Genomic DNA, 56,574 nt, shown 5'->3' with positions numbered 1-56,574 from the left:
CAGCGCCCAAAACAGTGCCCAAGGCTACACCGTCGGCAGTCGCTCCGGTCGCCGGGCAGGGCCCCGCGATCAGCCCCGCACTGCCGGTGACACCGCCATTGCCGGACGCCGATCCGCGCCGCGCCGCACAGAAGCAACGCGCTCAGCCGCAACGACCTCCGTCGCTTGAGCCGAATAGATCGTCTCAGCCGAAGATGTCGCCTCAGCCAAAAACGCCGCCTCAGCCGCAAGCATCGACCGTTCTGCCTTCGACGTCGCGCGAAAAGCTCGCGCCACTGCCACCGCCGTTGGAGATCAAACCCGCCCCAGGAGACACGCGTCCATCACGGACACGTCCGCCTTTGGCATTGTCGCCCTCGAATGGGAGGGCGACCGACTGAACAGCGCACCGATCTGACGATCAGTGCGCCGTCAGTGAGCTTTCGGTCTTGGTATCAGCCACTGCCTGCTGCTGCGCCTGCAAAGCGCGGCTGCGGAAGTAGTCGAGCACGAACAGCCGGATCGCCGAAGACAGGTTGCCCTGTTGACGATTGCTGTCGATCTCTCCGACGAGCTCGGACAATGTCATGTCCCGCACGCCGGAGATCTCTTTCATGCCGTTCCAGAAGGCTTCTTCGAGGCTGACACTGGTCTTGTGGCCCGCGACCACGATCGACCGTTTCACTACCGGCGATTTCATGACGCGTCCTCGCCACCGATTTTGTGTTGATCGAGCAGTTGATTGGCGCGGCTAGCGTGATTTTGGTCGAGCTCACGCTGCGATTTGGTTCTGCCAAAACGTGCGCGATTGGCGTCTGCGAGTTTCGCGGCTGCTTCCCGCTCGACTCGCTTCTTGAAGCGTTTCAAATTGACCACGTCGGCCATGACGTCACCCATTATCGATTAAATCGGCAACGGGCGTCGCCTGACAGGCGGGCACGAATGCACGAAGCCATTAGAGGCTCGATCACCATCAAGAACAAAACCATATCACTGCCTGGATGCAGACCGACATTTATTCCGTAAACCGAAATAAGACTGTCGAACCGCAACACCGCAGATGCAAGTTGACCAATCTGCGCGAGCAAGGGATATGATTTACATCAATTTCCGAAATGGCTTTTTTGGAACTGTGAGAAAGTTCTGCGCGGTCAGCTCGGATGCGTCATTTTGTCCGGGCGCACCAGGCGGTCAAAATCGACCGCGCTGATCAGTCCGGAGCGCACCGCTTCCTCCTTCAAGGTCGTACCACGTTGGTGAGCCGCCTTGGCGATTTTGGCGGCGTTGTCGTAGCCGATGGTTGGCGCCAGTGCCGTGACCAGCATCAGCGACCGCTGCATTAGTTCGCCGATACGCTGTTCGTCGGCACGGATGCCGTCGACGCAGTTGGTGGTGAACGAGCGCGCCGCATCCGCCAGCAGCCCGATCGACTGCAGCATCGCCTGCGCCATCACCGGCTTGTAGACGTTGAGTTCGAAGTGCCCCTGGCTGCCGGCGACCGTCAGCGTGGTCTGATTGCCGAACACCTGGCAGCACACCATGGTCATCGCTTCGCACTGGGTCGGGTTGACCTTGCCGGGCATGATCGACGAGCCGGGCTCGTTCTCCGGCAGGATCAGTTCGCCGAGGCCGGAGCGCGGGCCGGAGCCAAGCAGGCGGATGTCGTTGGCGATCTTGAACAGCGCGGTGGCCGCGGCATTGAGCGCGCCGTGCACGAACACGTAGGCGTCGTTGCCAGCGAGGGCTTCGAACTTGTTCGGCGCGGTCACGAACGGCAGCTTGGTGAGCGCGGCGGCGCGCTTGGCGAACGCCTTGGCGAATTTCGGATGGGTGTTCAGCCCGGTGCCCACCGCGGTGCCGCCTTGCGCCAGCGGATACAGCTCCTTCAGCACCGCCTTGATCCGCGCGATGCTGCTGGCAAGCTGCGCCGCGTAGCCGGAGAATTCCTGGCCGAGCGTCAGCGGGGTCGCATCCTGGGTATGGGTGCGGCCGATCTTGACGATCTTGGCGAACGCCTTTTCCTTCTTGCGCAGCGCGTCGTGCAGCAGCGTCAGCGCCGGGATCAGGTCCGAAGTGATCGCCTGCGCAGCGGCGATGTGCATCGCGGTCGGGAACGAGTCGTTCGACGACTGGCTCATGTTGACGTGATCGTTGGGATGCACCGGTTTCTTCGAACCGCGCTCGCCGCCGAGCAGTTCATTGGCGCGATTGGCGATCACCTCGTTGAGGTTCATGTTGGTCTGGGTGCCGGAGCCGGTCTGCCACACCACCAGCGGGAAGTGATCGTCGTGGCTGCCGTCGATCACTTCGCGCGCTGCGCGAACGATGGCGCCGGCACGGCGGCTGTCCAGCAGGCCGAGCTCTTTGTTGGTTTCCGCCGCGGCCAGCTTGACGATCGCCAGCGCCCGGATGATGCCGATCGGCATCCGCTCGGTGCCGATCCGGAAATTCTGCCGCGAACGTTCGGTCTGCGCGCCCCAATAGCGGTCAGCGGCGACATCGATCGGGCCGAAGCTATCGGTCTCGCTCCGGGTTGCGGCGGATCGCGCGGGGCGGGGAGAGCTGGGCGTGCGGGCCATGATCGTCGTCCTGAAGGCTGGGGATCGAAGGTGTGGGCGGCGTCATCCGGCAACGCTACGCACGCCGGAGCGACCCAGCGTGCAAATGACCGGATGATCGGCGGAGCCGTTACTTCTTGCGAAAGCGGTCGAGCCGCACCACCTCGGCGCCTTCGCCAGAGCGGGGCGGCTCGTCGTCGGATGGCGGGTCGTCGGTCGCGGCCGCAGAAGGCGGCAGCGACACGGGTGCTGGAGCTGCGGTCGCAACTTCGCCGGCGTTCTCGGACTCGTCGGTGTCCTCGGCCTCATCGGCCGCTTCGAACTGCAGCCCAAACTTCACCGACGGATCGAAGAAGCTCTTGATCGCGGCGAACGGCACCACCAGACGCTCCGGGATGCCGCCGAACGACAGCCCGACCTCGAAACGGTCCTCGGTGACCACGAGGTCCCAGAACTGATGCTGCAGCACCACGGTCATTTCTTCGGGGTATTGCGCCAGCAGCCGCGGGGACAGCTTCACGCCGTCGGCCTTGGACTGGAAGGTGATGAAGAAGTGATGCTCTCCGGGCAGGCCGTGCTGCGCGACGTCGGTGAGGACGTGCCGCAGCACGCCCCGCAAGGCGTCGCGGGCCAGCACGTCGTATCGAATGTGGTCGGTGGCCATATGGTCGTTCCGTGTGGTCGTCGCGTCGCTCGGAAACCCGAAGGCTGCTGCCCTGAGGCTGGTTCGGCAATCGGGAGGGCCCGACTCGTGCCGAAACATCATGCTACCCCGGCCGGTGTCCACGGTCAGCATCAATCGCGGCTGAATTGTGCGGCGATGCACTGCGAAACGGGCAGCAAGCCAGCCTTCGGCAAGCAAGACTCTGAACGACCAAGACGTGATGAGGATGAGTGGAGGCTTCTGTTGCCAGGTGCCTCCGAACCCCGCCTAACGGAGCTTAACCCGTTAGGGCTTTAAAGTGGTCTTTCAAACTGCCTTACGCAGCCTGAGCAACCGGAGCATAGTTGTCGTTGGCAACTATTGCAGTAGCCCGATAACGGCGGAACAATACCGGGAAAAAGCAAGCCCTTTACGCCCTCGTCGATCCTATTTCGCCCCCGCCGAAGCTCGCCGTCCGAAAGAAGGATGACGGGCTTTGGTGGAGGCGCCGGGTACCGCCCCCGGGTCCGAATGGTTTATTACGACGGCCATTTATTTCCATAGTCGGGTTGCCCCGACGCCCCCAATATAGGGTGCAATCCTTGCCGGCGAAAGGGCCTCCCTGCCAAGCACTTGTGGGCGGGCGCGGGCGATCTGTCCGTGGACTTGGATCAGGTCCGGGCAGCTTGGCGGTACGCGAACAGGGGGACGGCGGAAAAGCCGGTGGTTGCGTCCGGTGCGGCGGTCTAAAGCTACCGAATGGCCCTCATCGACGCTTCCGATCGCGATCCCGCAGACGCCCCGATCGCTCCGGCGCCCGGCCTCAGCGAGCTGTTCGTCGCCTTCGCCAAGATGTCGCTGGCCGGATTCGGCGGCGTGCTGGTGTGGGCGCGGCGGGCGATCGTCGAGCAGCACCGCTGGATGACGGCGGAGGAGTTCAACGAAACCTTCGCGCTCTGCCATTTCTTGCCGGGGCCGAACATCGTCAATCTGTCGGTGGTGTTCGGCGCGCGGTTCCGCGGCATCCCCGGGGCGATCGCGGCGTTTGCCGGGCTGGTCGGCCCGCCGCTGCTGATCGTGACGCTGTTGGCGGTGCTTTACGCCCATTACGGCGAGATCGAGGCGTTGCGGCGTATCCTCGCCGGGGTGTCCTACGCGGCGATCGGGCTGTTGTTCTCGGTCGCGTTCAAGATGCTGCTGCCGCTGCTGCGTAAGCGCGATCCGGTCGCGATCGGGCTGCTTGTGGCCGTGTTCGTCGCCGTCGGCGTGCTGCGGCTGCCGATGCCGTGGGTGCTGGCGGTGGCAGTGCCGTGCAGCATCGGCGCCACTTATCTGCTGCGGAGGCGCACCGCATGACCGGGGCGCCGTCGCTCGGCGGTCTCGCCGTGACCTTCAGCACGATGTCGCTGTTCGCGATCGGCGGCGCCAACGCGGCGCTGCCGGAAATCCACCGTGTCGCCGTCACGCTCAATCACTGGCTGACCGAGCAGCAATTCGCCGACGCCTTCGCAATTGCCCAGCTCTCGCCTGGCCCGAACGTGATGATCGTCGCGCTGATCGGCTATCAGGCGGCCGGGCTTGCCGGAGCGCTGGTGGCGACGCTCGGGATGTGCGGGCCGAGCGCGACGCTGGCCTATCTGGTCAGCCGGGTGCTTGGCCGCGCGACGACGTCTCGCTGGCCGGGGATCATCCAGGCGGCGCTGGTGCCGCTCTCGATCGGCCTGATGGCGGCGAGCGGTCTGATCCTGGCTCTGGCCTCGGACCGCTCCGCCGCATCGCTGACATTGACGGCGATCGTCGCGGTGCTGGCAGCCGTAACCGGGATCAATCCACTCTGGCTGCTGCTTGCCGGCGGTGTGCTGGGATTCGCCGGCATTGTTTGAACCCGGCCGATCGGCCAAACACAGAAGATGCCGCTCCCGGGCCGGGCGGTGCGCAGGGCTGGGGAGACGACCGATGGACGAGGCGCCGAGCGGCGTGCGGGAGCGATCCGTGTTTCCGAACTGGATTCGCGGGCCGCAGGATTTTGTCGGCGGGCTGGCCTTGATGGCGGTCGCCGCCTTCGCGCTATGGGCTGCCAGCGATCTCGGCGGCATGCACGGTTTTCGGTTCGGGCCGGGGACGGTGCCGCGGTTGCTCGCGGTGCTGCTGCTTGGATTGGGGGCTGTGATCGCCGCCGGCGGGGTCTTCGCGGAGGGGGAGCGTCTGGCGAAATTCCACTGGCGTGGACCGTTGTTTGTCGGCCTCGCGATTCTATCATTTGCGGTGACGATCCGGCCGCTCGGGCTGGTGATCGCAGCATTCTCCAGTTTCCTGATCGCGGCGCTCGGCACGCCGGAAACGCGCTGGGGCGAGACCGTCCTGGTCGGCATCGTGCTCACCGCCGCCTGCTGCGGGTTGTTCGTCTACGGGCTGGCACTGCCGTTTGCGCTGTGGCCCGTGGCCCTGACGCAGTGAGGCCGCGACGATGGATCTGTTTTCCAATCTCGCCCTCGGCTTTCAGGTCGCCGCCTCGCCGACCAATCTGCTGCTGTGCTTGATCGGCGCGCTGGTCGGCACCCTGATCGGCGTGCTGCCGGGCATCGGCACTATCGCCACCGTGGCGATGCTGCTGCCGATTACTTTCGGCCTGCCGCCGGTCGGCGCGTTGATCATGCTCGCCGGCATTTATTACGGCGCTCAGTACGGCGGCTCGACCACGTCGATCCTGGTCAATATTCCGGGCGAGGCGACCTCCGTTGTGACGACACTCGACGGCTTTCAGATGGCCAAGCAGGGCCGCGCCGGTCCGGCGCTGGCGATCGCCGCGATCGGCTCGTTCGCCGCCGGCTGCTTCGCCACCGTGCTGATCGCGCTGGTCGGTCAGCCGCTGACCAGCGTCGCGTTGGCGTTCGGCCCGGCCGAGTACTTCTCGCTGATGGTCCTCGGCCTGGTGTTCGCGGTGGTGCTGGCCCGCGGCTCGGTGCTGAAGGCGCTGGCGATGATCGTGCTCGGATTGTTGCTGTCGACCGTCGGCTCCGACATCGAGACCGGCGCCGCGCGGATGACCTTCGATCTGCCGGAATTGGCTGACGGGCTCGGCTTCGCCACGGTGGCGATGGGGGTGTTCGGCTTTGCCGAGATCATCCGGAACCTCGATTTCGGCGCGTCGGCCGATCGCGAACTGGTGCAGCAGAAGATCACCGGTCTGATGCCTACCCGGAAAGACCTCAGCGACGCCGCCCCCGCGATCGCGCGGGGTACGGTGCTGGGATCGATCCTCGGCATCCTGCCGGGCGGCGGCGCGGTGATCGCATCGTTCGCGGCCTACACGCTGGAGAAGAAAATCGCGCGCGATCCGAAGCGGTTCGGCCGCGGCGCGATCGAGGGCGTCGCCGCGCCGGAGAGCGCCAACAATGCCGCCGCCCAGACCTCGTTCATCCCGCTGTTGACGCTCGGCATTCCACCGAACGCCGTGATGGCACTGATGGTCGGTGCGATGACCATCCACAACATCGTGCCTGGACCGCAGGTGATGAAGAACCAGCCGGAGCTGGTGTGGGGCATGATCGCCTCGATGTGGATCGGCAACCTGATGCTGCTGGTGATCAACCTGCCTTTGGTCGGCGTTTGGGTGCGGTTATTGCGTGTTCCGTACCGGCTGATGTTTCCGGCGATCGTGATCTTCTGCTGCATCGGGATCTATTCGGTGAACAACGCTCCGGTCGACGTCGTCTTGGCCGGCGCCTTCGGGCTGATCGGCTATTGGCTGGTCAAGCATGCATTCGAGCCGGCGCCGCTTCTGCTCGGCATGGTGCTGGGCCCGCTGATGGAGGACAATCTGCGCCGTGCGCTGCTGATCGCCCGCGGCGACGCCATGGTGTTTCTGACCCGGCCGCTGTCCGCTGCGCTGCTCGCGGTTGCGGTCGGGCTGTTGATTCTGGCGGTATTGCCGATGCTGCGGAGAAAGCGGGACGAGGTCTTCGTCGAATCCGAGGGCTGACCAGACGCGCCGCATTCTGGCATCGCCGTAACGCTGTTTTCGCCGGTTGATCTGATCGCGAGTAATTCGCTATCACCACAACGTTCCGGCGGAGACGCACGATGAAGTTGTTGGGCGGCCTGATCGCAGCGAGAGGCGTCGCGATTGCCGTTGCGTTGCTGTGGTCGACGTCTGCCTGGGCGGCAGACCAGGATCGCCTCGACCAAATCGACTTTCCGGTGCGAACCGTGACCGTTGTGGTGCCGTTCGCCAGAGGTGGGCCGACCGATACGGTCGCCAGGCTGATCGCCGGGGAGATGGCCAAGACGCTTGGTCAGCCGATCGAAGTCGAAAACGTGCTCGGCGCCGGCGGAACGCTGGCGGCGACACGCGTGGCACACGCGACACCCGATGGCCACACCTTGATCGTCGGACACATGGGCACCCACGGCTCGGCCGCTGCGCTGTATCCCAAGCTTGGCTACCGGCCGGACAAGGATTTCGAGCCGGTCGCACTGCTCACCGAGATGCCGGTGCTGCTGCTTGCCCGCAAGGACTTCCCGCCCAAGGACATGACCGAGTTCGAGGCGTTCGTGAAGGCGCACACCGACAATATCAACGTCGCTCATGCCGGGTTCGGGTCGGTGTCCTATGCGTCGTGCCTGTTGCTGGACCGCCTGTTGGGCGTCGATCCGACCGCGGTGCCGTTCAACGGCACCGGGCCGGCCTTGCAGGCGCTGGTCGAAGGGCAGGTCGATTACATGTGCGACCAGATCGTCAACGCCGTGCCGGCGCTGCGTCAGGGCACGATCAAGGCGTATGTGATCGCTTCGTCCGAGCGCGATCCGGCTGTGCCGCAGGTGCCGACCGCGATCGAAGCCGGGCTGCCGCGGTTTAGGGTCGCGGCCTGGACCGGGCTGTTTGCGCCGCGCGGCACGCCCGAGCCGATCGTCGCCAAATTGAACGCCGCCGTGTCGCAGGCGCTCGATCAATCCGATCTGCGCCTTCGGCTCACCGACCTCGGCGGCATCATTCCGCGGGCCGACCAGCGCTTGCCGGCGGGGCTGGCCCGGCTCGTCCACAACGAAATCGCCCGCTGGGACGATGTCGCGCGAGGTTCGGTTCCCTAGCAGCGGCCGGCCATTCGACCGCATCGCAGCAGCCTTGTGTGGATCGGCTGCGCTGCGGCCTTGCCGCCGCCGCCGGCACAGGTCATTTTCGCAGCCGTCCGGACTCTTCCCGAAGCCTCCCGCGCTGCCGACCGATGGCCGCGCCGGCGCTGCATTGCCGAGCCACCTCGCCATGATCCAGTACCACGACTTGCTCGAACGCATTTTGAGCGATGGGGCGGAGAAGCGAGACCGCACCGGAACCGGGACCCTGTCGGTGTTCGGGCATCAGATGCGGTTCGATCTGGCCGCCGGCTTTCCGATGCTGACCACCAAGCGGCTGCCGCTGAAGGCGATCGTCCACGAACTGCTGTGGTTCCTGAAGGGCGACACCAACATCAAATACCTGCACGACCACGGCGTCACGATCTGGGACGAGTGGGCGGACGAGAACGGCGATCTCGGTCCAGTCTACGGCGCGCAGTGGCGCTCATGGCCGACCGCCGACGGCGGCTCGATCGATCAGATCGCGGCTGTGGTCGACATGATCAAACGTAATCCGGACTCGCGGCGGCTGATGGTCACGGCGTGGAATCCGGCCGACGTCGAGAAGATGGCGCTGCCGCCGTGCCACTGCCTGTTTCAGTTCTATGTCGCCAACGGCAAGCTGTCCTGTCAGCTCTATCAGCGTTCGGCGGACGTGTTTCTCGGCGTGCCGTTCAACATCGCGTCCTACGCGCTGCTGACGATGATGGTCGCCCAGGTTACCGGGCTGCGGCCCGGCGACTTCGTCCACACGCTCGGCGACGCGCATCTGTATTCCAATCATCTGGAGCAAGCGCGGCTGCAACTGACCCGCGCACCGCGGTCGCTGCCGGCGATGTCGATCAATCCAAAGGTGACCGACATCTTCGGTTTCCGCTACGAAGACTTCACCCTGCAAGGCTACGACCCGCACCCGCACATCAAGGCCGAGGTGGCGGTGTGAGCGATGGCATTCTTGTCGCGGACATCGCTTCAGAATGCGGCGACAGCCAAGATCGATGATGCTCGACTGCTATTCCAGAATCGCCGCTTCTCAAACGCGTACTATCTCTACGGCTATGGTATCGAGTTGGCACTGAAGGCTTGCATCGCTCGGCAAATCGTCGCCGAAACAGTGCCCGATACGAGCGTTTTGAAGGGGTTTCTCGATCACAACTACGCCAGGCTGGTCGGACTTGCGGGACTGACCGAGCCGCTTAGGCGACGTCGGCTCGACCCCGAATTCGATAGTCGATGGTCGATCGTTTCCGAGTGGTCGGTGGAATCTCGGTATGATATGATTGACGCTGTCACCGCGACGGCGATGCAGGATGCGATCGAGAGCGCAGACCACGGGGTTTTTCGATGGCTGGTGCAGTACTGGTAGAAGCCGATATCGAAATGGGGCGGGAGCTGCTGAAGATCTTGGACGCGGCTTCATTCCCTGTGACCGGGGCGGCGTGGGTCTACTATGCTGATGCTGGCGAATGGCGGCTGCTGATCAGGACTCCTAAAGCCGAGAGGGATTTGCTCGGTGCGCTGCGCGAGGTCGCTGGCGCGATGGATGCGGCCGGAGATCTGCGGAGCCGCATCGACTTGGCTCGTATCAAACTCGTCCCGCCCAAGGACAGGGTCTTGGCTGCGATGGGTAGCGTCGTGCGTGTCGATGGGGCTTCGACGGTTCGATTCAGTCGTAACATGATCAACGGCGTCCTGATCGACGATGCTCTTATCTATCGGCTCGCGGCCTGATGGCGTCGTTCGACCTCTCTCTCGTTCTGGTCGTCGCCGTCGCCGATAACGGCGTGATCGGGCAGGGCAACGCGATGCCGTGGAGGCTCAAGTCCGACCTGCAGCGGTTCAAGCAGCTCACGCTCAACAAGCCGGTGATCATGGGCCGCAAGACCTATCAGTCGATTGGCCGGCCGCTGCCGGGCCGGACCAACGTCGTGGTCACGCGCGATACGGCTTTTGCCGCGGCCGGCGTCGTCGTCGCGCCCTCGTTCGAGGCTGCTGAACAGGTCGCGCGGGGTGATGCGCTGCGGCGTTTTGCCACCGAAATTGCGGTGATTGGCGGCGCCGACATCTTCGCCCACTGGCTGCCGCGCGCCGCGCGGCTCGAACTGACCGAAGTGCACGCCCGGCCCGAGGGTGATACCTACTTTCCGGCGATCGACCCGGAGTTGTGGCAGGAAGTTGCGCGCGAGCGCCGCGTCGCGGGGCCGCAGGACAGCTCCGATTTCTCCTATGTGACCTATCGACGCTGTGCCGCGACGGAAGCCGGGCGCGGCCCCGTTGGCAATTGACAAACCTTCGTCAAGGCTTAGCTCGCAACGCGGAACGACGCGCGTTGTGCCCAAGGGGACCGTCCCCTATAAAGCCGGGCAGACTGCGGCCGTTCGGCCGCGAAGGAGATGTTTGAATGCCGTGGAAGAATCAAGGCGGAGGCCCGTGGGGTTCTGGCCCCAAGGGTCCGTGGGGAACGGGGCCACAATCGTCGGGGCCGCGGCCGCCTGATCTGGAAGATTTGCTGCGCCGTGGCCAGGACCGGCTCCAGCAGATCCTTCCCGGCGGTCATTTCAGTGGGCTCGGCATCATCGTCGTGGTGCTCGGCGCGCTGGCGATCTGGGGCCTGTCGGGCTTCTTCCGGGTGCAGTCGGAAGAACTCGGCGTTGTGCTGCGGTTCGGTAAACACGTTCGTACCGTCCAGCCCGGCCTGAACTATCACCTGCCGTATCCGATCGAGACTGTGCTGCTGCCGAAGGCGCTGCGCGTCAACACGATCAGCATCGGCATGACGCTGATGAACGATCCGGCGCGCCGCGGCGCGACCATGCACGATGTGCCCGAAGAAAGCCTGATGCTGACCGGCGACGAGAACATCGTCGACGTCGACTTCACCGTGCTGTGGCGGATCAAGCCGGACGGCGTCGGTAATTACTTGTTCAACATCCAGAACCCGCAGGGCACCGTGAAGGCGGTGGCCGAAAGCGCGATGCGCGAAGTGATCGGTCGCTCCGACATTCAGCCGATCCTCACCGGTGCCCGCACCACGATCGAGAACGCCGTGCAGGAACTGATGCAGAAGACGCTCGACAGCTACGGCGCCGGCGTCCTGGTGCAGCAGGTGCAGATGCAGAAGGTCGATCCGCCGCAGCAGGTGATCGACGCTTTCCGCGATGTGCAGGCCGCACGCGCCGACCTCGAGCGGATGCAGAACGAAGCGCAGACCTATGCCAACCGCGTCATCCCCGATGCCAAGGGCCGCGCCGCGCAGATCATCCAGAACGCCGAAGGCTACAAGGGGCAGGCGGTCGCCGAAGCCAAGGGCCAGAGCGCGCGTTTCCTCGATGTGTACGAGGAATACAAGAAGGCGCCGGCGGTGACTCGTGAGCGTATCTATCTCGAAACCATGGAACGCGTGCTCGGCTCCGCCGACAAGCTGGTCTACGACCCCGGCGCTGGTAACGGGCAGGGCATCGTGCCGTATCTGCCGCTGAACGAGCTGTCCAAGAAGCGTGCGGCGCCGACGGGTGCTGCACCGCAGACCCAGCAGCAAATGGGCGGAGGCAACCGATGAAGGCCGGAGTCGCAGGAGTCGTCGCGCTGATCGTGGCGCTGGTCGCGGTGATCGTCGGCTGGTCGTCGCTGTTCACCGTCAGCCAGACCGAGCAGGTGCTGCTGGTCCGCCTCGGCGAACCGGTGCGGGTCGTCACCGAGCCGGGTCTGCATTTCAAGGCGCCGTTCATCGATACGGTGATCAGCATCGACAAGCGGATTCTCGACCTCGAGAATCCGTCGCAGGAAGTCATCGCCGCCGATCAGAAGCGGCTGGTGGTGGACGCGTTCGCGCGCTACCGGATCAAGAACGCGCTGCGCTTCTATCAGAGCGTTGGCTCGATCCCGGCCGCGAACGTTCAGCTCACCACGCTGCTCAACGCGTCGCTGCGGCGTGTGCTCGGCGAGGTCACGTTCATCCAGGTGGTGCGCGACGAGCGCGAAGGCTTGATGGCGCGGATCCGCACCCAGCTCGACAAGGAGGCCGAGGGCTACGGCATCTCGGTGGTGGACGTTCGGATCCGCCGCGCCGACCTGCCTGACCAGAACAGCCAGGCGGTGTATCAGCGGATGCAGACCGAGCGTCAGCGCGAAGCCGCCGAGTTCCGCGCGCAGGGTGGCCAGAAGGCGCAGGAGATCCGCTCCAAGGCCGACCGCGAAGCTACCGTGATCATCGCCGAGGCCAATTCCGAGGCCGAGCAGATCCGCGGTTCCGGCGACGCCGAGCGCAACCGGCTGTTCGCGACGGCGTACTCGAAGGACCCCGAGTTCTTCGCGTTCTACCGGTCGATGACCGCCTACGAGCAGTCGCTGAAGAGCAACGACACCCGCTTCCTGCTGCGGCCGGACTCGGACTTCTTCCGCTTCTTCGGCAGCCCGGACGGGCGCTCGGCAGGGAATGGCGCCGCGCCGGCCGCGGCTGCAGCTCCTGCGGCTCCTGCCGCACCGCGCTAAAGCGAAACCACGACACTGCAACGGGCCGCCCACCAGCGGCCCGTTTTGCTTTTGGCCTTTCCTTTTGTGCGCGATGGCCGATTAAGGCTCCGATGAGAAGGCGCGACAAAACAACCCTGTAGAGCCGCGGTTGGATTTCAATCGGACGCGGAATTGCTCTAGAACAGGCCGATCAACAGCGGCGCGCGCGGAGCTGCGCTGAGACAACAGGGGGCCGCGCGCCGGCCGGGAGGATTCTGTCGCATGAGGTCTTTCGCGTTCGCCGACCTCCTCATCGGCGTCGGATTATTGTTCGTTCTGGAAGGTTTGATCTTCGCGGCCAGTCCGAACTGGATGCGGCGGGCGATGAAGAGTGCGCTCGAAACTCCGGACAACGTGCTGCGTGCGGTCGGTATCGGCTCTGCGGTCGCCGGGTTGCTGCTGATCTGGCTGGTCCGGCACTAGCTCGCGCGCTGGGCATTGCTGCGCCGGTGACGGTGCCGGAGTGCTGTCACGACGTTTTCAACCACGACATCGGGCTCCGAGCCGGTTTTCGCCGCAATCAGTGCGGCGGATAGGGTAGCTTCGCTCACCACCGATGCTTGCGCCGGTTCCAGGATCGGACGCAGTGTTCATGCGACTGCGCCGTCCTTTGCGCACGCCAGGAGATGATTCGACCATGCCCGTTGCGATCGCCCATAGTTCCCGGATCAGGCCCTTGCGGATCAGGCCGCTGCTCGCCGCGCTGTGCCTCGGCGTCGCCGTGCTCGCCAGCCCCGCGCCCGCATCCGCTCGCGGTCCAGAAGGGATCGCCGACGTCGCCGAGAAGGTGATCGATGCAGTAGTCAACATCTCGACCACCCAGACCGTCGAGGCCAAGGGCTCGGGCGAGAGCAAGGGCGCGATGCCTCAGCTGCCGCCGGGCTCGCCGTTCGAGGAGTTCTTCGAGGACTTCTTCAAGAACCGGCGCGGCGAGAAGGGCGGCGGCCCGCGCAAGACCAATTCGCTCGGCTCCGGTTTCATCATCGATCCGGCCGGCGTGGTCGTGACCAACAATCACGTCATCGCCGATTCCGACGAGATCAACGTGATCCTCAACGACGGCACCAAGATCAAGGCGGAGCTGGTCGGCGTCGACAAGAAGACCGACCTCGCGGTGCTGAAGTTCAAGCCGCCGGCGGGCAAGACGCTGACCGCGGTGAAGTTCGGCGACAGCGACAAGCTGCGGCTGGGCGAATGGGTGATCGCGATCGGCAACCCGTTCTCGCTCGGCGGCACCGTGACCGCCGGCATCGTCTCGGCGCGCAACCGCGACATCAACTCCGGCCCCTATGACAGCTACATCCAGACCGACGCCGCGATCAATCGCGGCAATTCCGGTGGGCCGCTGTTCAACCTCGCCGGCGAAGTCGTCGGCGTCAACACCCTGATCATCTCGCCGTCGGGCGGCTCGATCGGTATCGGCTTCGCGGTGCCGTCCAAGACCGTGGTGCCGGTGGTCGATCAGCTCCGGCAGTTCGGCGAGCTGCGCCGCGGCTGGCTCGGCGTCCGCATCCAGCAGGTCACCGACGAGATCGCCGACAGCCTCAACATCAAGCCGGCGCGCGGTGCGCTGGTCGCCGGCGTCGACGACAAGGGCCCGGCCAAGCCGGCCGGCATCGAGCCCGGCGATGTCGTGATCAAGTTCGACGGCAAGGATATCAAGGAGCCGAAGGACCTGTCGCGGATGGTTGCCGATACCGCGGTCGGCAAGACCGTCGACGTCGTGGTGATCCGCAAGGGCAAGGAGGAGACCAAGCAGGTCACGCTCGGCCGGCTCGCCGACGATGCCAAGCCGCAGCCGGCGTCTGCGAAGTCGCAGCCCGAGGCGGAGAAGCTGGTGACTCAGAAGGTCCTCGGCCTCGATCTCGCCGCACTGTCGAAGGATCTGCGCGGCCGCTACAAGATCAAGGACAGCGTCAAGGGCGTGCTGGTGACCGGCGTCGACGACGGCTCGGATGCCGCCGAGAAGCGGCTGTCGGCCGGCGACGTCATCGTCGAGGTGGCGCAGGAATCGGTCGGCAACGCCGCCGATATCAAGAAGCGGGTCGACCAGCTCAAGAAGGACGGCAAGAAGTCCGTGCTGCTGCTGGTCGCCAACGGCTCCGGCGAGCTGCGCTTCGTCGCGCTCAGCCTGCAATAGGGCGCGATGGCCGATCAGGCCCGGACCGCGCCTGCCGTCGACTTCGTCGGCGGCGCGGTCGGCTATCGGTTTCGCTCCCAGGCCGGCCGCAGCCACGCGCTGCTCAAGGCCACCGGCGTCTCGCCGGCGCGCCCGCTGCATGTGATCGACGCCACCGCCGGCCTCGGCCGCGATGCTTTCCTGCTCGCCTCGATGGGCGCAACGGTGACGCTGATCGAGCGCGTGCCGGACGTGCACGCGCTTCTCGAAGACGCGTTCGCGGCGGCGCGCGCCGAGAGCGCGGAACTCGCCGCCATCGTCGGCCGCATGACGTTGCTGCATGGCGATGCCCGCGCGCTGTTGCCGACGATGCGAGCCGACGTCGTCACCATCGACCCGATGCATCCGCCACGGACCAAGACCGCGCTCGTCAAGCAGGAGATGCGGCTGCTGCGCGACCTCGTCGGCGCCGATCCGGACGTCGGCGAGTTGCTGGCGGCGGCGCTGTCCGCGGACTGCGGCCGCGTCGTGCTGAAATGGCCGCTGCGCGCCGCTGCGCCGCCGGCTCCGCGCAAGCCGTCGCATCAGATCGTCGGCAAGACCGTGCGCTACGACGTGTTCGTGCGAGTGCGCGCAGCCTGACGGGGCTTGCACGCTTTCCGAGCCTGCGAAATTCGCATGCAGATGCGTCCGGGATCGCACGCCTCCGTGCTGGCGAAGGATGTATGGTCTCCGCCAACCGGTGAGCCGAGACGCTCTCCGATAACAAGCGCATTCGACAAGCAGCGCAAACGCGGTCGCACAGGCCGTGAGGGAGCGAAGACCGGGACAGCATCGCGACACGACGATGCGGCCGGACCATGGAGGAAGACCCCGCATGCATTTTTCTCGGCACACTCAGGTCGTCGCCGCTGTCGCGCTCGTCGCAGCGCTCAGTGCCAGCGCAGCGCACGCCGGCGGCAATTATGACCCCGGCGCCAGCGACAGCCTGATCAAGCTCGGCCAGACCATGCCGTATTCGGGACCGGCGTCGGCTTATTCGACGATCGGGCGGGCGGAAGCCGCTTACTTCAAGATGCTGAACGACAAGGGCGGCATCAACGGCCGCAAGGTGGAGCTCCTGAGCCTCGACGATGCCTACTCGCCGTCAAAGACGGTGGAGCAGGTCCGCCGGCTGGTCGAAAGCGACGAGGTGCTGGCGATGTTCTCGATCCTGGGCACCGGGCCGAACATCGCGGTGCAGAAGTATCTCAACATCAAGAAGGTCCCGCAGCTGCTGCCGTTCAGCGGCGCCACGCGCTGGAACGACGCCAAGCACTTCCCGTGGAGCACAGGCTCGCAGCCGACTTACAAGACCGAGGGGCGGATCTACGCGAAGTGGATTCTCGCGAATAAGCCCAACGCCAAGATTGCGGTGATCACGCCGGCCGAAGAAGCGGGCCGCGATTATCTCGCCGGCTTCAAGGAAGGGCTCGGCGAGCATGTGAACCAGATCGTGTCCGAGGCGGTGTATGAAACCACCGACCCGACCGTCGACTCCCAGATCGTCAAGTTCAAGGCCGCCGGCGCCGATGTGCTGTTCAACGAATGCACGCCGAAATTCGCCGCGCAGGTGATCAAGAAGGCCGCCGAACTCGGCTGGAAGCCGCAGATCATCCTGCCGGCGGTGTCGAACTCGGTCGGCTCCGTGTTGAAGCCCGCAGGGCTCGAGAATGCGGTCGGCATCGTCACCGGCGCCTACGTCAAGGATCCGGGCGATCCGCGCTGGGCCAACGATCCCGGCGTTCAGCAATGGCGCGCCTGGATGAAGACCTACAATGCGGGCGCCGATCCGGCCGACATCTTCAATGTCTACGGCTACAACATGACGCAGATCATGGAATTGGTGCTGCGTCGCGCCGGCGACGATCTCACCCGGGCCAATCTGATGAAGCAGATCGAGTCGCTGAATGGCGTCGAGATGCCGATGCTGCTGCCCGGCATCAAGCTGCAGATGTCCCCCGACCAGCGCACGCCGATCCGGCAGTTGCAGATGGCGCGCTTCAACGGCACCTCGTGGGAGCTGTTCGGCGACGTGCTGAGCGAGTAGTCGCCCGGCGCGACAGGATGGGAGAGTGCGCTTGCCGCTCCCCTCCTGCTGAATGGCGTCGCGCTGTCGACGTCGAGTTTTTCCCTTCAACCACATCGTTGAGTCCATGACCGCACCGACCGGGCCGCTCGCCGGCATCCGCATTCTCGACCTCACCAGCGTGCTGTTCGGCCCCTATGCGGCGCAGATCCTTGGCGACTGGGGCGGCGACGTCATCAAGATCGAAACCCTCGACGGCGACATGTGGCGCTACACCGGACTGTTCCGGAACCGCGGCATGAGCGGCCAGTTCATGGCGGTGAACCGCAACAAGCGCAGCCTCGCGCTGGACCTGAAGCATCCCGACGGCAAGGCGGTGCTGCAGCGGCTCATCCCGACCGCCGACGTGCTGCTCACCAACGTCCGCCCCGCCGCGATGGCGCGACTCGGTTTCGGCCATGACGCCTGCGCGGCGCTGAACCCGCGGCTGATCTATGCGGCGGCGACCGGCTTCGGCCAGGACGGGCCGTGGGCGGCGCGGCCGGCATTCGACGAGATCATCCAGGCGGCTTCGGGTCTTGCCTCATCGATCGGCTCGGACGACGAGCCGCAATTCGTGCCGAGCCTGGTCGGCGACAAGATCTGCGGCCAAGCGCTCGCCGGCGCGGTGTCGGCGGCGCTGTTCAGCCGCGAGCGCACCGGCAAGGGCCAGCTCGTCGAGGTGCCGATGCTGGAGACCATCGCCGGCTTCAACAGCATCGAGATGCTCGGCGGCTACGCGTTCGATCCGCCGATCGGCCCGTCCGGCTACAAGCGGATGAAGGAGCGCAAGCCGGTGCGCACCAAGGACGGCTGGATGACGATGCTGCCGTATTCCGGCGACAACTGGTGCGCGTTCTTCGAGGCGGTCGGCCGCTCCGAACTGATCGACGAGCTGCAAGTGCGCGATCCGGTGGCGCGGGCGGAGAACATCGACCGGATCTATGCGGCGATGGCCGAGATCGCGCCGGCCCGCACCACCGCCGAGTGGGAGGAATTGCTGCTGCGCCTCGACGTGCCGCACACGGCATTTGCCAAGATCAGCGAGATCGGCGAGCAGGAGCACCTCAAAGCCGTAGGCCTGTTCGCCGCGATCGATCATCCCAGCGAAGGCAAGCTCCGCCAGGCCCGCCCGGCGACGCGCTTCTCCGAAGCCCCGCCCAACCTGCACCGCCCATCTCCGCGTCTCGGCGAACATTCCCGCGAGGTGCTGCTGGAGGCCGGCTACCGCGCCGACGAGATCGACGCGCTGGTCCAGGCGAAGGCGGTGGGGGAGGGGTGAGGAGCGCAGCTCAGGGAGTGGCCGCACAGCCGTTCTGCACCCGCACCGCATCGCGCCGGATCACGTCGCGAAACCGCGTATCGGTCTGCGCCCACTCGACGACGTCGACCTTGAATGGAAGGTCCGACTCCTCGAACGCTTCCTTCAGTTCGGCCACCTTGTGGAGGCCGAGCGGATCATCTCCGAGCACGGCGAGATCGAGATCCGAATACCGCTTCGCCTGTCCCCGAGCGCGCGAGCCGAAGGCGAGAACTTCCCGGTCCGGGATCTGCGTCGCCAGGATATCGCGAACCATCGCCCAGTGCTCGGGGCGCAAATCCAGCTTCGGCAGGGGCGCCGTCATGACAGCCGCTCGGCGAGACGGTCGTAAAGTACGCGGGCTTCCTCGATGAAGCGCGGGATGCCGCCGACCACTTCCAGCGCCACGTCCTCGTTGTAGGTGTGGCTGGTCTTGCTGCGCATTTCGCGGAAGCCGCGCCAGTCGGCCCATTCGCCGAGCAATAGACCCTGTTCACTCGCGGTACGGATCAGATCCTGAAAGCTCATGCCGTCGATCAGCGCCGGGTTCGGCGCAGCGAATTCCAGGTAGCGCTTCAGCATCTTGTGCGCGATCTCATAGGTGAACGCGAAGCGCTGCACCAAGCCGTCGCGAATTTGAGTATCGGAGATGTCCGCCTGATAACGTGCCAGTCCCTCGATCAGGCGAGCGAGGGCACGCTTCAGCAGCGAGACGTCGGGTTTGATGTCGGTCATCAACGCTCACCCGGCTGGTGCTTCTGCGCGGCGCGGCTTGTCAGCGACTGGTGAACGATACGTCGAAACGTTGGATTCTCAATCGGCTAAGGTCGGATTTGGCTGGGGAACCTGGATACCAATCCAACAAGCGACGGAAGCCCAATAGCAGCTTGTTTATCATCGTTTCGACCTGTAAGTCTAGGTGGTTAACCTAGGTGGGTTGATGGACCAAAAGTACCTCATCAAGCAATACAACACCTATTCGGTAGTGGTGGAGGTCCCCAAGCGCCTCCAGGCCAAGGCTGGACGGAAGCGCTTCAAGAAGTCGCTAGGTACGGACAGCTTGGCCGAAGCAAACCGGCGGAAGCACTTCTTCGTTGACCAGTTTCATCGTCAGATCGCCCATCTGGAGAAAGCCGGTAGTGAAGCCGATGCTTCCCGCGCCAGGGAGGCAGCGGAGTTCCGACAAATCCTAGAGAGCCATGACCGGACGTGGCACGAGGACGAGGAGGGCCGGGAGTGGAGCGACCACGAAGAAGAATTGGACCGGCTGAGGGCGCGCGCCAAGGAAATCTTGAATGAGAGCGGGCAAGAGGCTGCTGAGCGCTTCTACAAGGCCGCTACGGGCGAAGCCACTCTGCTCAGTGACCAATACCCGATCTGGCTAGGGGAGGTGGAGCATGCAGGCCAAACCAAGGCCCAGCACGAGAGCACAATAAGGCGCTTCATTGATTGGGCTGGTCAGGGCGTGTCTGTCGAAGATGTCACACGGAAAAGGGCAGGAGCTTACGTTTCCGACATCCTCAATGGCTCGGGTTTGGCACGCGCTACGGTGCGGCGACACGTTTCGTCTCTCTCAACCCTATGGCAGTGGTTGGCAGGACGGGGCATTGCTCCAGCGAACCCGTGGCGGGGTCAGCAGTTGGGAAAGAAGGCCGCTCCGGCAGAGAGGCGTGGGTTAGCCAACGAAAGGCTCCTGAAGCTCCTGGGGGCCACCTATAGCACCCCCAAGTATGCTCAGTTGCTGAGCGACTTGCTACGGCTGGCGTTGCTTCATGGCGCGAGACTTGACGAGTTGTGTGCCTTGAAAAGTTTGGACGTCGCCAAGCGGGAGGATGGCTATTGGATGGTCATTACCTCAGGGAAGACGCGCGCGGCCAAGCGAGAAATACCGGTGCACCTGCTGGCGGTCGAGATTGTCGAGCGTCGTCTCAAGGACGCTGACGAATACCTGTTCAAGGGGCTGGTTGCTGGTGGACCGGATGGCAAACGATCTTGGTACGTCAGCAAGGCATACGGACGCTTCAGGGAGCAGGTTGGCGTCACAGGAGACAAAGAGGACTTTCACGCGCTCCGCAACACCTTCATCACGTGCATGGAGGGTCTTGAGGTGCCTGAAAGCACCGTGAAGCTCCTCGTTGGGCATCGGCGCCAAAGCATGACCTACGGCCACTATTCTAAGGGTGACCGTGTCAATCTGCGGAAGGCGATCGAGAAGCTGGACTACGGCTCAGAAGTGATGCGCTCCATAAAATCGGTAGGCTATTGAAACATCAAAGCCTTCATCAGGTGGGCCGAACAGCTTTGAGGCATCGAAGCCCTCAACCAGCCTGATCACGCGAACGGCATCCAACCAGAGGCTGACGCCGCTCATAGCCCCTTTTTCCCATCCAGCAATAACACCAGCGATACGGACCAAGCATCCTTCCCGGATGATCACGCTTTTGGAGAGTGGGACGCCTTTGCTGTCCAATAGCTCTGGCTTCTTCTTCGGGCTCCTGAATATGAACGCGATGTCGCCTTCCTTGGTGTTCTTCCAAGGTAGATGCACGGCCTTCTTGTCACCGAAGTAAGAGACGGAGATTTTTTGGATTTGCTCCATAAAGCGCTGAGCGTAGCCCTCGGTGGCGGTCGCTTCGGTTTTGTATCTGCCGTCCGCGTATTCGCCCTCGGTCTCCGGCTCAGACAAATGCGGCCTGCGCGCGCTCATGATCTCGGTGGCGAAGGGGACATATTTGATGTTCTTGTCGGTCATTTTTGGATGGCTGCAACCGCATCAATGCAATGCCCCCAGCTTCGCACAGCAGCCGCCCTTCGCCTAATGATTACTTCTGCAGATGGAATGCAGAAGTGGGACGCTAAAACTCATTGTTCTCCGAACGAGAGGTCGGCCTCTGTAATCACTTCCACTATGAATGGGGGCTCGTCCAGGGAAGTCCTTAAGAGGCCGAAGGCATAGTACTGCACGTCTCCGTCGTCACCTACAAACTTGATCCTCGCTCGATGCTTCTTTGATTTTTGAACCCAATTTCCCTCACGGTCGTTGGGGCCGCCCCACCAAACTTCAGTTGCCGCTGCATCGCACGTCACCACGACTACTCGAATATCTTGGCCTGCCATTACGTCATCAACCGTTTGAAGAAGGACTTGACGAGGAAGGTGCCAGCCCGCCCAGTTTACCGCTCGTCCAAATGAGCTATATTCGACTGCAATTTTTAGTCTTTTGGTGCTCGTCTTCGCCTTGGCGATCAATCGCACGGGCGTGGTCGTGGAGCGATCAATCCCTGCAATGAGACCTATCTTCTCGACGTAGCATGCAGGGGCTCGCCAAATCCTCCGCTTGATCGCCGGCCATGTGAGAAACGCGACAAGAGCCAAAGCGGCGCAAAGGAATATTGCGCGCGCCGCGATCAAACTGATGCCGAGAGGATCAGATGCCAGTTTAAGGAGGCGCGCGCTCCAGTATTCCGGGCCGAAGCCAATTAACGCCAATGCGGCAACAGCAATGCCGCCAAAAAACTTGCCTGCAAATGTGCCCATGAAGGCTTTGAGAAACTGCATCGGTGACCGCCTTGTCCGATTGACCACTTAACGGCCTCGCTCCTCTCACAGAGAGCGTGCGCGTGCACCCCCTTTCGGACATCAACCTGCTTGCGACTGTACACAAAATGAAGTAACGTCCGTTAGTTCGATTTGTGGTGCAAGGAATTTGGTTCATGGCCTCAGGGAAGTTCGTGTCCTATTTGCGCGTTTCGACGGACAAACAGGGGCGAAGCGGCCTTGGGATCGAAGCGCAGCGCGAGGCCGTTTCCAGCTACCTCAACGGCGGTCGGTGGACGCTGGTGGCCGAGTACGTCGAGACCGAGAGCGGCCGGAAGTCGGATCGACCCAAGCTCGCCGCCGCGCTCTCGCACGCCAAGGCTATTGGCGCCAAGCTGGTCTTCGCCAAGCTCGATCGCCTCACCAGAAACGTGGACCTTCTGCGCTCACTAGTGGCGAGCGACGTTGACCTTGTCTTCTGCGATCTACCCAGCGTCCCTCCCGGCCCAATGGGAAAGTTCCTGCTTACTCAGATGGCCGCTGTGGCTGAGCTAGAAGCGGGCCTGATCGGCGAGAGAACCAAAAAGGCCCTTGCAGCCGCTAAGGCGCGGGGCACGAAGCTAGGCAACCCCAACGGCGCACGAGCCCTCCGAGGCAAGCAGACAGGCAATGCCGAGGCGGTGGCACGGATCAAACAGAAGGCTCAACAGCGCGCGACTGACCTCAACGGCATCATTGAGGACTTCCGCCGCTCAGGCATCTCGACCGTCCGCGCCATCACCGACGAACTCAACCGGCAGGGCATTGATGCCCCGCGTGGTGGTCAGTGGCACCCGACAGCGGTGCAGCGGATGCTGAAAAGGCTCCCTAAAGCCGCTTAGATCATAGGGTTACGCGAAAGCGGGGCCACCTACACAGGGAAGCGGCCTAGATGCTGCTTCAGAACCATCGCGAAAACTTCGCCCCACACTGCGAGAACGCACATGCTCGTTCCAATCGTCGCCGTAGCTCTCATCGTGTCCGCTTTGGTCCAGGACCGGGCGCTATGCCTCGGAAGCCTCGCCGCTCTCGGTGCTGCTGTCTGGTTCGGCTAATGTCTGGAAGCGATCGACCGATTTCCAATCGGGGATGATCAGTCACCGAGCTTCTGCGCTGGCGGGTGAGAGCCTAGGTGTCCTGCCTGCCTTCTCCGGACGGCGGATTGCAACGGCCATAGGGTCCCTCCGCGCCTCTGGATTTGGCGAAACTCCCCCAAAATGGATTTCAAAAACCGGGCTTAAACCCGCCGTTGTTGTTAGACGAAATCGGTGCGTGAAAGCCTATGGGTCCCTCGGTCCGGGCTCCCGGCGAATTGGGTCCCTCCGGGCTGGAAAAATCTGACGACGGGTCCCTCCGGGGCGCGCAGATGCTCAAAGGGTCCCTCTGCCAATTGGCGATCGGCGGCGGGTCCCTGCTATGGGATTTTATGAACTCTGACGGCGCATCTAAGTAACGACGGGAGCACCCTCTCGGCTGCACGGGCAAACGCGCTCCAGTCGAGTCTGCCACCGATGACTGTGCCGGCGCATGAGCTTGCGTCTGCGCTGAATTCCGGCGTGTCTATCCTCCAGCGCTCCGCATCTCTCCCACGCCCCTTAAAGTAGTCCGCAACGTGCTCTCTCATGTTTCGAAGGTCGCGGACATCGCGCACCGGGAATGCATCGAACTCAGATAGGTCCAAGTCACCACATATGTTCAATTGTTCGAGCCAACTGCGGTGCTCCAGCACTTTGTTCGCGCAGATCGCAAAGTAGTGGTGCTCGGTCCGAAGCTGCGCTGCACATAGTCGCAAACGCTGTGATGTATCTTCGAGGTTAAAGGCGGCATGCATCGCTCGGGTTGCTCTTGCAATCCGCTCGCCTTGCTCAACCGTTGCTGCGGTCCATTGCACGAGTCCCTCGAAAGCCATGAAGCGTTCCTGATCCTCGGACATAATCGGAATGGGCGGGCGGGTCTTGCTCAATTGGCGCCACCATCGTTCATGATCCACCGAAGGAAGCGCTCTGTTCGCGCTGTATGCGCTTGAGTGGCCGAAGGGCGCAGGATGGCCGATAGCGCACCGTTGCAGGCCGGTTCTGCTGGTGCCACGTAAGTTCCTTTGCGGATGCGTTGTTGCTTGCGTGACCAAGCCGCTCGGCTGTTCCGGTTCTCCGGCAACCCCTTTGCAACGTGCGCCGAGACGGTGGCACCGAAGGTCCATCCTTGCCAGGGAGGCTCAGGCGGCCTCGGTAGCCTTCCATGCCCTCTAGGAGCTTCCGCACCATCTGCCACGCGGTCTTATAGGTGACGCCAAGCGCCATCTGCACTTCACGAACCGTGACCGGCTTATGGGCATTTAGGAGATGCGCAGCTTTGATCCATGCCGCGAGAGGGAGCTTTGAGCCCTTCAGCGGTGTGCCCACTGTCACCGTGAACTGGGTACGACAGCTGGCGCAAAGGTAGAGGCCCGGCCGGTGTGCCTCGCCCCTGAAAGCCCTGACGATGGTGGAGCCAGTGGCCCCGCATTCGGGACAGACAGGACCTTCCGGCCACCTGATGCGCTCAAGCGCTGCTCTGCAGTCTTCCTCGGTCACTGCGCTCTCTAAGCTGCTTTTTCTTGTATATAACGAAATTGAACAAAGGCCAATATTCGCCAGGGATTTCTATAGAGTTACCCGAATAAGAGACCACCTTTGCCGAAGCGGCCTTGGTGCCCTCCAGCAGACCGTCCGGAGCGCAAGACTCCCGCGGCCCTCCAGACCGCTCAAGCAGGCCGTTCGCCAGCATCTTCAGCCGCCTAGCCGAATACTCGTCCCCCTTTACAGAGAAGCGGCTCTCGGCCGTCCAGTGTGCGCTTCCAGCACGAGACCTTTCGCGCCTTCAGAGGCCCTAGCGCCTAGGCGCGCCCGTAGCCAATACACCAGCAACAACCAGCCAATGACCATTCATCATCCCGGCCTTCGTGCCGAGTATCGCTATCTGCGCTCCATCTGCGGGAGCTTCCCGGAGCGTGTCACCCTTGGCCGTGCCATCGGCAACGGATGGGGCGCAGCCGCCATCACCGAGCTTGCTAAGGGCTTCCGGAGCCTTCAGGGGCGCGCGGAGCCTGATGAGGCCGCGTACTTACGAGCCATCCGAGTGGCGTCAGAGCGCCTTCACGTTCCCGCTGAAGGCACCAGCTACCAGCGGATGCCCAAGGCTCCTCCGATCGACGCCAATTGGCCGACCATCACCCACAACACCAGCACTAACACCACGTCCCGAAAGGCCGCATGATCACTGCTAATAGCACCAGGACTGTCTAGCAGGCTGTCCGTTAGCATCTTCAGCCCTCTATTCGGAGATCACCTCATAGACGAGGAAGCGGCCTGGATGCTGCTTCAACCATCGCGAAGACTTCGCAAACAATCTCAAAGAGAATTTCTTGGCTTTAGAAACCTTCAGCTACCTTGACAGCCTCGTGGTCACCAGCCCGGACGTTAACGACAGTCTGGCCAACGGTGACGACCATATCCGAGGCATCAAGCTCACACTCAAGAACACCTTCCCTCGCGCGTCTGGAGCCCTCACCAGGGGCCTGGAAGCGGGAACGGGCTATTTGTCTGGTGACGGTTCCTCAAGTCTCCCGGCCTTCAGCTTCACCTCTGAAGGCACGCTGGGGTTCTATCGGGCCTCTACGGGCAAGATCGGCATTGCAGGCCGTCTGACGGGTGGGGTGCTCCCCGCCGGAGCCATCATGGATTTCGCGATGTCCGTCGCCCCGGAGGGTTGGCTTCCGTGCGACGGCACGACGCTCAGCAAGTCTGTCTATCCGGACCTATTCGCCGCCATTGGCTACACCTGGGGAGGCTCAGGGGACCAATTCTGTCTTCCTGGGGGCCAGAACCGCTATCGACGACACCGGGGCGGCTCAGGCTCCCCGGCCGGCGATGTTGGTAATATGCAAGGAAGCCAGTTTGGCTCTCACACACACGGAGCCACCGCAGACGCTCAGGGCGGGCATACCCATCACCTGTCTATCTGGTCGCAGGGTATGAACCGTAGCAACCCGCACAAGCACACCAGCGGCAGGCTACAGTCGGCGGCCTCCTCGTGGGGCGACGCCTACCTGTCCTTCGGAAATGCCGGAGACTATCCCGTAAGTGTGCCAGACACAGGCTTGGCGGACATCAATCACGAACATCTCGTGGATGGGAACACGGACGGTGCAGGTCTCCACACGCACAACATCTCAATTCTCGCCTCAGGCGGCAATGAGACGCGCCCAGAGACCATGACCGTACTGACCTGTATCAAAACCTAAGCACCTGCCGGCCTACAGCAGTGAAGCGTTTTATAACCAGCACACGCTGAAGATGCCTAGTTGACTAGACGAGTCCTAGAAGGCGCTGGGAGGGCTCAGGGGAGCGTAAGCGGTCTTGCGCTCTCTTTGCCCCGTGGGGGGGCCGCGCGCCTCCTGGAACTCCTGACGCCCTCAGAGGCACGCATCAGACGGGAGGGCCCAAGAGCCCTTCCGGCGGCACCAACCGTCATCAAAACAAATGTTGGTGGTGGCTTTGGTGCAGCCTAGAACGCCGGCAGGGCTCCTCAGGAGCATTCGGGCGGCTTCATGCCTCCTACGCTTTGACCATTAATGCACCCCGAAAACCTCCTAAGTATTCTTTAGGGGACTTAAAGGGTGCTTTCCTTTGCCGTGATCGCTGCCCTCAGGGCGGCTTGGACCGATTGCGGCATCTCTACGAACAAAGACAAGGTTTCTTAATGCAAACCACTATCGGTCTGCACGAGCACGGCTATGCCCTCGTGCCACCGCAAGAGTTCACCGCGCGGATGAAGGAACTCTGGACTGCCGACTACGGCCTTTGCTCATCTCAACCGCTAGAGCAGCTTTGGACCATCATGGCAGAGACATTCAACAGTGCCATTGATGATGCTGTGAATGGTGTTCAAGCGCCTTGGCGCATTCTCCAGCCGGCAACAGGCTCAGGCAAGACGACTGGTGCCTGTGTTTTTGCCGCGATGCAGGCACAGCGCAATAGAGCCTCTAAGGGGCTTCAAAGCCCTGTGGGCTCCGTTATCGTCACTCGGCTCATTGAAGATGCTGAGAAGATCGCCAAGGCCATCAATAGCTATGCTGGCGGTGCCGTCGCCATAGCGCACCATTCGTCCGACCCGAAGTTGCCGGGCGTGTTGTTCTCTCACGACACCATCGTCATTCCGCACCAAGCGTACCTCAACGCATCGTCTGCCCGTGGTAGCCGGTGGGACAGCTTCATGAACTGGACAGGAGGGGAGCGCCTTCTGACCATTGTTGATGAAGCACTGGCGAACGTCGTGACTAGCTCCAAGGTTACATCATGTGATCTGGCTGAAGTGCTGAGGTACATCACCCCTGAGATGGAGCGAGAGTTCCCCACAGAGCAGTGGGCCTTACACGTGCTGAAGATGAACTTGGACAATCATTCTCAGCACGCCAGTGCAGAGGACGGGTTCTCCCGTGGCCTATGGGCAGAGGCCATCAATCAAGGTGACGTGCCCCTGGTTGATTTTGGCCCTCTGAAACTTGCTCTCCGACAAGTGGAGTTTGATCGCCTTGGTGCCAAAGCTGAAGACGGCGACGCGCGCAAGCGTATTCGACAATGCGTCGAAAAGACCTTGGACGGCTCCCAAGCCCTGTACGACCAATGGGCCTACTACGCCAAGACGGGAGGAGAGCACGCGCTTCACTCTGCCGCTTTGGCTGTGCCCTTAGATGCTCCTGGACCGGTGGTGCTTGATGCTACCGCCCGTTCTGATCTTCTGTGGGATCTGTTTGAACGCCGTGCACAACGCATTCAGACACCTAGCCGGGTCCGAAGCTACCGCAACGTGACCCTGCACGTGGCGAGGGCGCCCGGCCTGGGCAAGCGTTCGATGATTGCCAACTTCGGCAAGCGCTTTCCGCGTTTGCTTGCGGACCTGGAGCAGAGGTTAGGCCCTGATCGCTCAGTGTTCCTCTGTCTTCACAAGGGTAACCGTGCGCCCGCTGCAATCTTCTTGCCGAAGAAGGCCGCCGCTCAACCTGGCCCCTTCTCAGTTGGGCATTGGGGGGCAGTGGACGGAAGCAACGAATGGCAGAACTGCGATACAGCCGTGATCTTTGGTATGCCGTACCGGGATCAAGTGTGGTCCACCAACACGTTCTTCGCCTTCCAGGGCTTCAAGGGTGACGAGTGGCTTGCCGACCCTAAATGGAAGGCACACCGCAACGTCCATCGCGCCATGAGGCAGCGCCAACTTTCAGTCTCGATCATCCAGGCAATCGGCCGCATTCGGCTCCGCCGCGTCACCGATGAGCACGGCAACTGCCCGCCGGCAGACGTGTTCATTGTCCTCCCGAAGGACATAGATGGCGATGAGGTGCTGAAGAACATCCAAGCCGACCTTCCAGACCTGAAGGTCGCTGATTGGGATTTCCAGATGGATGGACCGAAGGTGCGGAGGCCGCGTAAAGGCTCCAACGCTGAAGCGTTGGCTCTGCACATGGAGATGTGCGGCCCTGGGACTTGGTCCTTGCGAAAGGTACTCGGTGACATCGGCATCCCCGGTGCCCTTAAGAAGATCAGAGAGGACCTGAATTGCCCTGATAGCGGACTTGCGGGCCGCCTAGCCGAGCTTGGCGTGACCTACCAGACCGAGGGGCGCGGCAGAGGGGCAAAGAGCTACCTCGTGAAGCATCAAGCGGCCTAAGAGGCGCCACCTAAAGACTTCGACCGGTCGGACTGCCCTTTATAGGTGCCGATCGGTTGTTTTCTCAAACCGAACTCCGCGCGGCACCTCGTTCCAGGTGTGTTTATTGCGTTACACTGGTCGAAGCTCGGCGCGCCAAAGAAAAGGCCCCGTGGAAAGCCCACGAGGCCCTAGTGGTCCGTGACCGCTTTGGGGCGGCTCTATGCCTTTCTTCGGGCCCTGGGGGCCTTCGGAGCGCCCGGAGCTTTCACAGCCGCTCTCGGCTTCCGGCGCGCTTGGGGAAGGCCGGCGTAGGCTTGGTGCACCTCGAAGAATGGCACACCAGCTGTTTCGGCAATCTGCTCAAGGGAGCCCCCGACCTGATCCGCCAGCGCATCCAATTCGGCGCTGAGCTTCGAAGCGGTCTGCATCAGACCTAGCAGCGTCGCGAGGGCTGCAAGCTGCTTCTTGGTCTCTGGAGCGACCGAGGTGGTTCGCCTAGGTGGGTTGGGAGTTCGTGACATTTGCTAAGCCCCTTACATTGTTGCCAAAATGGGCTTAGTAGGATGCTGGCTGGGGAACCTGGATTCGAACCAAGACAAACAGAGTCAGAGTCTGTTGTGCTACCATTACACCATTCCCCACCGAGAATGCGCTGACGGATCAGGCATTTAGGAGTGATGCACGGGGCACACTCGACACGGTGCCGGGCGCGGCGGGAGTGGCTCGCGACGCGCCTCGGGTGTGCGGGTCTTCTAGCTGCGTCGGCCCCGGCCCGCAAGAGGGTTGCTTGCGACAGATGGGAGATTGGAGTGGAGACTGAGGCAGCCGACAGGGCGGGTCGGTGAGCACGCGCTCGCTGCGGTTGAAACGACGTATATCCTGCCTATGATATACATTCTTGCCGGGGCATGGAGGGTGCGATGCTGGTTTCGAAATGGGGCAACAGTCTCGCGGTCAGGCTGCCCAAGGCGTTGGTCGACAAGCTCGACCTGAAAGAGGGCGACGAGTTGAACGTCGTCGACATCGTCGAACGAACGCTGGTGGTTGAGAAGGAAGACCGGCGCAGGGCGGCGGTGGAGCGCCTTTCCCAGCTGCGATGGACCCTTCCTGCTGACTACAAGTTCGATCGCGACGAGGCGAACGAGCGGTATCGCGACGAGGCGAATGATCAGTGAAGGCGTTCTTCGACACGAACATTCTCGTCTATATCACGACCTCGGACCCGCGTCAGCAAACGGCTGCTGCTTGCCTGAGCAGCGGTGGAGTTGCCAGCGTTCAGGTGCTCAATGAATTCGTCCACGTAGCGCGCCGAAAGTTGGGGCACGACTGGCCGCAGATCGAAGTCGCGCTCGAGCAGTTTCACGCCGCGCTCGATGACGTGCTTCCGATCACTCTTACCACGCATGCCGCAGCCGTTGTCCTTGCACGTGATCACCGGGTGTCGTTCTACGACGCGCTGATCGTCGCTGCCGCGCAGGAGGCCGGCTGCGAGGTGCTGTACAGCGAGGATTTGCAGCACGGCCGCAGCTTCGGCACGTTGCGCGTCGAAAATCCGTTTCTGGAAAATCCGCGATAAAGCGCGCTCGCGCGACAACCCGACCCGCTCACCGCGCTCGCCTCACTCCGCCGCCTGCTTGACCTCGCCCTCGTTCTCGTCGACCGGGATGTGGGTGCGGCCCCAATTGGTGAGGGCGTTGGAGAGGCGGTCGAGATACAGGTACACCACCGGGGTGGTGAACAGCGTCAGTGCCTGGCTGACCAAAAGGCCGCCGACCATGGCGTAGCCGAGCGGCTGGCGGATTTCCGAGCCGGTACCGGTGCCGAGCATCAACGGCACGCCGCCGAGCATCGCCGCCATCGTGGTCATCATGATCGGGCGGAAGCGGAGCAGCGCCGCCTTGCGGATCGCCTGCTCGGGATCGAGGTGCTCGTCGCGCTCGGCGGTGATGGCGAAGTCGACCATCATGATGCCGTTCTTCTTGACGATGCCGATCAAGAGGATGATGCCGATCAGCGCGATCAGGCTGAAGTCGAAGCCGAACAGCATCAGCATCGCCAGCGCGCCGACGCCGGCCGACGGCAGCGTCGACAGAATCGTCAGCGGGTGGATGTAGCTCTCGTACAGGATGCCGAGGATCAGATAGACCACCACCAGTGCTGCGACGATCAACAGCGGCACCGTCGACAGCGACTGCTGGAATGCCTGCGCGGTGCCCTGGAAGCTGCCGCTCAACGTCGGCGGCGCGCCCATCTCTGCCATCGCGGCCTGCACTGCTTCGGTCGCCTGGCCGAGTGCGACGCCTTGCGCCAGGTTGAAGCTGATCGTGGTGGCGGGGAACTGGCCCTGGTGGCTGATCGACAGCGGCCGCACCGGCACCGTGGTCCACTTCGCAAAGGTCGACAGCGGCACCTGATCGCCGGTGGTCGGAGACTTGACGTAGATCTGGTTCAGCGTGTCGAGCCGGCCCTGCAGCTCAGGCAACACCTCCAGGATGATCCGGTAGGTGTTCACCTGGGTGAAGTACTGCGTCACCTGGCGCTGGCCGAACGCGTCGTACAGCGTGTCGTCGATCAGTTGCGGCTTGATGCCGAATCGCGAGGCGGTGTCGCGGTCGATCGTCAGGGTCAGCGTGGTGCCATCGGTCTGCTGGTCGGTTGCGACGTCGCGGAGCTGCGGCAGGCTCTGCATCTTGGCCAGCACCTTCGGCGCCCACTCGTTGAGCTCGGCGAGATTGGCGTCCTGCAGGGTGTATTCGAACTGGGTGCGGGTCGGCCGGCCGCCGAGCCGCACGTCCTGCGCGGCCTGCATGAACAGCCGGGCACCCTCGACCTTCTCCAGCTTCGGCCGCAGCCGCGCGATGATCTCCTGCGCGCTGGCGGCGCGCTCGTCGCGCGGCTTCAGCGTAATGTACATCCGCCCGGTGTTGAGCGCGCTGCCGCTGCCTCCGATGAACATCGCGACGCTGTCGACGTCAGGATCGGCCAAAACGATCTCGCCGAGTTGTTCCTGGCGTTGCTTCATCCCGGCGAACGAGATGTCCTGCGCGGCCTCGGATGCCGCGGTGATCATGCCGACATCCTGCTGCGGGAAGAAGCCCTTGGGGATGGCGACGAACAGGTACACCGACAGTCCCACCGTGGCGAAGAACACCATCAGTGTGGTGAAACGCCAGCGCAGCACCAGATCGAGGCCGCGCTCGTAGGCGCGTAGCATCGACTCGAAGGCGCCTTCGATCCACTGATAGATCCGGCCGTGGCGCACCTCGGTGGCCGGCCGCATGAAGCGCGACGCCATCATCGGCGTCAGCGTCAGCGACACCAGCATCGACACCGCGATGGTCATCGCCAGCGTCACGGCGAATTCGCGGAACAGCCGGCCGATGATGCCGCCCATGAACAATAGCGGGATCAGCACCGCGACCAGCGAGATCGAGATCGACACGATGGTGAAGCCGATTTCGCGGGCACCCTTCAGCGCCGCGGTGAACGGCTTCTCGCCCTCTTCGATGTGGCGGGCGATGTTCTCCAGCATCACGATAGCGTCGTCGACCACGAAGCCGACCGAAATCGTCAGTGCCATCAGCGACAGGTTGTCGAGCGTGTAACCGGCGGCCCACATCAGCGCGCAGGCGCCGAGCAGCGCCAGCGGCACCGTGACGCTGGGGATGATGGTCGCCCAGAAGTTGCGCAGGAACAGGAAGATCACCATCACCACCAGCGCGATGGTCAGCAGCAGGGTGAACTGCACGTCCTCGACCGCGGCTCGGATGGTGGTGGTCCGGTCGCTGATCACCTCGACCTTGATGGCCGGCGGAATGCCGGCGACCAGCCGCGGCAGCTCCGCCTTGATGTGATCGACGGTGTCGATGACGTTGGCGCCGGGCTGCTTGAACACCACCAGGAACACGCCGCGCTTGCCGTTGGCCCAGGCCGCGGTCTTGGCGTCCTCCGGGCCGGTCACGGCGTGGCCGACGTCGCGAATGCGCAGCGGGCCGCCGTTGCGATAGGCGAGGATGACGTCGTTCCAGTCCTTGGACTCGGTGAGCTGGTCGTTGGCGTAGATCGTGTAGCTGCGGTTCGGGGTGTCGAGCGTGCCCTTCGGGCTGTCGACGGTGGTGATCGCGATCTGGGCTCGCACGTCCTCGAGCGACAGGCCTTTGGTCATCAGCTTGGCCGGATCGACCTGGATCCGGATCGCCGGCTTTTGCTGGCCGCCGATGAACACCTGCGCGACGCCGGTGATCTGGCTGATCTGCTGGGCGATCTTGGCGTCGGCGTTGTCGCTGACGGTGGTCAGCGGCAGGGTGTCGGAAGTCGCCGAAAGGATCAGGATCGGCGCGTCGGCAGGGTTGACCTTGCGATAGGTCGGCGGGCTCGGCAGGTTCTTCGGCAGCTGGCCGCCGGCGGCGTTGATCGCCGCCTGGACGTCGTTGGCGGCAGCATCGATGTTGCGGTTGAGATCGAACTGAATGGTGACCGCGGTCGAACCCAGCGAACTCGTCGATGTCATCTGCGACACGCCGGGGATCTGCGCGAGCTGGCGCTCCAACGGGGTCGCCACCGAGGAGGCCATCGTCTCCGGACTGGCGCCGGGCAGGCTGGCGGAAATCTGGATGGTCGGAAAGTCGACCTGCGGCAGCGGCGCCACCGGCAGGGCCGGGTAGGCGATCAGGCCGAGGAACAGGATCCCCGCCATCAATAGCGAGGTCGCGATCGGGTAGCGGATGAACGGCGCCGAAATGCTCCGATCCATGGCTATTTCCCGGCTGGCGCGGCGGATGGGGCCGGCTCGTTGTCGGCGACCTTGAATGCCAGCAGCGAGCCCGGCTTGACCTTATACTGGCCGCCGACCACCACCCGGTCGCCGGGGTCGAGGCCGCGCTCGATCACGGTGTTCTTGTCGTTGGCGGGGCCCACCACCAGCTTGCGCAGCTCGGCCTTGTTGTCGGCGTCGACCGCGTAAGCATACAGCCCGGCGGTGCCGTGCTGGACAGCATCGTTCGGAACCACCACGACGTCCTTCAGCGTCTTCACCAGCAGCCGGGTCTGCACCGACAGGCCGGGCCACAGCGCGTGGTTCTTGTTGGCGAACACCGCCTTTAGCCGCACCGTACCGCTGTTGCTGTCGACCTGATTGTTGACCACCGCCAGCGTGCCGTCCTCGGCGAAGGTGGTCTTGCCGTCGGTGGAGAGCGCGATCACCTGGAGCGGGCGTGCGGCGAGGGCGCGGTTGATGTCGAACACGCGCTCTTCCGGCGCGGTAAAGATCACAGCGATCGGCTCGATCTGCGCGATGGTGACGATGCCGGTCTGGCTCGAAGCGTTGACGATGTTGCCCTTGTCGACCTGGCGCAGGCCGGTGACGCCGGAGATCGGTGCCTTGATCGTGGCGTAATCGAGCTGGGTCTGGGCGTTGGCGATCGCCGCTTCGTCGGCCTGGATCTGCGCGGTGAGCTGCTGCACGGTCGAGCGCTGGGTGTCGGTCTGTTGCTTGGTGGCGAATTCGCCGAGCCGGACCGAGCGGCTGAGGTCCAATTGCGCGTTGGCCAGATTGGCTTCGTCCTGGGCCTTCTTGGCCTTGGCTTGGTCGAGCGCCGCCTGGAACGGCCGCGGATCGATCTGCGCCAGCAGATCGCCGGCCTGGACGATCTGTCCTTCCTTGAAGACGATCTGGTCGATCTGTCCGTCGACCCGGCTGCGCACCACCACGGTATTGAAGCCCTGCACGGTGCCGAGCCCGCTGAGATACACCGGGAAGTCCGCCTTCTCCGCCGTTGCTACCGTGACGGGAACCGGAGCACCGCGACCGACGGTTGCCGCTTTTGCGGAAGGCCCACCTGACTGTGCTTGCGATGTCGATTGCTGCGCGGCGGGGTGACCCGCGCCGGAGACGCGCTGCCAGCCCCAATACGATGCCCCCGCTGCAAGCAGCAGGCAACCAACGACGACAGCCTTGCGAGAGGCGCCGGCTTTGCTCATGCCCGATCCGATCATTCGGCCGCCGGAGATCCGGCCTCGGAGGACCGGTTCAGCCTGCGCGGCAGTGATTTCTGATTGACGGCAACTATACCGGCAAACGCCGCCAACACACTACAAACCGCATGACATTGCTAAACTTTCATGGATTTGGCGACGCGGCCCGGCGCCGCGCCAGTGGGCTGCGCATGGCAGCCGATCGCGGATGGGGGAGACGCAGGCTCGCAGTCGGGGCGAGCGGAATAGAATGGTTCCAATTGTCAGTCGCAGCCTGCTCGGCCATATCACCGCGCTCGGAACGGCGGTGTGGTGGACTGCCGTGCAGGAGGGCAGCATGGAAGAGCTCAACGGCCGGATGATCGCCTGCCAGATTTTGATCACCGGGCTGATCGCGCGCGTCGCCAACGAGCAGCGCGATCCGTTGCAGTTTCTCAGCGAGTTTCGCGACGAGATCCGCGCCGTGGTCCGCGGCATTCGCATCGACGGGATGCTCGACACCGAGCGCGTCCGACTCGCCGCGCAACAGACCGTCGACGAGATGTTCTCGCTGATGAAGCCGCCGAGCCACGACGAGGCGTGAGCGGGAGAGTTCGAGGCGGTCCTGCTCTGCTGCAGTTTAGAAGCGTTTCAGATTGCCGAGTGACTGATCATTTGCCCGGTTGACGAGCGCTGCGCTGAAGGGTTGTGCGGCTGCAGTCGGTCTATGTTCGGAATGAATCTTAGAATGGTTATTATCTTGAACGATTCCAGCGCGGGGTAATTCGACGTGCGTTGACCCTGTACCCCGCGGCCGATAGCTCTCAACAACTGCTTGTAATTAGCAACAGCATACCTTGGGGCGGGTCAACATGAACGGGGCGAAGGCGCCGCGGTCGCTGCGTATTGAAGCAGCGATGCGCGGGAGTGGTCAGGAGCATGATGGCGCATACGGCCGCAAGGTTTCGGCCGTCGCCGGGATGATCGCCGTGGCGTCGATCGGCGGCGCCGAAGCGCAGCAGTCGAGCCTGCCGGCCGTGACCGTCGATGCCCCGGTGGCACGGCCGAAGCCGGCGGCGGCGCGCGCAACGCCTGATCAGGTCCGTGCCCGCACCGCGCTGCGCCGGGCGGCGCGCCGCACGCAGCCGACCCAGGTGCAGCCGGTGCCGTTTCCCAATGCCGGTTCGCTGTCGGCGGATCGTAACCCCTACGCAGATGCCGCTGCGCCCTACAAGGTGGACCGGTTGTCGGGCACGAAGTTCACCGAGCCGCTGCTCAATACACCGCGTACCGTGACGGTGCTGACGAAAGAGCTGCTTGAGGACAAGAATGCCACCTCGCTTCGCGAAGTGGCGCGCTCCACCGCCGGCGTTACCCTCGGCACCGGGGAGGGCGGTAACGCCTTCGGCGACCGCTTCTTCATCCGTGGCTTCGATGCCCGCAACGACGTGTTCATCGACGGCATCCGCGATCCGGCGATCTCGATCCGCGAGAACTTCTTCACCGAGCAGGTCGAGATCCTGCGCGGTCCCGCCTCGACCATGGCGGGCCGCGGCACCGCCGGCGGTGCCATCAACATCGTCACCAAGCAGGCGACCACCGAAGGCAATTTCACCAAGGCCGAAACCACCTTCGGCTCCGACGCCACCAAGCGCGTCACCGTCGACGTCAACCAGGTGCTGAGCCCGACGTTGGCGGTGCGGGTCGACGGCTTGTACCAGGACGCCAAGGTCGCAGGCCGCAACTTCGTCACCGACGATCGCTGGGGCACGCTCGCCGCGGTGAAGTGGACGCCGACCGACGCCATCAAGATCACGGCGAACTACGTCCACACCGATCTCGACGGGCTGCCGGATTTCGGCGTGCCGTACAACACCGCGCTGCGCCGGCCCTCGACCGACGTCAACGTGCCGCGCGAGACCTATTACGGCTTCGTCAATCGCGACTTCCAGAAGGCCAAGCAGGATTTCGGCACGGTCACCGGCGAATTCGCGATCACGCCGGATCTGACCCTGACCAACCGCTCGCGCGCCGCGCATTCGGTGCTCGACTACATCGGCACGCTGCCGAGCAACCCGACCGCCACCACGGTCTCGCTCGCGTCGCAGAGCCGCTATCAGACCACCGACGTGCTCGCCAACCAGACCGACCTGACCTACAAGTTCGACGTCGGCGGGGTGAAGCACACCATGGTCGGCGGCGCGGAAATCTCGCGCGAAAGCGTGATGCGCGACACCTACGCGGGCCTCACCTCGGAGCTCGCCGGTTTCCAGACCGGCGGTCGCGTGATTGTGCCGCTGCTCAACCCGCCGAATACGCTGGACTTCGCGACCCAGCCGCAGCGCGCCAACAATCCGACGTTCATCAACGTCGATACCAAATCGACCTACGTCATCGAGACTGCCAACTGGAACGACGTCGTCATCCTCAATGGCGGCGTGCGTTACGACGACTACAACATCACCGGGCACACCGCGACGACCTCGACCGGCGTGCAGTCGGGGATGTGGAACTACAATCTCGGCGCGGTGGTGAAGCCGCTGCCTTATGCCAGCCTGTACGCCGCCTATGCGACCTCGACCAACCCGGTCGGCGCCGAGCTCGATGCCTCGGGCACCGCTTATGGCGGCCTGGTCGTCAACAACACCACCTTCCAGGCGCTGCCGCCGGAGATGAACAAGGCGGCGGAAGTCGGCACCAAATGGGAGCTGTTCAACCGCCGGCTGCTGCTGACCGCGTCGCTGTTCGAAACTCAGAAGTCGAACGCCCGCGAGACCGTCGGCAGCAACATCCTGTCGACCGGCGTCTATCGCGTCCGCGGTATCGATCTCGAAGCGGCCGGCAAGATCACCGATCGCTGGAGCGTGTTCGGCGGTCTGGTGCTGATGGAAAGCAAGGTGCTGCAGTCGATCGATCCGAATTCGGTCGGCGCGCAGCTCGCCAACATCGCGCATCAGTCGTTCAACCTGCTGACCAAGTACCAGTTCGACGACCATTGGGAGGTCGGCGGGCAGGCGGTGTACGCTTCCAAGATCTACGGCGGCACCTTCGCGGCGATCAACGGCAACGTGCTGCCGGAGCACTGGCGGTTCGACAGTTTTGTCGAATTCAAAGTCGACAAACACATGACCGCCAAGTTGTCGGTCAACAACATCTTCAACACCACCTATTACGACGCGTTCTATCGTTCGAACTCGCCGTTCGTGTTCATTGCGCCGGGCCGGTCGGTCTGGCTGACGCTACGCGGCGCGCTGTAAGCGCGTCGCGGGAATTGGAGCGGCCATGTTGGTCTGCATACCCGAGGTTCTGCCGAAGTCCGAGGTGGCGGAATTCCGCCGCCTGATGGACGCAGCCGAGTGGGAAGACGGCCGCTCCACCGCCGGCGCGCAGTCGGCGATGGTCAAGCGCAACGAGCAACTGCCGCCCGACAGCGAACTGGCGCGTGCGCTCGGGCGCAGGATCGTATCGGCACTGACCGCAAACCCGAAATTCGTAGCGGCAGCGGTGCCGCTGCAGATCTTCCCGCCGCTGTTCAACCGCTATGCGGCCGCCAGCGGACATCACTTCGGCATTCATGTCGACAACGCGGTGCGCGGCGATCATCTCACCGGGCTGCGCATTCGCACCGATCTGTCGATCACTTTGTTTCTGGCCGAGCCTGACGAATACGATGGCGGCGAACTGGTGATCGAAGACACTTACGGCTCGCACGAAGTCAAACTGTCCGCGGGCGATGCCGTCTTGTACCCGTCCACCAGCCTGCACATGGTGACTCCGGTCACGCGCGGTGCACGGGTGGCGTCTTTCTTCTGGCTGCAGAGCATGATACGTGACGCGCAGGCGCGCAGCATGGTCTACGATCTCGACACCGCCATTCAGGCATTGGTCGAGCGGCTGGGACGCGATGACCCTGAAACGGTCAAATTGACCGGTATTTATCACAACCTCATCCGCTACTGGGCCGAAGTATGACGATGTTGAACTTCCGATCGATCGGCGTTGCCGTAATCGCATTGGCGCTGCTGGCGCCGCCGACCCCCTTGCTGGCGCAGCAGGCGCCCGCCGCGGCGACGCCGAGCGCCACCGCACCGTCGCCGGGCACGGTCGCACCGTCGCAGCCGACGCCTGCGGCCACGGCACCCGCACCCGCTCCGATGGAGGCGCCGGCGGTGACCGCTGCGCCTGCCGCTGCTTCGCCCGCACCGGTGGCGACGCAGGCGTTGTCCGAAGCGGGACACGCGTCCGGCAGCGTGGCGCCCGGCCTGTCGGAACTGTCGCCGTGGACGATGTTCCTCAACGCGGACATCATCGTCAAAATCGTCATGATCGGTCTGGCGGTCTCGTCGGTGATCACCTGGACGATCTTCATCGCCAAGAAGATCGAGCTCGGCCGCACCCGCTTCCGGCTGCGCCGCTCGCTCAAGCAGATCGCAGAGTCGCGCTCGCTGGCCGAGGCTCAGATGGTGCTGGGCGACAAGCACAGCGTGCTGTCGATGCTGCTGGGTGCTGCTCTGCACGAAGCGAAGCTGTCGGCGGGACTGTCGAGCGACGAAGGCATCAAGGAGCGTGCGGCGTCGTCTTTCAGCGAGTATGTGCGCGCCGAAGGCCGTCACATGCGCCGCGGCATGGGCTTTCTCGCCACCATCGGCGCCACTGCACCGTTCATCGGCCTGTTCGGCACGGTGTGGGGCATCATGAACAGCTTCATCGGCATTTCGAAGTCGCAGACCACCAACCTCGCGGTGGTCGCGCCCGGTATCGCCGAAGCGCTGCTCGCCACTGCGATCGGTCTGGTCGCCGCGATCCCGGCGGTGATCATCTACAATCACTTCTCGCGCGAGATCAAAGTCTATCTCGAACTGGTCGCCCGCGCCTCCGGGGCTGCCGGCCGGCTGCTGTCGCGCGATCTCGATCGCAGCCACGGCAGCGCGCATCGCGCCCGCGCGGCGGAGTGAGCGATGGCTGTTTCGCTCGGCAATTCCGACGATCTCGACGACGATTTCGACGAGACCCACGAGATCAACGTCACGCCGTTCATCGACGTGATGCTGGTGCTGCTGATCATCTTCATGGTGGCGGCACCGCTGTCGACGGTCGACCTTCCGGTCAGCCTGCCGACCTCGAGCGCCACGCCGCAGAAGCGGCCGGACAAGCCGACCTATGTCAGCATCAAATCCGACCTTGCGGTCGCGATCGGCGAGAACCAGGTCAAGCGCGTCGATCTGGTCAAGACGCTGGACTCGATGCCGGACATGACCAAGGACCGCTTCATCTTCCTGCGCGCCGATCGTGCGGTGCCTTACGGTGAGCTGATGGAGGTGCTCGAGATGTTGCGGTCAGGTGGCTACGCCAAGATCAAGCTGGTGGCGCTGGAAGCGGTGCCGGGCGCGAAACCGGACGGCAATTGAACGCCGGCGCTGCGAGCGGCCGGGACGACTCCACATGTCTGGCGTGGCGCGGCAGGATTGCTTCGCTTCGCTCGTGACGACCGGGAAGCCCGGTACCGATCAGATCTGGTTCCGATAAGATATTGACGAGATGTCCGACAGTTATTTCGATCGCAATGGTTCGTACCGGCTGTGGCTGATGGCCGCCGTCGGCGCCGTGGCGTTGCACGTCGGCGGCGCCGCGCTGGCGCTGGTCAGCATGCCGGAAGATGCCGACGACGACGCGCTCGGCGCGCCGGCGATCGAGGTCGGCGTCGAGATGATGTCGCCGAAGATCGAAGCCTCCGATCTGCCGCCGGGCCCGGACACCGAGGCCTCGATGGCGTCGCCGGCGCTCAACGAGCAGAAGGCCGAGGTCAAGGACTCCGACCTGCCCAAGGACACGCCGCAGGAGACCGAGGAGCCGGACCGCGTCGTCACCACCGAGACGCCGAAGAAGGTCGACGAGGAGCAGAAGGAAAAGGCGCAGCAGCAGCAGCAGGCCTCGACCGAGTCGGTCGCCGCTGAAGCCACCGCGATGCCGAGCAACGAGTCCGCCAAGGAAGGTCCACGCTCGGTCGCGCCGGCGCAGGGCGTCGGCAAGGCCGCCGCGCGCATCCGCGCCACCTGGCAGAAGGAGCTGGTGGCGTATCTCGATAAGCACAAGCGCTACCCGAAGGATGCCGCGCAGAAGAACGTGCGGATCGTAGTCGGCTTCGAACTCGACCGGCTCGGGCATGTGCTGTCGATGAAGATCGTCGAAGGCTCCGGCGACGCCGCATTCGATCAGGCCGCGCTCGATATGATCAAGCGCTCCGACCCCGTCCCGGCACCCCCGCCGCTGGTTGCCGACGAAGGCCTGACCTTCAGCCTGCCGGTGATCTTCCGGACCAAGGGGAAGGGGTAGCCCACCACAGTCCCAGCGTTGTCATTCCGGGGCGCGAGCGAAAGCTCGCGAACCCGGAATCTGATGCAGGCAATGACCAACGACCGTCATTGCCCGCCCATGCGGGCGAACCAGTATTGTAGAGCCTTTGTCGTTATCATCGACGCCCTGGGATACTGGATCCCCGCCTGCGCGGGGATGACATGGGGAGACTCGTGCACGCACAAAGCAAGGCCTCTCGCGGCACGCAGAACATCTCGGGATTCCGGGTTCGCGCTGCGCGCGCCCCGGAATGACGTTGTGGGGTAAGTGCGTAGTTTAATACGTCGCGCGTCCGCCGGAGATGTCGAACACCGCGCCGGTCGAGAACACGCAGTCTTGCGACGCCAGCCACGCCACCAGGGCGGCGACTTCTTCGACCAGCACGAAGCGGCCCTTCGGGATTTTCGACAGCATGAAGTCGATATGCTGCTGGGTCATCTGGTCGAAGATCGCGGTGCGCGCCGCGGCCGGCGTCACCGCGTTGACGGCGATGTCGTAGGACGCCAGCTCCTTGCCGAGCGATTTGGTCAGCGCGATCACGCCGGCCTTCGAGGCCGAGTAGTGCGCGGCGTTCGGGTTGCCTTCCTTGCCGGCGATCGAGGCGATGTTGACGATGCGGCCGTATTTGTGTGCGATCATCGATGGCACCACCGATCTGCAGCACAGAAAGGGGCCGTCGAGGTTCAGCTTCAACACCCGCCGCCACTCGGCGTAGTCGGTGTTCCATACCGTCTTGTTGACCCCGGCGATCCCGGCATTGTTGACCAGGATGTCGATCTTGCCGAACGCGGCGAGCGTTGCGTCGCGGGCGCGATCGACCGCAGCCGGATCGGTGACATCGACCGCAACGGCGATCGTCACATCGTCGCCGATTTCCTTGGCGGTACGCTCGGCGAGTGCGAGGTCGTGGTCCCACAGCGCCACCTTGGCCCCCGATGCAACGAACCGCTCCGCGATCGCCCGCCCGATCCCCTGCGCCCCGCCGGTGACCACGGCACAGCGATGGTTGAGGTCGATGGTGTTCATGGCTGCTCCCCCCGTTATGAGCTGTTGCGGCATCGCCGCGCCGGAAGCGCGCTCCCTCGCCCCGCTGTTGCGGGGAGAGGGTTGGGGTGAGGGGCCTCTGCGGTCCTGCGCAGGCGGCGATCGTTGCGATGCAGTGCCTTGCCCCTCACCCGGCGCTACGCGCCGACCTCTCCCCGCTCTTGCGGGGAGAGGTTAGTTACAACGTCCAACCGCCGTCGATGATGTGGGCGACGCCGGTGGTGAAGGCGCTCTCGTCGCTGGCGAGGTAAACCGCCAGCGCGGCGATCTCTTCAGAGTTGCCGAGACGGCCCATCGGTTGGCGCGACACGAACATCTCGCGGCCCTGCGGCCCGAGCGCGGCGGCGCGGCCGAGCATCGACGGCGTTTCGATCGTGCCCGGGCAGATCGCATTACAGCGAATACCGCGGGTGATGAAATCCACCGCGACCGCACGGGTCAGCGCTGCGACGGCCGCCTTGGTGGCGCCGTAGACGTAGCGGTTCGGTGCCGCCTTGAACACGCCGGCGGCCGACGAGATGTTGACGATCGAGCCGCGGCCCGCTTCCAGCATCGCAGGGAGGAAGGCGCGGATGGTGCGGTGCATCGACTTGACGTTGAGGTCGAACGAGAAGTCCCAATCCGTATCCGAACAGTCGAGCACCGTGCCGTGATGCACGAAGCCGGCGGCGTTGAGCAGGATGTCGACCGTGCCGGCCTCTCGGGCGATCGCTTCGACCGCGGCGGTGTCGCGGACGTCGAGCTTCGCGGTCCGCGCAATGCCGTGCTCGGCGAGCGAGGCGAGCCCGGCGTCGTCGATATCGGTCGCGAACACCTCGGCGCCCTCGCGCGCAAACGCAATCGCCGACGCCCGCCCGATCCCCGCCGCCGCCGCGGTGACGAACGCACGCTTGCCTTTCAGGCGGTCGGTCATGCTGTTTCCTCCCGACGACGTCATGGCCGGGCTTGACCCGGCCACCCATCGTTCTTCGTGTGATGATGGATGCGCGGGTCAAGCCCGCGCATGACGATCGTAATGGGGCAGGTGCCGTGCCCAAGCCGCCCTATCAATGATTATGCCGCGCCACGCCGACGGCGCCGGCGATGTTCTGGTAGCGGGTGGCGAACTCCATGCAGGCGCCGGTGGCGTGCTGGCCGACTGTCGAGCGATACAGCTCCTGCCACGGCGTCTGGTGTTTCGGATAGGCGAAGCCGCCGTGAGCCATCAGGTCGGCGCGGCGCTGCTTCAGCTCCTCGTCCGAAATCAGGATGTCGGCGCTGCCCTTGTTGAGGTCGATGCGGACTCGGTCGCCGGTTTTCAGCAGCGCCAGCCCGCCGTTGGCGGCGGCTTCCGGCGTGGCGTTGAGGATCGACGGTGAGCCCGAGGTGCCGGACTGGCGGCCGTCGCCGATGCACGGCAGCGAATGGATGCCGCGTTTGATCAGCGCCGCCGGTGGCTGCATGTTGACCACCTCGGCGCCGCCCGGATAGCCGATCGGCCCGGTGCCGCGCACGAACAGGATGCAGTGCTCGTCGATATCGAGCGCCGGATCCTCGATGCGGTGGTGATAATCCTCCGGTCCCTCGAACACGATGGCGCGGCCCTCGAACGCGTTCGGGTCCTTCGGGTTCGACAGGTAGCGGTCGCGGAATTCCTTGCTGATCACGCTGGTCTTCATGATCGCGGAATCGAACAGATTGCCGCGCAGCACCAGGAATCCTGCGTCGGCGACCAGCGGCTTGTCGTAGGAGCGGATCACGTCGCCGTCCGGCAGGGCGGCGGCGGCGCAATTCTCGCCCATGGTCCTGCCGTTCGCGGTGACGGCGTCCTGGTGGATCTTGCCGTGCTTCATCAATTCGCGGACGACCGCCGGCACGCCGCCGGCGCGGTGATACTCTTCGCCGAGGTAGAACCCCGCCGGCTGCAGATTGACCAGCAGCGGGATGCTGTGGCCGACGCTCTGCCAATCGTCGATCGACAGCTCGACGCCGACATGGCGCGCCAGCGCATTGAGATGGATCGGCGCATTGGTCGAGCCGCCGATCGCCGAATTGACCACGATGGCGTTCTCGAACGCCTTGCGCGTCAGGATGTCGGACGGCTTCAGATCCTCCCACACCATCTCGACCGCGCGCACGCCGGTCTCGTAGGCGATCTGGCCGCGCTCGCGATATGGCGCCGGGATCGCGGCGCAGCCGGGCAGCGACATGCCGAGCGCTTCGGCCAGCGAGTTCATGGTCGAGGCGGTGCCCATGGTGTTGCAGTGCCCAACCGACGGCGCCGAGGAGGCCACGATCTCCATGAACTGTTCGTAGTCGATCTCGCCGGCGGCGAGCCGCTCGCGCGACTTCCACACCACCGTGCCGGAGCCGGTGCGCTCGCCATTGTGCCAGCCGTTGAGCATCGGTCCGCCCGACAGCACGATCGCCGGAATGTTCACGGTCGCCGCCGCCATCAGGCAGGCCGGCGTCGTCTTGTCGCAGCCGGTGGTCAGCACCACGCCGTCGAGCGGATAGCCGAACAGCACTTCGACCAGACCGAGATACGCGAGATTGCGATCGAGCGCCGCGGTCGGCCGCTTGCCGGTCTCCTGGATCGGATGCACCGGGAATTCCATCGCGATGCCGCCGGCCGCCCGGATGCCTTCGCGCACCCGATGCGCCAGATCGAGATGATGCCGGTTGCACGGCGACAGGTCGTTGCCGGTCTGGGCGATGCCGATGATCGGCTTGCCGGACTGCAGTTCCGCGCGGGTCAGTCCGTAGTTCAAGTAGCGCTCCAGATAGAGCGCGGTCATTCCCGGATTATGCGGATCGTTGAACCATTCGCTGGACCGGAGTTTGCGCCGGGGGGCGCCGGCATCGTGCTTCGTCATCGTGTCTCCCGCACCGCACACATCCTTGCAGCGGATGTTTTGAGCGCCTTTGCTGAGCATGGAACGGCGTGCATGCTGGCATGTCGCACCGCGCTACGCAATCGGCGTAGTGTGATCACGCCGGACTAATTTGCGAGCGCGACAGCGGCGAAATATTCTGCTATGAGTTGCGTCAACATAAGTCTCACGCCGGCGGCAACGACCGCATGAAACGGCGGGACATCGGGAGGTGCTGGATGGCGTCGGTGCAGATTCACGACGTGCGTAAGTCTTTCGGCGGCTTCGAAGTATTGCACGGCGTGACTGTTCCCATCGAAGATGGTGAGTTCGTCGTTCTGGTCGGCCCGTCCGGCTGCGGCAAATCCACTTTGCTGCGGATGCTCGCGGGGCTGGAAAAAATCACCGCAGGAACGATCTCGATCGGCGAGCGCGTCGTCAACGATGTGCAGCCGAAGGAGCGGGACATCGCCATGGTGTTCCAGAACTACGCGCTGTACCCGCACATGACGGTGGCCCAGAACATGGGCTTCTCGCTGAAGCTGCGCGGCGCCGATCAGAAGACCATCGACAGCAAAGTGCGGCGCGCCGCCGACATCCTCGATCTCGGCAAATTGCTCGACCGCTATCCGCGCCAGCTCTCCGGCGGCCAGCGCCAGCGCGTCGCGATGGGCCGCGCGATCGTGCGCGATCCGCAGGTGTTCCTGTTCGACGAGCCGCTGTCGAACCTCGACGCCAAGCTGCGGGTGGCGATGCGCACCGAGATCAAGGAGCTGCATCAACGGCTGAAGACCACCACGGTCTACGTCACCCACGACCAGATCGAGGCGATGACGATGGCCGACAAGATCGTGGTGATGCAGGACGGTGTGGTCGAGCAGATCGGCGCGCCACTGGATCTGTACGACAAGCCTGACAACAAATTCGTGGCCGGCTTCATCGGCTCGCCGGCGATGAATTTCCTCGACGGCACGCTGAAGGTGAACGGCGGCCAGCCTTACGTCGAGACCGCCAGCGGCGCCAAGCTGCCGGTGATGGCGGCGCCGGCGAACGGCAACGGCCGCACCGTGTCCTACGGCATTCGGCCCGAACATCTCGACTTCGCCGACAGCGGCATTGCGGCCGAGGTCGCGGTGGTCGAGCCGACCGGCTCCGAAACCCAGATCGTGGCGCGTGTCGGCGATCAGGAAGTGATCGCGGTGTTTCGCGAACGGCATCCGGTCGCGCCCGGCGATCTGATCCATCTGCAGCCGCGCGCCGACGTCGCGCATCTGTTCGACAAGGAGAGCGGCCGGCGGATCTAGAGCGTCACAGACAAATACAAGAATTGGTCGATCAACGAACCAATGCACAAAGCGGAACATAGGGAGTGAACGACAGATGACGGACTTTACCCTCGATCGCCGCACGTTGTTGAAGGGTGGCGCGATCACGTTGGCCACGGCAGCGACGATGTCCGCCGACCAATTGCTCGGCTACGCCAAGGCCTGGGCCGAGGCCTCGCCGTGGAAGCCGGAGCCCGGTGCCAAGATCAATCTCCTGCGCTGGAAGCGGTTCGTCGAAGCCGAAGACGTGGCCTTCATGAAGATCGTCGACGCGTTCCAGAAGGCCAACAACGTCACCATCAACGTCTCCAACGAATCCTACGACGACATCCAGCCCAAGGCGTCGGTCGCCGCCAACACCGGGCAGGGGCTCGACATGGTGTGGGGCCTGTACTCGCTGCCGTTCCTGTTCCCGAACAAATGCACCGACGTGTCCGACGTCGCCGATTATCTCGGCAAGAAATGCGGCGGCTGGAGCGACTCCGGCAAGGCCTACGGCATGTATAACGGCAAGTGGATCGGCATCCCGGTGGCGGCCACCGGTGGCCTTGTCAACTACCGGATCAGCGCGGCCGAGAAGGCCGGCCACAAGGAGTTTCCGAAGGATCTCGCCGGCTTCTCCGATCTGGTGAAGGGCATGAACAAGAACGGCACGCCGGCCGGCATGGCGCTCGGCCACGCGTCGGGCGACGCCAATGGCTGGCTGCACTGGGCGCTGTGGGCGCATGGTGGCGCGCTGATCGACAAGGACAGCAAGGTCGTCGTCAATTCGCCCGAGACCGCCAAGGCGCTCGGATACGTCAAGGGGCTGTACGACAACTTCATCCCCGGCACCGCGTCGTGGAACGATGCCTCCAACAACAAGGCGTTTCTTGCTGGGCAGCTCTATCTCACCACCAACGGCATCTCGATTTACGTCACCGCGAAGAAAGACAACAAGGAGATGGCGGCGGACATCAACCACGCGCATCTGCCCGCCGGCCTCAACGGCAAGACCCGCGAGCTGCATCTCGGCTTCCCGATCCTGATCTACAACTTCACCAAGTTCCCGCAGACCTGCAAGGCGTTCACCGCCTTCATGATGGAGCCGGAGCAGTTCAACCCGTGGGTCGAGGCGGCGCAGGGCTATCTGTCGCCGTTCCTGCTCGACTACGAGAAGAACCCGATGTGGACCGCGGACCCGAAGAACACGCCGTATCGCGACGTCGCCCGCACCGCCTCGACACCGGCCGGCGACGCCCAGATGGGCGAGAACGCCGCCGCGGCGATCGCCGACTTCGTCGTCGTCGATATGTTCGCCAACTACTGCACCGGCCGCGAAGACGTGAAGACCGCCATGAGCAGCGCCGAACGCGCCGCAAAGCGGATCTTCAGGGCGTAACAGGGAAGAGAAGGGTTGGTGACATGCGCCGACCCTTCTCAGCCGACAAAGGCGCCACCAATGGGAACCTCACGTTTGTCATTCCGGGGCGCGCCACTTGGCGCGAACCCGGAATCCATACTCTCGGCGGTGGTTATGGATTCCGGGCTCGCGCATCGCGCGCCCCGGAATGACGAACGTGAGGGGAGTGAGACCTTCACTCGGCCCGCAGGCGGCCGGACGGAGTTAGCATGACCACACTTCAGATGCGCGAGCAGGTTCACTCCGGCCCCACCGCCTGGCAACGCCTGCGCACCAGCCGCAATTTCATCGCGCTGTGGTTCATGCTGCCGGCGGCGGCGTTCCTGATCCTGTTCCTGGCCTATCCGCTGTTTCTCGGGGTGTGGATGAGCTTCACCGACGCGCGGATCGGGCGCGACGGGGTGTTCATCGGGATCGAGAATTACGAATGGCTGTGGGACGACAGCATCTTCTGGCTGTCGGTGTTCAACACCATTCTGTACACGGTGGTCGCCAGCGCGATCAAATTCGCCGTCGGCCTCTATCTGGCGCTGCTGCTCAACCGGCACATGCCGTTCAAGGCGATCATCCGCGCCGCGGTGCTGGTGCCGTTCATCGTGCCGACGGTGCTGTCGGCGATCGCGTTCTGGTGGATCTACGACTCGCAGTTCTCGATCATCTCGTGGTCGCTGATCAAGCTCGGGGTGATCGACCAGAACATCAACTTTCTCGGCGATTCTAATTGGGCGCGCGCGTCGGTGATCTTCGCCAATATCTGGCGCGGCGTGCCGTTCGTGGCGATCACGCTGCTGGCCGGGCTGCAGACGGTGTCGCCGTCGCTGTACGAGGCCGCGACGCTGGACGGTGCCACTGCATGGCAGCGCTTCCGCTACATCACCTATCCGCTGCTGACGCCGATCATCGCGGTGGTGATGACGTTCTCGGTGCTGTTCACCTTCACCGACTTCCAACTGATCTGGGCGCTGACCCGCGGCGGGCCGGTCAATGCCACGCATCTGATGGCGACGCTGAGCTATCAACGCGGCATCCTGTCGGGCCGGCTCGGGGAGGGCGCGGCGATCGCCACCGCGATGATCCCGTTCCTGCTCGCGGCGATCGCGATCTCGTGGTTCGGCATGCAGCGGCGCAAATGGCAGCAGGGGACCGACAATGACTGAGACCACCGCCTCCGATCCCCGGCTCGCCGTCAAGGCCGCCGCCACCGTCGCACAGAACGACGACAGCGAGGGCATGAGCTATCTGGAGTCGCTGCCGCGCCGGCTGGTGACGCTGTATCTGCCGCTGTTCGTGATCCTCGTCGTTTTGCTGTTCCCGTTCTACTGGATGGGGCTAACGGCGATCAAACCCGACGAGCAGCTGATCGACATGGAGACCTACAACCCGTTCTGGGTGGTGCATCCGACGCTCAAGCACATCCAGAAGCTGTTGTTCGAAACCCAATATCCGCGCTGGCTGTGGAACACGATGTATGTCGCGGCAGCTTCCACCGTGCTGTCGATCGCCGCCAGCGTGCTCGCCGCCTACGCGATCGTGCGGCTGCGCTTCCGCGGTGCCGACACGGTCGGCGGCGCGATCTTCCTGGCGTATCTGGTGCCGCCGTCGATCCTGTTCATTCCGCTGGCCTCGGTGATCCAGGCTTACGGCCTGTTCGACTCGCCGCTGTCGCTGATCCTGGTGTATCCGACGCTGCTGATCCCGTTCTCGACCTGGCTGCTGATGGGCTATTTCAAGACCATTCCGTTCGAGCTCGAGGAGTGCGCGCTGATCGACGGCGCCTCGCGCTGGCAGATCCTGATCAAGATCATCATTCCGCTGGCGGTGCCGGGGCTGATCTCGGCCTTCATCTTCTGCTTCACGCTGTGCTGGAACGAATTCATCTACGCGCTCACGTTCCTGCAGTCGACGCCGAACAAGACCGTGCCGGTGGCGATCGTCAACGAGTTCGTCGACGGCGACATCTACAAATGGGGCTCGCTGATGGCCGGCGCCCTGGTCGGCTCGCTGCCGCTCGTCATCCTGTACGCGTTCTTCGTCGAGCATTACGTGTCGGCGATGACCGGGGCGGTCAAGGAATGATTCTGCTCCGTCATTGCGAGCGCAGCGAAGCAATCCAGCTCAGTGCACTGAACTGGATTGCTTCGTCGCGTCGCTCCTCGCAATGACGAAGTGCGGAGATCGCTGAGGCATTCCCGCCCGATCGACCTCATCCTGAGGAGCGCGCTCTTGCGCGCGTCTCGAAGGATGGGCCACACTCGCCTCATGGACTCTAAGATTCATCATCAGGGCCGTCATTCCGGGGCGCGAGCGGAGCTCGCGAACCCGGAATCTGCAGCGGGTACCGAGATTCCGGGTCCGCGCCTGCGGCGCGTCCCGGAATGACAATTGAGAGGGGACGTTCCTTGCACATTCTGATACTCGGCGCCGCCGGCATGGTCGGGCGCAAGCTCACCGACCGGCTGCTGGCGGACGGGCGGCTCGGCAGCCGCGAGATCACCCGGATGACGCTGCAGGACGTGGTGGCGCCGGTGCGGCCGCCGCATGCCTCGATCGCGATCCAGGTGGTGACCAGCGACCTCGCCGAACCGGGTCAGGCGGCGGCACTGGTGGCGCATCGGCCGGAGGTGATCTTCCATCTGGCGGCCATCGTCTCGGGCGAAGCCGAGGCGGATTTTGACAAGGGCTACCGGATCAATCTCGACGGCACCAAGCATCTGATCGATGCGATCCGCGCCGAGGGCGACGACTATCATCCGCGGCTGGTGTTCACCTCGTCGATCGCGGTGTTCGGCGCGCCGTTCCCGGATAAGATCGGCGACGAATTCCTGTCGGCGCCGCTGACCAGCTACGGCACCCAGAAGGCGATCTGCGAACTTCTGATCGCCGACTACACCCGCAAGGGCTTCTTCGACGGCGTCGGCATCCGCCTGCCAACGATCTGCGTCCGCCCCGGCAAGCCGAACAAGGCCGCGTCCGGCTTCTTCTCCAATATCATCCGCGAGCCGCTGAATGGCGAGGAGGCGGTGCTGCCGGTGTCGGACGAGGTGATGCACTGGCACGCCTCGCCGCGCTCGGCGGTCGGCTTCCTGATCCACGCCGCTACCATGGACACCGCCGCGATGGGGCCTCGCCGCAGCCTGTCGATGCCGGGGCTGCCCGCCACGGTCGGCGAGCAGATCGCCGCATTGGAACGTGTTGGCGGCAAGGCCGTGGTGGAAAGGATCAAGCGCGAGCCCGATCCGACCATCATCGGCATCGTCGCCGGCTGGCCGCGCAATTTCTCCACCGACCGTGCTCTGAAGCTCGGCTTCACCACCGCCGAAAAGACCTTCGACGACATCATCCGCATCCATATCGAGGATGAATTGGGCGGCAAGTTTGTGAAGTAATCGCCTTGCCCCGCACCGTCATTGCGAGGAGCAGCCGGATCGGGGCTTGGCGCCGTCCAGGCACAGGCGCCGCGAGAAGCGATCCAGCTCCGTGCACGGTCTCTGGATTGCTTCGCTGCGCTCGCAATGACGCGGATGGGCCGGCGGCCGCCCTTCGTGCCACGCCCGGCCACCATTCCGTGAGCGGGGATGTCTTTATCTGATGGTCATCCTATAATAAATCCAGGTTCGAGTTTCATCGACCTTCGAGGAGAAAACGCCATGACTGCCAGCATCGTTGGATGGGCCCATATGCCGTTTGGCAAGTTCGACGCCGAAACCGTGGAAAGCATGATCGTCCGCGTCGCCACTGAGGCGATCGCAGACGCCGGGATTGCGCCGGGCGACGTCGACGAGATCGTGCTCGGGCATTTCAATGCCGGCTTCTCGCCGCAGGACTTCACTGCCGCTCTGGTGCTGCAGGCCGATCCGGCGCTGCGCTTCAAGCCGGCGACCCGGGTGGAGAACGCCTGCGCGACCGGCTCGGCCGCGGTGCATCAGGGCGTCCGTGCCATCGAGTCCGGGCAGGCCAAGGTGGTGCTGGTGGTCGGCGTCGAGCAGATGACGCGGACGCCGGGGCCGGAGATCGGCAAGAACCTGCTGCGCGCGTCGTACTTGCCGGAAGACGGCGACACCCCGGCCGGGTTTGCCGGTGTGTTCGGCATCATCGCCCAGAAGTACTTCCAGAAATACGGCGACCAGTCCGACGCGCTGGCGATGATCGCCGCCAAGAACCACCACAACGGCGTCGCCAATCCCCATGCGCAGATGCGCAAGGATTTCGGCTTCGAGTTCTGCCGCGCCGAAGGCGAAAAGAATCCGTTCGTCGCAGGTCCCCTGAAGCGCACCGATTGCTCGCTGGTGTCCGACGGGGCCGCAGCGCTGGTGCTGACGTCTGCCGAGAACGCCAAGGCGATGGGCAAGGCGGTCAACATCCGCGCCCGCGCCCATGCCCAGGACTTCCTGCCGATGTCGAAGCGCGACATTCTGCAGTTCGAAGGCTGCACCGTGGCCTGGCAGCGCGCGCTGGAGCAGGCGGGCGTCACGCTGAACGATCTGTCGTTCGTCGAGACCCACGATTGCTTCACCATCGCCGAGCTGATCGAATACGAAGCGATGGGCCTGACGCCGAAGGGGCAGGGCGCCCGTGCGATCAAGGAAGGCTGGACCCAGAAGGACGGCAAGCTGCCGATCAATCCGTCCGGCGGTCTCAAGGCCAAGGGTCATCCGATCGGCGCCACCGGCGTGTCGATGCACGTGCTGAGCGCGATGCAGCTGCTTGGCCAGGCGCCGGAAGGCATGCAGATCAAGGACGCCAAGCTCGCCGGCATCTTCAACATGGGCGGCGCGGCGGTCGCCAACTACGTGTCGGTGCTCGAACCGGCCAAGTAACCGACAGCCGGGGGGCGGGGGATGAATCTGGCGGAATGGCTTGCTGCGAGTGCCCGGCTGCGGCCGGGCGCTCCGGCGCTGCTGACGGGTACCACGGTCGATGCCGACTACGCGACGTTCGCGTCGCGGGCGGCATCGTTTGGCGCGGCGCTGGCGCGCGATTACGGCATCGCGCCCGGCGACCGCGTTGCTTTGTTCGCGCATAATTGCACGCGCTATCTCGAAGCGCTGTACGGCATCTGGTGGGCTGGCGCGGTCGCGATCCCGATCAACGCCAAGCTGCACGGCAAGGAGGTCGCCTGGATCTGCAGCAATGCGGAGGCCAGGCTCGCGCTGATCTGCGACGACACCGCTGACACCTTCAACGAAGCCTCATGCGATCTGCCGCCCGGCTTGGCGGTGCTGGCGATCGACAGCGACGGCTTCGATCGCGCGCGTAGTGGCGCGGGTAGCAAGGCGCCGGTCGCACGCGACGACGACGATCTCGCCTGGCTGTTCTACACCTCCGGTACCACCGGCCGCCCCAAGGGCGTGATGCTTAGCCACGGCAATCTCGTAGCGATGTCGCTGAGCTATCTGGCCGATGTCGATGCGGTGACGCCGGAGGATGCGGCGCTGTATGCGGCGCCGATCTCGCACGGCGCCGGGCTCTACAACATGATCCATGTTCGGTTCGGCGCCCGGCATGTCGTGCCGGAGTCCGGCGGGTTCGATCCGGACGAGGTGCTCAGCCTCGGCAAGCAGCTCGGCAACGTCGCGATGTTTGCGGCGCCGACCATGATCAAGCGGCTGGTCGAGGCCACCAAGCGTCGCGGCGAAGCCGGAGAGGGGCTGCGCACCATCGTCTATGGCGGCGGCCCGATGTATCTCGCCGACATTCGTGAGGCGCTGAGCGTGATGGGCCAGCGTTTCGTGCAGATCTACGGCCAGGGTGAATCGCCGATGACGATCACCTCGCTGAAGCGCGCGCTGCACGCCGACGTCGATCATCCGCGCTATCTGCAGCGGCTCGCCTCGGTCGGCACCGCGCAGAGCGTGGTGTCGGTGCGGATCACCGGTGCGAACGGAGAAGTGCTGCCGCCGGGCGAGACCGGCGAGATCGAGGTCAAGGGTTCAACCGTGATGCTCGGCTATTGGAACAATCCGCAGGCCAATGCCGAGGCGCTGAAGGACGGCTGGCTGCGCACCGGCGATGTCGGGCGCCTGGACGACGACGGCTTCCTGACGCTGTCGGACCGCTCCAAGGACGTCATCATCTCCGGCGGCACCAACATCTATCCGCGCGAGGTCGAGGAAGCGCTGCTGACGCATCCGGCTGTCCGCGAAGTGTCGGCGATCGGCGTCGCCGATCCGGAATGGGGTGAGAATGTCGTCGCCTGCGTTGTGCTTACCGATGGCGCCGCGGCTGACGACGCCACGCTCGATGCCCACTGCCTCGCCACCATCGCCCGCTTCAAGCGCCCCAAGCGTTACGTCTATCTCGACGCGCTGCCGAAGAATAATTACGGCAAGGTGCTGAAGACGGAACTGCGGAAGATCGTGAAGTAATTCGGCAACAACTTCTGATTCCTCGTCATGGCCGGGCTCGTCCCGGCCATCCACGCCTTCGGGCCATCGCGAATTCAAAGGCGTGGATGCCCGGCACAAGGCCGGGCATGACGAACTGATAGGTCCGAGAATGCCAAGGTCGCAAGATGCTGGAGGCAACCCTCCGCCGTCATCGCGAGCCACCGGGGTGGTGCGACATCAACGATGCGGTCGCCGCCTAGCGCATCACCCCCACCATTGCCGGACGATCGTCACCGTCGATCCAGAACCCGAAGGTGGTGCCGTCACCGTTCGAGGCCTCGCGCAGCGATGCGGCGCGGCCGAAATACACCGGGCCTTTCAGCCATAGATCGAGCTGGCGCGGCGGCTGCGACGGCGCGAGGTGCCCGAGGCATTGCGCCGCGATGCGCTGCGGGTGGGCAGAGGCGGCGGCAAAGCCGGTGGCGCGGGCGTAGATATCGACGAGGTGCAGCGGATTGTAGTCGCCGGTTAGCGCGGCCCAGCGTAGCCGCTCGCCGCCATCCACGGTCCATTGCGTCAGTGGCGGCAGCGACGGATCGATCGGGGGCGAGACCATCGGCGCGCCATCATCGGCGCCGTGGCTCGCCGGCCCGTCGAAGCGGCCGCGATAGTAGAACGTGGTGATGCTCTGCCACGGGCAATCCTCGCCCTGCATCAGTTGCGCCAGGACGTCGAGCTCGATGCCCTTGTCGTGCACCCGCCAGCCTATCGCCCGCACGATCAGGTCGGACGCATCGTCGAGCTTGATATCGCCGCTGCGGATCAGCCGGTTGCGGAGCTGCAGCGCTCGCCAGATCGGCAGCGGCCAGTCCCGACACATCAGCAGCGCCATCGTCAGCCGGAAACCGGTGACATGCGGCGCCAGCAGCAACAGGCGGTCTGCGGTCGCCGCATCGTCGCCCGCAGCGCGCTGTAAGGTCGCCAGCGCAGCAGGACTGATCTGATAGCCGCGCCAGATGAAGCTGAAATCCGGGAAGCCGTCTTTCGGATTCCAGCCGCGCGATGGCGCGAAGGCGTTCAACATCAGCGCCGGGCCGAACGGCGGCGCGGTGTAGGTCTCATGATGGGTGGTCATTGCCGCTCGTCTCCGCCCCAAAGTGCGCGAAGTCAACGGCTGGCCCGCCTGTCGGTCAATGAGGGCCGTCAAAACCTTCCGCACCGCGGAGTTTGCCCCGCATGGCGCCATGCCGGGCGGCGGCTTGATCTCGGCGAGCCGGTCCCGTTACATCGCCGTGACGGTGCCGATCAGAGCGCCGCGAGCTGGAAGAGAAGCGCCGCGATGGGACCACTGGCGGGTACGACAATCGTCGACATGACGTCGGTGCTGATGGGGCCTTACGCCACCCAGATGCTCGGCGATTACGGCGCCGACGTCATCAAGATCGAATCCCCCGACGGTGACGTCACGCGGCAGATCGGCCCGGCGCGACATCCCGGCATGGGGCCGGTGTTTCTCAACGCCAACCGCAACAAGCGCAGCATCTGCCTCGACCTCAAGCACGACGCCGGCCGCGCCGCCGCGCTGCGGCTGATCGCGCGCGCCGACGTGCTGGTTTATAACGTTCGCCCGCAGGCGATGGCGCGGCTGCGGCTCGGCTATGACGATGTCGCGCCGCTCAATCCGCGGCTGATCTATGCCGGCGTATTCGGCTTCGGCCAGGACGGGCCGTATGCGGCCAAGCCGGCCTATGACGATCTGATCCAGGGGGCCACCGCGCTGCCGGCGCTGAATGCGCGGGTCGGTGACGGGACGCCGCGCTACGTGCCGAACGCGCTGGTCGACCGCATCGTCGGGCTCACCGCGGTCGGCGCGATCTGCGCCTCGCTGGTGCACCGGGATCGCACCGGCCAAGGCCAGCGGCTCGACATCCCGATGTTCGAAACCATGGCGAGCTTCGTGATGGGCGATCACATGGGCGGCCTCACCTATGAGCCGCCGCTCGATCGCGGCGGCTACGCACGGCATCTGTCGCCGGACCGCCGGCCGTATCAGACTGCCGACGGCTACATCTGCGCGATGGTCTACAACGACAAGCAGTGGATCAGCTTTCTCACCGCGGTCGGCCGCGACGATCTCTTGGCTGACGACCGCTACACCAGCTTCGCCCGGCGCGCGGTGAACATCGACGTCGTCTATGCCGAGCTGGCACGGATCTTCCTGACCAGGACCACGGAGGAGTGGGTGACGCTGCTCGACGCCGCCGACGTACCGGCGATGCGGATGCACGACCTCGAAAGCATCCTGCACGACCCGCATCTGGTCGCGACGGATTTCTTCCCCGTGGTCGAGCATCCCAGCGAAGGTGCGATCCGCGACATGAAGGTGTCGGCGACCTGGTCGGACACCAAGGCCGAACGCCAGCGCTTCGCGCCGCGGCTCGGCGAACACGGCGCCGAGGTGCTGCGCGAGGCGGGCTATGGCGAGGACGAGGTTGCGGCGCTGGCGGAGTGTGGGGCCGTCAGGTTGCCGGAAGCGGAGAGTTGATCGGATGGAGCAAGCGAGAGTAGGGCTCGATCGCATCGCTGGGTTGCCGGCACAGTGCCTCTTCTCCCTCTCCAGCTTGCGGGAGAGGGCTGGGGTGAGGGCACTTGCCACAAGTTCAGTGCCCGCGGCCCCCCACCACCGACCCTGTCCCTTATACACATCTGACGCTGCCGAC

The 56,574-nt window shown here is 64.1% G+C and carries 53 protein-coding genes, 1 tRNA gene, 1 other RNA gene and 1 pseudogene (1 of these 56 only partly in view); 38 read left to right on the top strand and 18 right to left on the bottom strand.

All coding sequences use genetic code 11. From position 1 onward, the window contains the following. Positions 1-380 (top strand): annotated as a pseudogene (locus tag DY468_RS12515) (AsmA-like C-terminal region-containing protein) (its annotated part extends 1,158 nt beyond the left edge of the window); the annotation flags it as partial. A gap of 20 nt (positions 381-400) precedes the next feature. Here DY468_RS12515 and DY468_RS12510 read toward each other — a convergent pair. The 5 genes from DY468_RS12510 to ssrA all read right to left on the bottom strand — a co-directional run bounded on the left by DY468_RS12510 (position 401) and on the right by ssrA (position 3,798). Next, positions 401-679 carry a ribbon-helix-helix domain-containing protein gene (locus DY468_RS12510; RefSeq protein ID WP_164605134.1) on the bottom strand — a complete coding sequence of 93 codons (279 nt, stop codon included), beginning with the start codon at positions 677-679 and terminating at the stop codon, positions 401-403. Then, positions 676-864 (bottom strand): DUF4169 family protein, encoded by a 189-nt coding sequence (locus tag DY468_RS12505; protein ID WP_164605133.1) that lies wholly within the window; start codon positions 862-864, stop codon positions 676-678. The genes DY468_RS12510 and DY468_RS12505 overlap by 4 nt, the downstream gene beginning before the upstream one ends. A gap of 266 nt (positions 865-1,130) precedes the next feature. After that, complete coding sequence (fumC, locus tag DY468_RS12500) at positions 1,131-2,558, bottom strand: class II fumarate hydratase (RefSeq protein ID WP_164605132.1); 1,428 nt, start codon at positions 2,556-2,558, stop codon at positions 1,131-1,133. Between the two features lie 109 nt (positions 2,559-2,667). Continuing rightward, positions 2,668-3,201, bottom strand: a complete 534-nt coding sequence (locus DY468_RS12495) for an SspB family protein (protein ID WP_164605131.1) — start codon at positions 3,199-3,201, stop codon at positions 2,668-2,670. Positions 3,202-3,430: 229 nt separating this feature from the next. Then, positions 3,431-3,798, bottom strand: a transfer-messenger RNA (tmRNA) gene (gene ssrA / locus DY468_RS12490). A gap of 141 nt (positions 3,799-3,939) precedes the next feature. Between ssrA and DY468_RS12485 the strand changes: the two genes are divergently transcribed. From DY468_RS12485 to DY468_RS12410, 16 genes are all read left to right on the top strand, one after another. Beyond that, complete coding sequence (locus DY468_RS12485) at positions 3,940-4,536, top strand: chromate transporter (RefSeq protein WP_164605130.1); 597 nt, start codon at positions 3,940-3,942, stop codon at positions 4,534-4,536. Further along, the gene (locus DY468_RS12480) at positions 4,533-5,063 is read left to right on the top strand and encodes a chromate transporter (RefSeq protein WP_164605129.1); all 531 of its coding nucleotides are present in this window, start codon (positions 4,533-4,535) and stop codon (positions 5,061-5,063) included. The genes DY468_RS12485 and DY468_RS12480 overlap by 4 nt, the downstream gene beginning before the upstream one ends. A gap of 73 nt (positions 5,064-5,136) precedes the next feature. Next, the gene (locus DY468_RS12475; protein WP_164605128.1) at positions 5,137-5,637 is read left to right on the top strand and encodes a tripartite tricarboxylate transporter TctB family protein; all 501 of its coding nucleotides are present in this window, start codon (positions 5,137-5,139) and stop codon (positions 5,635-5,637) included. Between the two features lie 10 nt (positions 5,638-5,647). Continuing rightward, on the top strand, positions 5,648-7,162 hold the full coding sequence (locus tag DY468_RS12470) for a tripartite tricarboxylate transporter permease (RefSeq protein ID WP_164605127.1): 1,515 nt from the start codon (positions 5,648-5,650) through the stop codon (positions 7,160-7,162). Positions 7,163-7,263: 101 nt separating this feature from the next. Beyond that, a complete protein-coding gene (locus DY468_RS12465; RefSeq protein ID WP_164605126.1) occupies positions 7,264-8,271 on the top strand; it encodes a tripartite tricarboxylate transporter substrate-binding protein in 1,008 nt (335 codons plus the stop codon). Positions 8,272-8,443: 172 nt separating this feature from the next. Next, entirely contained in the window at positions 8,444-9,238 is a 795-nt protein-coding gene (locus DY468_RS12460) for a thymidylate synthase (protein WP_164605125.1), read from the top strand. Positions 9,239-9,241: 3 nt separating this feature from the next. After that, the gene (locus tag DY468_RS12455; RefSeq protein WP_164605124.1) at positions 9,242-9,661 is read left to right on the top strand and encodes a HEPN domain-containing protein; all 420 of its coding nucleotides are present in this window, start codon (positions 9,242-9,244) and stop codon (positions 9,659-9,661) included. After that, positions 9,640-10,026, top strand: coding sequence for a hypothetical protein (locus tag DY468_RS12450; protein WP_164605123.1), 387 nt, complete (start codon positions 9,640-9,642; stop codon positions 10,024-10,026). Before DY468_RS12455 ends, DY468_RS12450 begins: the two co-directional genes overlap by 22 nt. Continuing rightward, entirely contained in the window at positions 10,026-10,580 is a 555-nt protein-coding gene (locus tag DY468_RS12445; protein WP_164605122.1) for a dihydrofolate reductase, read from the top strand. The genes DY468_RS12450 and DY468_RS12445 overlap by 1 nt, the downstream gene beginning before the upstream one ends. Before the next feature lie 116 nt (positions 10,581-10,696). Further along, positions 10,697-11,854, top strand: a complete 1,158-nt coding sequence (gene hflK / locus DY468_RS12440; RefSeq protein ID WP_164605121.1) for an FtsH protease activity modulator HflK — start codon at positions 10,697-10,699, stop codon at positions 11,852-11,854. Next, positions 11,851-12,786, top strand: coding sequence for a protease modulator HflC (gene hflC, locus DY468_RS12435; RefSeq protein ID WP_164605120.1), 936 nt, complete (start codon positions 11,851-11,853; stop codon positions 12,784-12,786). Before hflK ends, hflC begins: the two co-directional genes overlap by 4 nt. Positions 12,787-13,029: 243 nt before the next feature. Further along, positions 13,030-13,230, top strand: a complete 201-nt coding sequence (locus tag DY468_RS12430) for a DUF2065 domain-containing protein (RefSeq protein ID WP_164605119.1) — start codon at positions 13,030-13,032, stop codon at positions 13,228-13,230. Between the two features lie 214 nt (positions 13,231-13,444). Beyond that, a complete protein-coding gene (locus DY468_RS12425) occupies positions 13,445-14,947 on the top strand; it encodes a Do family serine endopeptidase (RefSeq protein WP_164605118.1) in 1,503 nt (500 codons plus the stop codon). A 6-nt stretch (positions 14,948-14,953) separates the two neighbouring features. After that, positions 14,954-15,568, top strand: coding sequence for a class I SAM-dependent methyltransferase (locus DY468_RS12420; RefSeq protein ID WP_164605117.1), 615 nt, complete (start codon positions 14,954-14,956; stop codon positions 15,566-15,568). Positions 15,569-15,803: 235 nt separating this feature from the next. Beyond that, on the top strand, positions 15,804-17,015 hold the full coding sequence (locus tag DY468_RS12415) for an ABC transporter substrate-binding protein (protein WP_164605116.1): 1,212 nt from the start codon (positions 15,804-15,806) through the stop codon (positions 17,013-17,015). A gap of 106 nt (positions 17,016-17,121) precedes the next feature. Beyond that, positions 17,122-18,315, top strand: coding sequence for a CaiB/BaiF CoA transferase family protein (locus tag DY468_RS12410; RefSeq protein WP_164605115.1), 1,194 nt, complete (start codon positions 17,122-17,124; stop codon positions 18,313-18,315). Positions 18,316-18,325: 10 nt separating this feature from the next. Here DY468_RS12410 and DY468_RS12405 read toward each other — a convergent pair whose 3' ends face one another. Continuing rightward, positions 18,326-18,658, bottom strand: coding sequence for a nucleotidyltransferase family protein (locus DY468_RS12405; protein WP_164605114.1), 333 nt, complete (start codon positions 18,656-18,658; stop codon positions 18,326-18,328). Beyond that, positions 18,655-19,068, bottom strand: a complete 414-nt coding sequence (locus DY468_RS12400) for a nucleotidyltransferase substrate binding protein (RefSeq protein WP_164605113.1) — start codon at positions 19,066-19,068, stop codon at positions 18,655-18,657. The genes DY468_RS12405 and DY468_RS12400 overlap by 4 nt, the downstream gene beginning before the upstream one ends. A 205-nt stretch (positions 19,069-19,273) precedes the next feature. Between DY468_RS12400 and DY468_RS12395 the strand changes: the two genes are divergently transcribed. Beyond that, positions 19,274-20,599, top strand: coding sequence for a tyrosine-type recombinase/integrase (locus tag DY468_RS12395; RefSeq protein ID WP_246700961.1), 1,326 nt, complete (start codon positions 19,274-19,276; stop codon positions 20,597-20,599). Here the strand turns inward: DY468_RS12395 and DY468_RS12390 are convergent. Further along, positions 20,561-21,085, bottom strand: coding sequence for a hypothetical protein (locus tag DY468_RS12390; RefSeq protein WP_164605112.1), 525 nt, complete (start codon positions 21,083-21,085; stop codon positions 20,561-20,563). The genes DY468_RS12395 and DY468_RS12390 overlap by 39 nt on opposite strands. A gap of 110 nt (positions 21,086-21,195) precedes the next feature. Continuing rightward, the gene (locus DY468_RS12385) at positions 21,196-21,891 is read right to left on the bottom strand and encodes a hypothetical protein (protein WP_164605111.1); all 696 of its coding nucleotides are present in this window, start codon (positions 21,889-21,891) and stop codon (positions 21,196-21,198) included. A gap of 155 nt (positions 21,892-22,046) precedes the next feature. Here DY468_RS12385 and DY468_RS12380 point away from each other — a divergent pair, with 155 nt between their 5' ends. Next, positions 22,047-22,751, top strand: a complete 705-nt coding sequence (locus DY468_RS12380) for a recombinase family protein (RefSeq protein ID WP_164605110.1) — start codon at positions 22,047-22,049, stop codon at positions 22,749-22,751. Positions 22,752-23,323: 572 nt separating this feature from the next. On the opposite strand, the gene DY468_RS12375 is transcribed toward DY468_RS12380, so the two are convergent. Further along, positions 23,324-23,872, bottom strand: coding sequence for a hypothetical protein (locus DY468_RS12375; protein WP_164605109.1), 549 nt, complete (start codon positions 23,870-23,872; stop codon positions 23,324-23,326). Positions 23,873-23,888: 16 nt separating this feature from the next. Continuing rightward, on the bottom strand, positions 23,889-24,482 hold the full coding sequence (locus DY468_RS25005; RefSeq protein ID WP_164605108.1) for a transposase: 594 nt from the start codon (positions 24,480-24,482) through the stop codon (positions 23,889-23,891). A gap of 343 nt (positions 24,483-24,825) precedes the next feature. Here DY468_RS25005 and DY468_RS12365 point away from each other — a divergent pair, with 343 nt between their 5' ends. The 3 genes from DY468_RS12365 to DY468_RS12355 all read left to right on the top strand — a co-directional run bounded on the left by DY468_RS12365 (position 24,826) and on the right by DY468_RS12355 (position 28,617). Then, complete coding sequence (locus tag DY468_RS12365; RefSeq protein WP_164605107.1) at positions 24,826-25,164, top strand: hypothetical protein; 339 nt, start codon at positions 24,826-24,828, stop codon at positions 25,162-25,164. Positions 25,165-25,312: 148 nt separating this feature from the next. Further along, positions 25,313-26,191, top strand: a complete 879-nt coding sequence (locus DY468_RS12360) for a phage tail protein (RefSeq protein ID WP_164605106.1) — start codon at positions 25,313-25,315, stop codon at positions 26,189-26,191. 458 nt (positions 26,192-26,649) lie between these two features. Then, complete coding sequence (locus DY468_RS12355) at positions 26,650-28,617, top strand: DEAD/DEAH box helicase family protein (protein WP_164605105.1); 1,968 nt, start codon at positions 26,650-26,652, stop codon at positions 28,615-28,617. Positions 28,618-29,166: 549 nt separating this feature from the next. On the opposite strand, the gene DY468_RS12350 is transcribed toward DY468_RS12355, so the two are convergent. Then, a tRNA-Gln gene (locus tag DY468_RS12350) sits at positions 29,167-29,240 on the bottom strand. Between the two features lie 279 nt (positions 29,241-29,519). Between DY468_RS12350 and DY468_RS12345 the strand changes: the two genes are divergently transcribed. Continuing rightward, the gene (locus DY468_RS12345; protein ID WP_164605104.1) at positions 29,520-29,774 is read left to right on the top strand and encodes an AbrB/MazE/SpoVT family DNA-binding domain-containing protein; all 255 of its coding nucleotides are present in this window, start codon (positions 29,520-29,522) and stop codon (positions 29,772-29,774) included. After that, positions 29,771-30,175, top strand: a complete 405-nt coding sequence (locus DY468_RS12340; RefSeq protein WP_164605103.1) for a PIN domain-containing protein — start codon at positions 29,771-29,773, stop codon at positions 30,173-30,175. Before DY468_RS12345 ends, DY468_RS12340 begins: the two co-directional genes overlap by 4 nt. A 42-nt stretch (positions 30,176-30,217) precedes the next feature. Here the strand turns inward: DY468_RS12340 and DY468_RS12335 are convergent, their stop codons facing one another. After that, complete coding sequence (locus DY468_RS12335; protein ID WP_164605102.1) at positions 30,218-33,352, bottom strand: multidrug efflux RND transporter permease subunit; 3,135 nt, start codon at positions 33,350-33,352, stop codon at positions 30,218-30,220. A 2-nt stretch (positions 33,353-33,354) separates the two neighbouring features. Then, positions 33,355-34,578 (bottom strand): efflux RND transporter periplasmic adaptor subunit, encoded by a 1,224-nt coding sequence (locus DY468_RS12330; RefSeq protein ID WP_164605101.1) that lies wholly within the window; start codon positions 34,576-34,578, stop codon positions 33,355-33,357. A gap of 331 nt (positions 34,579-34,909) precedes the next feature. Here DY468_RS12330 and DY468_RS12325 point away from each other — a divergent pair, with 331 nt between their 5' ends. From DY468_RS12325 to DY468_RS12300, 6 genes are all read left to right on the top strand, one after another. Continuing rightward, on the top strand, positions 34,910-35,155 hold the full coding sequence (locus tag DY468_RS12325; protein ID WP_164605135.1) for a hypothetical protein: 246 nt from the start codon (positions 34,910-34,912) through the stop codon (positions 35,153-35,155). 268 nt (positions 35,156-35,423) lie between these two features. Beyond that, positions 35,424-37,808, top strand: a complete 2,385-nt coding sequence (locus DY468_RS12320) for a TonB-dependent receptor (protein WP_164605100.1) — start codon at positions 35,424-35,426, stop codon at positions 37,806-37,808. A 25-nt stretch (positions 37,809-37,833) separates the two neighbouring features. Then, a complete protein-coding gene (locus DY468_RS12315) occupies positions 37,834-38,523 on the top strand; it encodes a Fe2+-dependent dioxygenase (protein WP_164605099.1) in 690 nt (229 codons plus the stop codon). Next, positions 38,520-39,506, top strand: a complete 987-nt coding sequence (gene exbB, locus DY468_RS12310; protein ID WP_164605098.1) for a tonB-system energizer ExbB — start codon at positions 38,520-38,522, stop codon at positions 39,504-39,506. Before DY468_RS12315 ends, exbB begins: the two co-directional genes overlap by 4 nt. Positions 39,507-39,509: 3 nt before the next feature. Then, a complete protein-coding gene (gene exbD, locus DY468_RS12305) occupies positions 39,510-39,959 on the top strand; it encodes a TonB system transport protein ExbD (RefSeq protein WP_107345258.1) in 450 nt (149 codons plus the stop codon). A 130-nt stretch (positions 39,960-40,089) separates the two neighbouring features. Further along, positions 40,090-40,884 carry an energy transducer TonB gene (locus tag DY468_RS12300; protein ID WP_164605097.1) on the top strand — a complete coding sequence of 265 codons (795 nt, stop codon included), beginning with the start codon at positions 40,090-40,092 and terminating at the stop codon, positions 40,882-40,884. Between the two features lie 297 nt (positions 40,885-41,181). On the opposite strand, the gene DY468_RS12295 is transcribed toward DY468_RS12300, so the two are convergent. The 3 genes from DY468_RS12295 to DY468_RS12285 all read right to left on the bottom strand — a co-directional run bounded on the left by DY468_RS12295 (position 41,182) and on the right by DY468_RS12285 (position 44,804). After that, positions 41,182-41,931: an SDR family NAD(P)-dependent oxidoreductase gene (locus tag DY468_RS12295; RefSeq protein ID WP_164605096.1), complete on the bottom strand. Its 750-nt coding sequence runs from the start codon at positions 41,929-41,931 to the stop codon at positions 41,182-41,184. A gap of 196 nt (positions 41,932-42,127) precedes the next feature. Continuing rightward, a complete protein-coding gene (locus DY468_RS12290; protein ID WP_164605095.1) occupies positions 42,128-42,862 on the bottom strand; it encodes an SDR family oxidoreductase in 735 nt (244 codons plus the stop codon). Positions 42,863-42,995: 133 nt separating this feature from the next. Continuing rightward, positions 42,996-44,804, bottom strand: a complete 1,809-nt coding sequence (locus tag DY468_RS12285; RefSeq protein WP_164605094.1) for an IlvD/Edd family dehydratase — start codon at positions 44,802-44,804, stop codon at positions 42,996-42,998. A 236-nt stretch (positions 44,805-45,040) separates the two neighbouring features. On the opposite strand from DY468_RS12285, the gene DY468_RS12280 reads away from it, so the two are divergent. From DY468_RS12280 to DY468_RS12250, 7 genes are all read left to right on the top strand, one after another. Then, positions 45,041-46,105, top strand: coding sequence for an ABC transporter ATP-binding protein (locus DY468_RS12280; protein ID WP_164605093.1), 1,065 nt, complete (start codon positions 45,041-45,043; stop codon positions 46,103-46,105). Between the two features lie 76 nt (positions 46,106-46,181). Next, a complete protein-coding gene (locus tag DY468_RS12275) occupies positions 46,182-47,507 on the top strand; it encodes an ABC transporter substrate-binding protein (protein WP_164605092.1) in 1,326 nt (441 codons plus the stop codon). A 230-nt stretch (positions 47,508-47,737) separates the two neighbouring features. Continuing rightward, positions 47,738-48,685: a carbohydrate ABC transporter permease gene (locus tag DY468_RS12270; RefSeq protein WP_164605091.1), complete on the top strand. Its 948-nt coding sequence runs from the start codon at positions 47,738-47,740 to the stop codon at positions 48,683-48,685. Then, positions 48,678-49,604, top strand: a complete 927-nt coding sequence (locus DY468_RS12265; protein ID WP_164605090.1) for a carbohydrate ABC transporter permease — start codon at positions 48,678-48,680, stop codon at positions 49,602-49,604. The genes DY468_RS12270 and DY468_RS12265 overlap by 8 nt, the downstream gene beginning before the upstream one ends. A gap of 323 nt (positions 49,605-49,927) precedes the next feature. Beyond that, positions 49,928-50,914: a D-erythronate dehydrogenase gene (denD, locus tag DY468_RS12260; RefSeq protein ID WP_164605089.1), complete on the top strand. Its 987-nt coding sequence runs from the start codon at positions 49,928-49,930 to the stop codon at positions 50,912-50,914. Between the two features lie 261 nt (positions 50,915-51,175). Next, entirely contained in the window at positions 51,176-52,345 is a 1,170-nt protein-coding gene (locus DY468_RS12255) for an acetyl-CoA acetyltransferase (RefSeq protein WP_164605088.1), read from the top strand. Positions 52,346-52,366: 21 nt separating this feature from the next. Then, the gene (locus DY468_RS12250) at positions 52,367-53,893 is read left to right on the top strand and encodes an AMP-binding protein (RefSeq protein ID WP_164605087.1); all 1,527 of its coding nucleotides are present in this window, start codon (positions 52,367-52,369) and stop codon (positions 53,891-53,893) included. Positions 53,894-54,110: 217 nt separating this feature from the next. Here the strand turns inward: DY468_RS12250 and DY468_RS12245 are convergent, their stop codons facing one another. Next, the gene (locus DY468_RS12245) at positions 54,111-54,989 is read right to left on the bottom strand and encodes a MaoC family dehydratase (protein WP_164605086.1); all 879 of its coding nucleotides are present in this window, start codon (positions 54,987-54,989) and stop codon (positions 54,111-54,113) included. Between the two features lie 204 nt (positions 54,990-55,193). Between DY468_RS12245 and DY468_RS12240 the strand changes: the two genes are divergently transcribed. Next, positions 55,194-56,399 (top strand): CaiB/BaiF CoA transferase family protein, encoded by a 1,206-nt coding sequence (locus DY468_RS12240; RefSeq protein ID WP_164605085.1) that lies wholly within the window; start codon positions 55,194-55,196, stop codon positions 56,397-56,399. Positions 56,400-56,574 lie beyond the last annotated feature (175 nt).

The organism is Rhodopseudomonas sp. BR0M22 (assembly GCF_010907035.1).
Classification (GTDB): Bacteria; Pseudomonadota; Alphaproteobacteria; order Rhizobiales; family Xanthobacteraceae; genus Rhodopseudomonas.
Note: the sequence above shows the minus strand (reverse complement) of the source record. Positions and strands in the feature narration are given on the sequence as shown.

Excerpts from the sequence above, each read along its gene's own strand:
- DY468_RS12510 (WP_164605134.1), bottom strand. The coding sequence starts at position 679 with ATGAAATCGCCGGTAGTGAAACGGTCGATCGTGGTCGCGGGCCACAAG.
- DY468_RS12505 (WP_164605133.1), bottom strand. The coding sequence starts at position 864 with ATGGCCGACGTGGTCAATTTGAAACGCTTCAAGAAGCGAGTCGAGCGG.
- fumC (WP_164605132.1), bottom strand. The coding sequence starts at position 2,558 with ATGGCCCGCACGCCCAGCTCTCCCCGCCCCGCGCGATCCGCCGCAACC.
- DY468_RS12495 (WP_164605131.1), bottom strand. The coding sequence starts at position 3,201 with ATGGCCACCGACCACATTCGATACGACGTGCTGGCCCGCGACGCCTTG.
- DY468_RS12485 (WP_164605130.1), top strand. The coding sequence starts at position 3,940 with ATGGCCCTCATCGACGCTTCCGATCGCGATCCCGCAGACGCCCCGATC.
- DY468_RS12480 (WP_164605129.1), top strand. The coding sequence starts at position 4,533 with ATGACCGGGGCGCCGTCGCTCGGCGGTCTCGCCGTGACCTTCAGCACG.
- DY468_RS12475 (WP_164605128.1), top strand. The coding sequence starts at position 5,137 with ATGGACGAGGCGCCGAGCGGCGTGCGGGAGCGATCCGTGTTTCCGAAC.
- DY468_RS12470 (WP_164605127.1), top strand. The coding sequence starts at position 5,648 with ATGGATCTGTTTTCCAATCTCGCCCTCGGCTTTCAGGTCGCCGCCTCG.
- DY468_RS12465 (WP_164605126.1), top strand. The coding sequence starts at position 7,264 with ATGAAGTTGTTGGGCGGCCTGATCGCAGCGAGAGGCGTCGCGATTGCC.
- DY468_RS12460 (WP_164605125.1), top strand. The coding sequence starts at position 8,444 with ATGATCCAGTACCACGACTTGCTCGAACGCATTTTGAGCGATGGGGCG.
- DY468_RS12455 (WP_164605124.1), top strand. The coding sequence starts at position 9,242 with ATGGCATTCTTGTCGCGGACATCGCTTCAGAATGCGGCGACAGCCAAG.
- DY468_RS12450 (WP_164605123.1), top strand. The coding sequence starts at position 9,640 with ATGGCTGGTGCAGTACTGGTAGAAGCCGATATCGAAATGGGGCGGGAG.
- DY468_RS12445 (WP_164605122.1), top strand. The coding sequence starts at position 10,026 with ATGGCGTCGTTCGACCTCTCTCTCGTTCTGGTCGTCGCCGTCGCCGAT.
- hflK (WP_164605121.1), top strand. The coding sequence starts at position 10,697 with ATGCCGTGGAAGAATCAAGGCGGAGGCCCGTGGGGTTCTGGCCCCAAG.
- hflC (WP_164605120.1), top strand. The coding sequence starts at position 11,851 with ATGAAGGCCGGAGTCGCAGGAGTCGTCGCGCTGATCGTGGCGCTGGTC.
- DY468_RS12430 (WP_164605119.1), top strand. The coding sequence starts at position 13,030 with ATGAGGTCTTTCGCGTTCGCCGACCTCCTCATCGGCGTCGGATTATTG.
- DY468_RS12425 (WP_164605118.1), top strand. The coding sequence starts at position 13,445 with ATGCCCGTTGCGATCGCCCATAGTTCCCGGATCAGGCCCTTGCGGATC.
- DY468_RS12420 (WP_164605117.1), top strand. The coding sequence starts at position 14,954 with ATGGCCGATCAGGCCCGGACCGCGCCTGCCGTCGACTTCGTCGGCGGC.
- DY468_RS12415 (WP_164605116.1), top strand. The coding sequence starts at position 15,804 with ATGCATTTTTCTCGGCACACTCAGGTCGTCGCCGCTGTCGCGCTCGTC.
- DY468_RS12410 (WP_164605115.1), top strand. The coding sequence starts at position 17,122 with ATGACCGCACCGACCGGGCCGCTCGCCGGCATCCGCATTCTCGACCTC.
- DY468_RS12405 (WP_164605114.1), bottom strand. The coding sequence starts at position 18,658 with ATGACGGCGCCCCTGCCGAAGCTGGATTTGCGCCCCGAGCACTGGGCG.
- DY468_RS12400 (WP_164605113.1), bottom strand. The coding sequence starts at position 19,068 with ATGACCGACATCAAACCCGACGTCTCGCTGCTGAAGCGTGCCCTCGCT.
- DY468_RS12395 (WP_246700961.1), top strand. The coding sequence starts at position 19,274 with ATGGACCAAAAGTACCTCATCAAGCAATACAACACCTATTCGGTAGTG.
- DY468_RS12390 (WP_164605112.1), bottom strand. The coding sequence starts at position 21,085 with ATGACCGACAAGAACATCAAATATGTCCCCTTCGCCACCGAGATCATG.
- DY468_RS12385 (WP_164605111.1), bottom strand. The coding sequence starts at position 21,891 with ATGCAGTTTCTCAAAGCCTTCATGGGCACATTTGCAGGCAAGTTTTTT.
- DY468_RS12380 (WP_164605110.1), top strand. The coding sequence starts at position 22,047 with ATGGCCTCAGGGAAGTTCGTGTCCTATTTGCGCGTTTCGACGGACAAA.
- DY468_RS12365 (WP_164605107.1), top strand. The coding sequence starts at position 24,826 with ATGACCATTCATCATCCCGGCCTTCGTGCCGAGTATCGCTATCTGCGC.
- DY468_RS12355 (WP_164605105.1), top strand. The coding sequence starts at position 26,650 with ATGCAAACCACTATCGGTCTGCACGAGCACGGCTATGCCCTCGTGCCA.
- DY468_RS12345 (WP_164605104.1), top strand. The coding sequence starts at position 29,520 with ATGCTGGTTTCGAAATGGGGCAACAGTCTCGCGGTCAGGCTGCCCAAG.
- DY468_RS12335 (WP_164605102.1), bottom strand. The coding sequence starts at position 33,352 with ATGGATCGGAGCATTTCGGCGCCGTTCATCCGCTACCCGATCGCGACC.
- DY468_RS12330 (WP_164605101.1), bottom strand. The coding sequence starts at position 34,578 with ATGAGCAAAGCCGGCGCCTCTCGCAAGGCTGTCGTCGTTGGTTGCCTG.
- DY468_RS12325 (WP_164605135.1), top strand. The coding sequence starts at position 34,910 with ATGGAAGAGCTCAACGGCCGGATGATCGCCTGCCAGATTTTGATCACC.
- DY468_RS12320 (WP_164605100.1), top strand. The coding sequence starts at position 35,424 with ATGAACGGGGCGAAGGCGCCGCGGTCGCTGCGTATTGAAGCAGCGATG.
- DY468_RS12315 (WP_164605099.1), top strand. The coding sequence starts at position 37,834 with ATGTTGGTCTGCATACCCGAGGTTCTGCCGAAGTCCGAGGTGGCGGAA.
- exbB (WP_164605098.1), top strand. The coding sequence starts at position 38,520 with ATGACGATGTTGAACTTCCGATCGATCGGCGTTGCCGTAATCGCATTG.
- exbD (WP_107345258.1), top strand. The coding sequence starts at position 39,510 with ATGGCTGTTTCGCTCGGCAATTCCGACGATCTCGACGACGATTTCGAC.
- DY468_RS12300 (WP_164605097.1), top strand. The coding sequence starts at position 40,090 with ATGTCCGACAGTTATTTCGATCGCAATGGTTCGTACCGGCTGTGGCTG.
- DY468_RS12295 (WP_164605096.1), bottom strand. The coding sequence starts at position 41,931 with ATGAACACCATCGACCTCAACCATCGCTGTGCCGTGGTCACCGGCGGG.
- DY468_RS12290 (WP_164605095.1), bottom strand. The coding sequence starts at position 42,862 with ATGACCGACCGCCTGAAAGGCAAGCGTGCGTTCGTCACCGCGGCGGCG.
- DY468_RS12285 (WP_164605094.1), bottom strand. The coding sequence starts at position 44,804 with ATGACGAAGCACGATGCCGGCGCCCCCCGGCGCAAACTCCGGTCCAGC.
- DY468_RS12280 (WP_164605093.1), top strand. The coding sequence starts at position 45,041 with ATGGCGTCGGTGCAGATTCACGACGTGCGTAAGTCTTTCGGCGGCTTC.
- DY468_RS12275 (WP_164605092.1), top strand. The coding sequence starts at position 46,182 with ATGACGGACTTTACCCTCGATCGCCGCACGTTGTTGAAGGGTGGCGCG.
- DY468_RS12270 (WP_164605091.1), top strand. The coding sequence starts at position 47,738 with ATGACCACACTTCAGATGCGCGAGCAGGTTCACTCCGGCCCCACCGCC.
- DY468_RS12265 (WP_164605090.1), top strand. The coding sequence starts at position 48,678 with ATGACTGAGACCACCGCCTCCGATCCCCGGCTCGCCGTCAAGGCCGCC.
- DY468_RS12255 (WP_164605088.1), top strand. The coding sequence starts at position 51,176 with ATGACTGCCAGCATCGTTGGATGGGCCCATATGCCGTTTGGCAAGTTC.
- DY468_RS12250 (WP_164605087.1), top strand. The coding sequence starts at position 52,367 with ATGAATCTGGCGGAATGGCTTGCTGCGAGTGCCCGGCTGCGGCCGGGC.
- DY468_RS12245 (WP_164605086.1), bottom strand. The coding sequence starts at position 54,989 with ATGACCACCCATCATGAGACCTACACCGCGCCGCCGTTCGGCCCGGCG.
- DY468_RS12240 (WP_164605085.1), top strand. The coding sequence starts at position 55,194 with ATGGGACCACTGGCGGGTACGACAATCGTCGACATGACGTCGGTGCTG.